The organism is Enterobacter sp. fkY84-1, assembly GCF_052974705.1.
In genome coordinates, this window is sequence record NZ_CP169393.1 from 3,541,084 (window position 1) to 3,598,044 (window position 56,961).

At 54.9% G+C, this 56,961-nt stretch carries 56 protein-coding genes, 1 tRNA gene, 3 rRNA genes and 1 other annotated feature (2 of these 61 cut by a window edge); of the genes, 22 read left to right on the forward strand and 38 right to left on the reverse strand.

From position 1 onward, the window contains the following. The 4 genes in view from tadA to murQ are tightly spaced (at most 24 nt apart) and all read right to left on the reverse strand, a layout consistent with a single transcriptional unit that may run on beyond the window. Positions 1-79 carry the start of a tRNA adenosine(34) deaminase TadA gene (gene tadA, locus ACEPLT_RS16835; RefSeq protein ID WP_008502172.1) on the reverse strand. 461 nt of this gene lie to the left of the window's left edge, so the window shows 79 of its 540 coding nt (coding positions 1-79); it begins with the start codon at positions 77-79; the stop codon falls past the left edge of the window. Between the two features lie 24 nt (positions 80-103). Next, the gene (yfhb, locus tag ACEPLT_RS16840; RefSeq protein WP_021241877.1) at positions 104-739 is read right to left on the reverse strand and encodes a phosphatidylglycerophosphatase C; all 636 of its coding nucleotides are present in this window, start codon (positions 737-739) and stop codon (positions 104-106) included. Positions 740-742: 3 nt separating this feature from the next. Further along, positions 743-2,104, reverse strand: a complete 1,362-nt coding sequence (locus ACEPLT_RS16845) for a PTS transporter subunit EIIC (protein ID WP_232928982.1) — start codon at positions 2,102-2,104, stop codon at positions 743-745. 11 nt (positions 2,105-2,115) lie between these two features. Continuing rightward, entirely contained in the window at positions 2,116-3,009 is an 894-nt protein-coding gene (gene murQ / locus ACEPLT_RS16850; RefSeq protein WP_032653058.1) for an N-acetylmuramic acid 6-phosphate etherase, read from the reverse strand. Positions 3,010-3,126: 117 nt separating this feature from the next. Here murQ and ACEPLT_RS16855 point away from each other — a divergent pair, with 117 nt between their 5' ends. Beyond that, the gene (locus tag ACEPLT_RS16855; RefSeq protein WP_008502176.1) at positions 3,127-3,975 is read left to right on the forward strand and encodes a MurR/RpiR family transcriptional regulator; all 849 of its coding nucleotides are present in this window, start codon (positions 3,127-3,129) and stop codon (positions 3,973-3,975) included. A gap of 46 nt (positions 3,976-4,021) precedes the next feature. After that, the gene (locus tag ACEPLT_RS16860) at positions 4,022-4,282 is read left to right on the forward strand and encodes a YfhL family 4Fe-4S dicluster ferredoxin (protein ID WP_008502177.1); all 261 of its coding nucleotides are present in this window, start codon (positions 4,022-4,024) and stop codon (positions 4,280-4,282) included. On the opposite strand, the gene acpS is transcribed toward ACEPLT_RS16860, so the two are convergent. From acpS to rseD, 12 genes are all read right to left on the reverse strand, one after another. Further along, a complete protein-coding gene (gene acpS, locus ACEPLT_RS16865; RefSeq protein ID WP_008502178.1) occupies positions 4,279-4,659 on the reverse strand; it encodes a holo-ACP synthase in 381 nt (126 codons plus the stop codon). The two genes, ACEPLT_RS16860 and acpS, sit on opposite strands and share 4 nt — an antisense overlap. Further along, entirely contained in the window at positions 4,659-5,390 is a 732-nt protein-coding gene (gene pdxJ, locus ACEPLT_RS16870; protein ID WP_032675348.1) for a pyridoxine 5'-phosphate synthase, read from the reverse strand. The genes acpS and pdxJ overlap by 1 nt, the downstream gene beginning before the upstream one ends. Before the next feature lie 33 nt (positions 5,391-5,423). Next, entirely contained in the window at positions 5,424-6,131 is a 708-nt protein-coding gene (recO, locus tag ACEPLT_RS16875) for a DNA repair protein RecO (protein WP_193147949.1), read from the reverse strand. Positions 6,132-6,148: 17 nt separating this feature from the next. Next, positions 6,149-7,054 (reverse strand): GTPase Era, encoded by a 906-nt coding sequence (gene era / locus ACEPLT_RS16880; protein ID WP_008502181.1) that lies wholly within the window; start codon positions 7,052-7,054, stop codon positions 6,149-6,151. Next, on the reverse strand, positions 7,051-7,731 hold the full coding sequence (gene rnc, locus ACEPLT_RS16885; protein ID WP_003860711.1) for a ribonuclease III: 681 nt from the start codon (positions 7,729-7,731) through the stop codon (positions 7,051-7,053). Before rnc ends, era begins: the two co-directional genes overlap by 4 nt. 222 nt (positions 7,732-7,953) lie before the next feature. Further along, on the reverse strand, positions 7,954-8,928 hold the full coding sequence (lepB, locus tag ACEPLT_RS16890) for a signal peptidase I (protein WP_008502182.1): 975 nt from the start codon (positions 8,926-8,928) through the stop codon (positions 7,954-7,956). Between the two features lie 15 nt (positions 8,929-8,943). Next, complete coding sequence (lepA, locus tag ACEPLT_RS16895; RefSeq protein WP_008502183.1) at positions 8,944-10,743, reverse strand: translation elongation factor 4; 1,800 nt, start codon at positions 10,741-10,743, stop codon at positions 8,944-8,946. 184 nt (positions 10,744-10,927) lie between these two features. After that, positions 10,928-11,404, reverse strand: coding sequence for a SoxR-reducing system protein RseC (rseC, locus tag ACEPLT_RS16900; RefSeq protein WP_008502184.1), 477 nt, complete (start codon positions 11,402-11,404; stop codon positions 10,928-10,930). After that, a complete protein-coding gene (gene rseB / locus ACEPLT_RS16905) occupies positions 11,401-12,354 on the reverse strand; it encodes a sigma-E factor regulatory protein RseB (protein ID WP_008502185.1) in 954 nt (317 codons plus the stop codon). Before rseB ends, rseC begins: the two co-directional genes overlap by 4 nt. After that, positions 12,354-13,004, reverse strand: coding sequence for an anti-sigma-E factor RseA (gene rseA / locus ACEPLT_RS16910; RefSeq protein WP_008502186.1), 651 nt, complete (start codon positions 13,002-13,004; stop codon positions 12,354-12,356). Before rseA ends, rseB begins: the two co-directional genes overlap by 1 nt. Before the next feature lie 31 nt (positions 13,005-13,035). Then, entirely contained in the window at positions 13,036-13,611 is a 576-nt protein-coding gene (gene rpoE / locus ACEPLT_RS16915; RefSeq protein ID WP_006176728.1) for an RNA polymerase sigma factor RpoE, read from the reverse strand. Beyond that, the gene (gene rseD, locus ACEPLT_RS16920; RefSeq protein WP_223605340.1) at positions 13,608-13,691 is read right to left on the reverse strand and encodes a rpoE leader peptide RseD; all 84 of its coding nucleotides are present in this window, start codon (positions 13,689-13,691) and stop codon (positions 13,608-13,610) included. Before rseD ends, rpoE begins: the two co-directional genes overlap by 4 nt. 343 nt (positions 13,692-14,034) lie before the next feature. Between rseD and nadB the strand changes: the two genes are divergently transcribed. Continuing rightward, positions 14,035-15,654 carry an L-aspartate oxidase gene (gene nadB, locus ACEPLT_RS16925; protein WP_025912839.1) on the forward strand — a complete coding sequence of 540 codons (1,620 nt, stop codon included), beginning with the start codon at positions 14,035-14,037 and terminating at the stop codon, positions 15,652-15,654. On the opposite strand, the gene trmN is transcribed toward nadB, so the two are convergent. Beyond that, entirely contained in the window at positions 15,639-16,376 is a 738-nt protein-coding gene (gene trmN, locus ACEPLT_RS16930; protein WP_123923495.1) for a tRNA(1)(Val) (adenine(37)-N(6))-methyltransferase TrmN, read from the reverse strand. The genes nadB and trmN overlap by 16 nt on opposite strands. 132 nt (positions 16,377-16,508) lie before the next feature. Here trmN and srmB point away from each other — a divergent pair, with 132 nt between their 5' ends. Further along, on the forward strand, positions 16,509-17,837 hold the full coding sequence (srmB, locus tag ACEPLT_RS16935; RefSeq protein WP_055321212.1) for an ATP-dependent RNA helicase SrmB: 1,329 nt from the start codon (positions 16,509-16,511) through the stop codon (positions 17,835-17,837). Between the two features lie 51 nt (positions 17,838-17,888). On the opposite strand, the gene grcA is transcribed toward srmB, so the two are convergent. Next, positions 17,889-18,272 (reverse strand): autonomous glycyl radical cofactor GrcA, encoded by a 384-nt coding sequence (gene grcA, locus ACEPLT_RS16940; RefSeq protein WP_232928971.1) that lies wholly within the window; start codon positions 18,270-18,272, stop codon positions 17,889-17,891. A gap of 313 nt (positions 18,273-18,585) precedes the next feature. On the opposite strand from grcA, the gene ung reads away from it, so the two are divergent. Next, entirely contained in the window at positions 18,586-19,275 is a 690-nt protein-coding gene (ung, locus tag ACEPLT_RS16945) for a uracil-DNA glycosylase (RefSeq protein WP_023294333.1), read from the forward strand. Between the two features lie 40 nt (positions 19,276-19,315). Here the strand turns inward: ung and ACEPLT_RS16950 are convergent, their stop codons facing one another. Further along, positions 19,316-20,416 (reverse strand): tRNA/rRNA methyltransferase, encoded by a 1,101-nt coding sequence (locus tag ACEPLT_RS16950; protein WP_008502192.1) that lies wholly within the window; start codon positions 20,414-20,416, stop codon positions 19,316-19,318. A gap of 204 nt (positions 20,417-20,620) precedes the next feature. On the opposite strand from ACEPLT_RS16950, the gene trxC reads away from it, so the two are divergent. The 5 genes from trxC to ACEPLT_RS16975 all read left to right on the forward strand — a co-directional run bounded on the left by trxC (position 20,621) and on the right by ACEPLT_RS16975 (position 26,348). Further along, complete coding sequence (trxC, locus tag ACEPLT_RS16955; protein WP_447088289.1) at positions 20,621-21,046, forward strand: thioredoxin TrxC; 426 nt, start codon at positions 20,621-20,623, stop codon at positions 21,044-21,046. Between the two features lie 69 nt (positions 21,047-21,115). Next, a complete protein-coding gene (tapT, locus tag ACEPLT_RS16960; protein ID WP_032675355.1) occupies positions 21,116-21,814 on the forward strand; it encodes a tRNA-uridine aminocarboxypropyltransferase in 699 nt (232 codons plus the stop codon). Positions 21,815-21,849: 35 nt separating this feature from the next. Continuing rightward, on the forward strand, positions 21,850-24,513 hold the full coding sequence (locus tag ACEPLT_RS16965) for a bifunctional acetate--CoA ligase family protein/GNAT family N-acetyltransferase (RefSeq protein ID WP_063616232.1): 2,664 nt from the start codon (positions 21,850-21,852) through the stop codon (positions 24,511-24,513). Between the two features lie 110 nt (positions 24,514-24,623). Next, positions 24,624-25,979, forward strand: a complete 1,356-nt coding sequence (gene pssA, locus ACEPLT_RS16970; protein ID WP_232929103.1) for a CDP-diacylglycerol--serine O-phosphatidyltransferase — start codon at positions 24,624-24,626, stop codon at positions 25,977-25,979. A 45-nt stretch (positions 25,980-26,024) separates the two neighbouring features. Further along, positions 26,025-26,348, forward strand: a complete 324-nt coding sequence (locus ACEPLT_RS16975; protein WP_008502197.1) for a YfiM family lipoprotein — start codon at positions 26,025-26,027, stop codon at positions 26,346-26,348. Here ACEPLT_RS16975 and ACEPLT_RS16980 read toward each other — a convergent pair. The 8 genes from ACEPLT_RS16980 to rluD all read right to left on the reverse strand — a co-directional run bounded on the left by ACEPLT_RS16980 (position 26,345) and on the right by rluD (position 37,666). Continuing rightward, positions 26,345-27,640, reverse strand: a complete 1,296-nt coding sequence (locus tag ACEPLT_RS16980) for an MFS transporter (RefSeq protein WP_045908524.1) — start codon at positions 27,638-27,640, stop codon at positions 26,345-26,347. The two genes, ACEPLT_RS16975 and ACEPLT_RS16980, sit on opposite strands and share 4 nt — an antisense overlap. Positions 27,641-27,849: 209 nt before the next feature. Continuing rightward, positions 27,850-27,965, reverse strand: a 5S ribosomal RNA gene (gene rrf / locus ACEPLT_RS16985). Between the two features lie 69 nt (positions 27,966-28,034). Then, positions 28,035-30,940: ribosomal RNA gene (locus tag ACEPLT_RS16990) — 23S ribosomal RNA — on the reverse strand. 183 nt (positions 30,941-31,123) lie between these two features. Beyond that, positions 31,124-31,199, reverse strand: a tRNA-Glu gene (locus ACEPLT_RS16995). A gap of 85 nt (positions 31,200-31,284) precedes the next feature. Next, positions 31,285-32,826, reverse strand: a 16S ribosomal RNA gene (locus ACEPLT_RS17000). Together the 16S, 23S and 5S rRNA genes with 1 tRNA gene alongside form the textbook arrangement of a ribosomal RNA operon. Positions 32,827-33,254: 428 nt before the next feature. Beyond that, a complete protein-coding gene (gene clpB / locus ACEPLT_RS17005) occupies positions 33,255-35,828 on the reverse strand; it encodes an ATP-dependent chaperone ClpB (RefSeq protein WP_008502466.1) in 2,574 nt (857 codons plus the stop codon). A gap of 129 nt (positions 35,829-35,957) precedes the next feature. Next, the gene (gene yfiH, locus ACEPLT_RS17010; RefSeq protein ID WP_126289042.1) at positions 35,958-36,689 is read right to left on the reverse strand and encodes a purine nucleoside phosphorylase YfiH; all 732 of its coding nucleotides are present in this window, start codon (positions 36,687-36,689) and stop codon (positions 35,958-35,960) included. Then, positions 36,686-37,666: a 23S rRNA pseudouridine(1911/1915/1917) synthase RluD gene (gene rluD, locus ACEPLT_RS17015; protein WP_008502468.1), complete on the reverse strand. Its 981-nt coding sequence runs from the start codon at positions 37,664-37,666 to the stop codon at positions 36,686-36,688. The genes yfiH and rluD overlap by 4 nt, the downstream gene beginning before the upstream one ends. A gap of 131 nt (positions 37,667-37,797) precedes the next feature. Here rluD and bamD point away from each other — a divergent pair, with 131 nt between their 5' ends. From bamD to pheA, 4 genes are all read left to right on the forward strand, one after another. After that, complete coding sequence (gene bamD / locus ACEPLT_RS17020; RefSeq protein ID WP_008502469.1) at positions 37,798-38,535, forward strand: outer membrane protein assembly factor BamD; 738 nt, start codon at positions 37,798-37,800, stop codon at positions 38,533-38,535. 267 nt (positions 38,536-38,802) lie between these two features. Beyond that, the gene (raiA, locus tag ACEPLT_RS17025) at positions 38,803-39,144 is read left to right on the forward strand and encodes a ribosome-associated translation inhibitor RaiA (RefSeq protein ID WP_008502470.1); all 342 of its coding nucleotides are present in this window, start codon (positions 38,803-38,805) and stop codon (positions 39,142-39,144) included. Between the two features lie 110 nt (positions 39,145-39,254). Then, positions 39,255-39,380, forward strand: a sequence feature (Phe leader region). Next, complete coding sequence (gene pheL / locus ACEPLT_RS17030) at positions 39,256-39,303, forward strand: pheA operon leader peptide PheL (protein WP_100249759.1); 48 nt, start codon at positions 39,256-39,258, stop codon at positions 39,301-39,303. Its footprint overlaps the feature before it by 48 nt. Positions 39,381-39,410: 30 nt before the next feature. After that, positions 39,411-40,571: a bifunctional chorismate mutase/prephenate dehydratase gene (pheA, locus tag ACEPLT_RS17035; protein ID WP_232927380.1), complete on the forward strand. Its 1,161-nt coding sequence runs from the start codon at positions 39,411-39,413 to the stop codon at positions 40,569-40,571. Here the strand turns inward: pheA and ACEPLT_RS17040 are convergent. From ACEPLT_RS17040 to aroF, 3 genes are read right to left on the reverse strand one after another with little or no spacing between them, the layout of a single operon-like run. Continuing rightward, positions 40,568-41,440 (reverse strand): SMP-30/gluconolactonase/LRE family protein, encoded by an 873-nt coding sequence (locus ACEPLT_RS17040; protein ID WP_232927381.1) that lies wholly within the window; start codon positions 41,438-41,440, stop codon positions 40,568-40,570. The genes pheA and ACEPLT_RS17040 overlap by 4 nt on opposite strands. A 60-nt stretch (positions 41,441-41,500) precedes the next feature. Next, a complete protein-coding gene (gene tyrA / locus ACEPLT_RS17045) occupies positions 41,501-42,622 on the reverse strand; it encodes a bifunctional chorismate mutase/prephenate dehydrogenase (protein ID WP_232927382.1) in 1,122 nt (373 codons plus the stop codon). 10 nt (positions 42,623-42,632) lie between these two features. Continuing rightward, the gene (aroF, locus tag ACEPLT_RS17050; RefSeq protein WP_008502474.1) at positions 42,633-43,703 is read right to left on the reverse strand and encodes a 3-deoxy-7-phosphoheptulonate synthase AroF; all 1,071 of its coding nucleotides are present in this window, start codon (positions 43,701-43,703) and stop codon (positions 42,633-42,635) included. A gap of 214 nt (positions 43,704-43,917) precedes the next feature. Here aroF and ACEPLT_RS17055 point away from each other — a divergent pair, with 214 nt between their 5' ends. The 4 genes from ACEPLT_RS17055 (at position 43,918) to ACEPLT_RS17070 (ending at position 46,693) form a co-directional block, all read left to right on the forward strand. Beyond that, the gene (locus ACEPLT_RS17055) at positions 43,918-44,292 is read left to right on the forward strand and encodes a DUF2799 domain-containing protein (RefSeq protein ID WP_008502475.1); all 375 of its coding nucleotides are present in this window, start codon (positions 43,918-43,920) and stop codon (positions 44,290-44,292) included. 138 nt (positions 44,293-44,430) lie between these two features. Then, positions 44,431-44,982, forward strand: a complete 552-nt coding sequence (locus tag ACEPLT_RS17060) for a YfiR family protein (RefSeq protein WP_021241999.1) — start codon at positions 44,431-44,433, stop codon at positions 44,980-44,982. Then, positions 44,975-46,195: a diguanylate cyclase DgcN gene (gene dgcN, locus ACEPLT_RS17065; protein WP_021241998.1), complete on the forward strand. Its 1,221-nt coding sequence runs from the start codon at positions 44,975-44,977 to the stop codon at positions 46,193-46,195. Before ACEPLT_RS17060 ends, dgcN begins: the two co-directional genes overlap by 8 nt. A 12-nt stretch (positions 46,196-46,207) precedes the next feature. After that, positions 46,208-46,693, forward strand: coding sequence for an OmpA family protein (locus ACEPLT_RS17070; protein ID WP_008502478.1), 486 nt, complete (start codon positions 46,208-46,210; stop codon positions 46,691-46,693). A gap of 2 nt (positions 46,694-46,695) precedes the next feature. Here the strand turns inward: ACEPLT_RS17070 and ACEPLT_RS17075 are convergent, their stop codons facing one another. The 7 genes from ACEPLT_RS17075 to ffh all read right to left on the reverse strand — a co-directional run bounded on the left by ACEPLT_RS17075 (position 46,696) and on the right by ffh (position 52,113). Further along, positions 46,696-48,066, reverse strand: coding sequence for a PepSY-associated TM helix domain-containing protein (locus ACEPLT_RS17075; RefSeq protein WP_032675360.1), 1,371 nt, complete (start codon positions 48,064-48,066; stop codon positions 46,696-46,698). A 38-nt stretch (positions 48,067-48,104) separates the two neighbouring features. Beyond that, the gene (locus ACEPLT_RS17080; protein ID WP_032675361.1) at positions 48,105-48,509 is read right to left on the reverse strand and encodes a DUF2946 domain-containing protein; all 405 of its coding nucleotides are present in this window, start codon (positions 48,507-48,509) and stop codon (positions 48,105-48,107) included. 132 nt (positions 48,510-48,641) lie between these two features. Continuing rightward, complete coding sequence (gene rplS, locus ACEPLT_RS17085) at positions 48,642-48,989, reverse strand: 50S ribosomal protein L19 (protein ID WP_002914145.1); 348 nt, start codon at positions 48,987-48,989, stop codon at positions 48,642-48,644. Positions 48,990-49,032: 43 nt separating this feature from the next. After that, positions 49,033-49,800, reverse strand: a complete 768-nt coding sequence (gene trmD, locus ACEPLT_RS17090) for a tRNA (guanosine(37)-N1)-methyltransferase TrmD (RefSeq protein ID WP_008502493.1) — start codon at positions 49,798-49,800, stop codon at positions 49,033-49,035. A gap of 31 nt (positions 49,801-49,831) precedes the next feature. Next, complete coding sequence (gene rimM / locus ACEPLT_RS17095) at positions 49,832-50,371, reverse strand: ribosome maturation factor RimM (protein ID WP_021241995.1); 540 nt, start codon at positions 50,369-50,371, stop codon at positions 49,832-49,834. A gap of 15 nt (positions 50,372-50,386) precedes the next feature. After that, entirely contained in the window at positions 50,387-50,635 is a 249-nt protein-coding gene (rpsP, locus tag ACEPLT_RS17100) for a 30S ribosomal protein S16 (protein WP_003863133.1), read from the reverse strand. 116 nt (positions 50,636-50,751) lie between these two features. Further along, positions 50,752-52,113 carry a signal recognition particle protein gene (gene ffh / locus ACEPLT_RS17105; RefSeq protein WP_008502496.1) on the reverse strand — a complete coding sequence of 454 codons (1,362 nt, stop codon included), beginning with the start codon at positions 52,111-52,113 and terminating at the stop codon, positions 50,752-50,754. A 166-nt stretch (positions 52,114-52,279) separates the two neighbouring features. Between ffh and ACEPLT_RS17110 the strand changes: the two genes are divergently transcribed. Together ACEPLT_RS17110 and ACEPLT_RS17115 are read left to right on the forward strand one after the other, a co-directional pair. After that, a complete protein-coding gene (locus ACEPLT_RS17110) occupies positions 52,280-53,071 on the forward strand; it encodes a cytochrome C assembly family protein (RefSeq protein WP_032623031.1) in 792 nt (263 codons plus the stop codon). Between the two features lie 18 nt (positions 53,072-53,089). Further along, complete coding sequence (locus ACEPLT_RS17115; RefSeq protein ID WP_025759264.1) at positions 53,090-54,376, forward strand: HlyC/CorC family transporter; 1,287 nt, start codon at positions 53,090-53,092, stop codon at positions 54,374-54,376. A 52-nt stretch (positions 54,377-54,428) separates the two neighbouring features. Here ACEPLT_RS17115 and grpE read toward each other — a convergent pair whose 3' ends face one another. Continuing rightward, entirely contained in the window at positions 54,429-55,022 is a 594-nt protein-coding gene (gene grpE / locus ACEPLT_RS17120; protein ID WP_008502499.1) for a nucleotide exchange factor GrpE, read from the reverse strand. 122 nt (positions 55,023-55,144) lie between these two features. Between grpE and nadK the strand changes: the two genes are divergently transcribed. Then, positions 55,145-56,023 (forward strand): NAD(+) kinase, encoded by an 879-nt coding sequence (gene nadK, locus ACEPLT_RS17125; RefSeq protein WP_032675362.1) that lies wholly within the window; start codon positions 55,145-55,147, stop codon positions 56,021-56,023. 85 nt (positions 56,024-56,108) lie between these two features. Then, positions 56,109-56,961 carry the 5' portion of a DNA repair protein RecN gene (gene recN, locus ACEPLT_RS17130; protein ID WP_023325902.1) on the forward strand. Its footprint extends 809 nt past the window's final position, so the window shows 853 of its 1,662 coding nt (coding positions 1-853); the start codon lies at positions 56,109-56,111; the stop codon falls past the right edge of the window.

Sequence of the window (56,961 nt, forward strand, 5' to 3'; positions counted from 1 at the left end):
GCGCGTGGCGCATCCAGTATTCATGTGAGAATTCAGGGTTGGACAACGGTTGATACTCCAGTCGAAAAGCGGGCGGCATTATACACACCCCTTATGGATAAGACTATTCGAGTTGCTGAAGTTCACCTGATGGCGTGACGCGCCAGCGGTGCTGGCAAAAATAGAGCAGCGGGTTGTCCTGCTTGCTGTCGCTGTAGCCGCTGTACAGGCGCAGTGGCGTGCCGATACGTTTTTCCAGCTGGACCACTTTTTCATGCCCCAGGCAGCGCATCGTCAGCACCCAACCGCCGTAGCCGCGGGCAATTTGCGTGGCGATAAGATTCACGCGCGGTAGCCAGGGGGTATCAAAGTAGACCTGCTCCACCAGCGTCTGCGGGGAGCCGGTAATCAGCCAGATGTCGGCATCGTTCGCGTCGAGATAGCCGGTCAGGCGCGCCTGCACCACCGGGAATGCGGCAACGTGGCCGCGGAACCACTGCGCAAAATCCTGCTCGAGCTGTTTGAGGCGCGCTTCGCTGTGCCCAAACGTACATCCCCACAGCAGCAGGCTCATTGGCCATCGCGCCGCACGGCCCTTCACCAGCAGCGCGATCCCAATAACAGGTAAGAGCGGTAGCACGAGCAGCGCATTCAGAGGCTGACGCCGCAGCAGGTAACGCATAAACGTACCAAACATATCCTGCTGATGCAGCGTGCCATCCAGGTCGAAAAAGACAACGCGACGCCCGTGATTTGCCAAACCTTACTCCTCTGGGTCGTTGAAACCTAACAGCCAGGTAAACAGGAACCCGGCGATCACCGCTACTAAATAGCCTAACAGATAGAGCACCACTTTTCCGGTCACGATGGTTAATGCCAGCGGTAACCCCGAGAGACCAAAGGTGATGACGGTGGCAACTTTCCAGTAGCTGATCAGCGCCCCGCCTACCGCGCCGCCCAGACAGGCCGCGAGGAAGGGTTTACCCAGCGGCAGCGTAACGCCGAAAATCAGCGGCTCGCCAATGCCGAGCAGTCCGACCGGGAGTGCGCCTTTAATCATTTTTTTCAGACGCGCGTTGCGGGTTTTCATCAGTACCGCAATTGCCGCGCCGACCTGCCCTACACCCGCCATCGACAGGATAGGCAGCAGCGCGTTATAGCCATGCGCCTGCACCAGCTCGACGTGGATCGGTACCAGCCCCTGATGCAGGCCGGTCAGCACCAGCGGCAGGAAAGTACCCGACAGCACCGCGCCCACTAACAGGCCGCCGCGGTCAATCGCCAGCGAAGCACCGTGGGCGATGGCCTCAGAGATCCACCCGCCTAACGGCTGGAGGGCCACAATCGCTACGCTACCGGTAATCAGCGTGGTCAGCAGCGGGTTGAGGATAAGCTCAATCGAGCCGGGCAGAACCGCGCGCAGCCGTTTCTCGATCCAGCACATCAGGATGACCACCAGCAGCACCGCGATCACCCCGCCGCGGCCCGGCTGAAGCGCCTCACCAAACAGCGTAATCTGCGCCAGCTGCGGGCTGGACAAGATGCCCGCCATCACCCCGCCCATCGCCAGCGATCCGCCAAACACCTTCGCGGTATTCACCCCGACCAGAATGTTCATGATGGCGAACACCGCGCTGCCGAAGATCCCGAGAATCCCCAGCAGGTTCGGATACTGCGTGGCGAAATCCCCCACAATATCCGGCCGCTTGAGGATATTGATGATCCCGGTGATCAGGCCTGAGGCAATAAACGCCGGGATCAGCGGAATAAAGACGTTTGCCAGCTGTCGCAGCGCGTCGCTCATGGGGGCTTTGTATTTCGCCTTCGCCTGGGCTTTGGTGCGCTCAGCATCGTCAATCGATACGCTCGCACTCACGCCCATCAGCGCGCGCATGGCATCGACAACCTGCGCCGCTTTCCCTGGGCCGACGATCAGCTGGTGCTGCTGCCCCTGTTTCACGTAGCCGCTGACGCCGGAAAGCTGCTTCAGACGCGGCACGTCAAGCTGGTCGTCGTCATGCACCTCGACGCGCACGCGCGTCATGCAGTTTTCGAGACGCTGAATATTTTGTTCCCCACCAATCCCCCGCAGGATACCGCTGGCGAGCGCTGCTGTTTTGTCCATACACGCCTCTGTTAGTGTTCTAATGCCGCCCGTAAGAAACCGTTATGCGCATCGAGTTTGGCTCTTGCGGCCGCCGCATCCAGCCCGCTTAAGATCATCAAAATGGCCGGTTTAACATCGTGATCGGTCTGTTTGAGTACCGCTTCCGCCTCTTCGCGGCCTGCGCCCGTCGCCTCCATCACCATGCGGCAGGCTCTGTCCACCAGCTTGACGTTGGTGGCCTGCATATCCACCATCAGGTTCTGATACACCTTGCCGAACTTCACCATCGCGCCGGTGGAGATCATATTGAGCACCAGCTTTTGCGCGGTCCCGGATTTCAGGCGCGTGGAGCCGGTGAGCGCTTCCGGCCCGACAACTGGCGAGATAGCAATTGTGGCCACCTGCGCAATCGGTGAGCCAGGGTTGCAGGAGATGGCGACCGTCGTACAGCCGGTCTGGTTGGCGTATTCCAGCCCGCCAATCACGTACGGCGTGCGCCCGGATGCCGCCAGCCCGACCACCAGATCCTTCGCCGTTAGATTAAGATCCTTCAGGTCATCCTCGCCCAGCTGTTTGTTGTCTTCCGCCCCTTCAACGGCTTTCAACAGCGCACCGGGGCCACCAGCGATCAGCCCAACTACCAGACCATGCGGGACCCCAAAGGTTGGCGGACATTCTGACGCGTCCAGGACCCCTAAACGCCCGCTGGTCCCCGCCCCCATGTAAATAATGCGTCCACCGGTCTTGAGGGCTTCTGCAGCCGCATCGACCGCTTTCGCCACCTCGGGTAATGTCTCTTTCACAGCCTGCGCGACCAGCGTATCCTGTTGATTAAAGCGGTTAACCAGCTCCAGGGTGGAGAGCGCATCCAGATCCATGGTTTGCGGGTTACGTGTTTCAGAAACAAGTGAGCCAAGATTCATTTTTGTACCTCAAGAATTTTTAATTCATAATAATCACACTATAATGGAATATAAAATTCATTCAGGCGAGCAAAATCCGTATTTGCGCAGATAATCACATTTTCGCCAGGAGACCGTATGAACTGTTTAATTCGCATTCGCCAGCGCTACGCAGGCTTTGCCCAAAGCGACAAGAAGCTGGCGGATTTTCTGCTTTCTCAACCCGATCGCGCGCGCCATCTCAGCTCGCAGCAGCTGGCGAGTGAAGCCGGGGTGAGCCAGTCCAGCGTGGTGAAATTTGCGCAGAAGATTGGCTTTAAGGGATTCCCCGCCCTCAAGCTGGCGATCAGTGAAGCGCTGGTCAGTAACCCTAACCCGCAGTCCATGCCGGTGCATAATCAGATCCGCGGAGACGATCCGATGCGGCTGGTCGGCGAAAAGCTGATCAAAGAGAACGTGGCGGCCATGCATGCGACGCTCGATGTGAATACGGAAGAGAAGCTGCTGGAGAGCGTGGCGATGCTGCGCGGCGCGCGGCGGATCGTTCTGACCGGCATCGGCGCGTCCGGACTTGTGGCGCGTAACTTTGGCTGGAAGCTGACAAAAATTGGCCTTAACGCCATCGTCGAGCAGGATATGCACGCCCTGCTGGCGACCGTACAGGCGATGGATCCTGACGATCTGCTGCTGGCGATCTCCTATTCCGGCGAGCGCCGCGAGATCAACATGGCCACCGACGAAGTCCTGCGCGTCGGCGGTAAAATTCTGGCGATCACCGGTTTTACCCCAAATGCCCTGCAGCAGCGGGCCACGCGCTGTTTATATACCATTGCCGAGGAACAGGCCACGCGCAGCGCGGCTATCTCGTCCACCAGCGCACAAATGATGCTGACGGACCTGCTGTTTATGGCACTGGTGCAGCAGGATCTGGAGCGTGCGCCCGAGCGCATTCGCCACAGCGAAGAACTGGTAAAGAAACTGGTTTGACGCGTATAATGCCCGCCCAGTTTGTGTTGTTTCTGAGAATTTCCTGATGGCGCTGTTAATTACCAAAAAATGCATTAATTGCGATATGTGCGAGCCCGAATGCCCGAACCAGGCCATTTCGATGGGCGACAGCATTTATGAGATTAACAGCGACCGCTGCACCGAATGCATCGGCCACTATGAGACGCCGACCTGTCAGAAAGTGTGCCCGATCCCCAATACCATCCTGAAGGATCCGGCACACGTCGAGAGCGAAGAGCAGCTGTGGGATAAGTTTGTCCTGATGCACCACGCGGACAAACTTTAACTTTCGATGATCACCGTAGCGCTGGCATAGTGGCGCTCATCCGCGATCGTCACGTGGACGTGATTCACGCCGAGCTTCTCTGCCAGCTTTTGCGCCTCGCCCCATAAACGCAGGCTTGGCTTACCCAGCTCATCGTTAAACACTTCAAACTGGTTGAACGCCAGACCGTTACGAATGCCGGTCCCGAAGGCTTTGGCGGCCGCCTCTTTTACCGCAAAACGCTTCGCCAGAAAACGCACCGGCTGCTGATGCGCTTCCCAGATGGCCCATTCGTTATCGCTCAGCACGCGCCTTGCGAGGCGATCGCCGCTGCGGGCGATCACCGCTTCAATGCGGGCTATTTCCACGATATCGGTGCCTAAGCCCAGAATGGCCATTACTGACGCGCTTCCAGCATCAGACGTTTCATTTCTGCGACCGCCTCTTTCAGGCCGCTCATCACCGCGCGGCCAACGATCGCGTGACCGATGTTCAGCTCGTGCATTTCCGGGATGGCGGCAATGGCCTTCACGTTATGGTAGGTCAGGCCGTGACCGGCATTGACCTTCAGACCCAGGCTCGCCGCGTAGGTGGCCGCCTTAGCAATACGCTCCAGCTCTTTCTCCTGCTCGACATCGTTTTTGGCATCGGCATAGCAGCCGGTGTGAATTTCGATATACGGCGCGCCCACGTCGGCTGCCGCTTTAATCTGGGTGAAATCGGCGTCAATAAACAGCGAAACCAGGATACCGGCATCAGCCAGGCGCTTGCAGGCATCGCGCATTTTGTCAAGCTGGCCGGCCACGTCCAGACCGCCTTCGGTCGTGACTTCCTGGCGTTTTTCCGGCACCAGGCAGCAGAAGTGCGGCTGGGTCTCACAGGCAATCGCCAGCATCTCTTCGGTGACTGCCATCTCCAGATTCATACGGGTGTCCAGCGTCTGACGCAGAATGCGAACGTCGCGGTCAGTGATGTGGCGACGGTCTTCACGCAGGTGAACGGTAATGCCGTCGGCGCCAGCCTGTTCAGCGATAAACGCCGCCTGAACCGGATCGGGATACGCCGTGCCGCGCGCATTACGCAGCGTGGCGATATGATCGATGTTGACGCCTAACAGTAATTCAGCCATGACAATCCTCGGTTTTCTTTTCGATTCTGTGGTCTAACGTTTCGGCACAAACTGCCTGAATAATTCGCGGCTCTTTAAGGGCTTGCCGCCAAGATACGGCTTGAGGGCAATCCGGGTAAAGCGTTTTGCTGCGCGCAGGGTATCCTGATCGGGAAACTCGCGCTCATAAAGCGCCCGGAGCTGACGCCCGGTAAAGGTGCTGTTGTCGATCACGACGCTGGCAATGAAGCCTTTTTCTTCACGGTAGCGGTAGGTCATGGTGTCTTCCACTTCGTCACCGCTGCCCGCACAGTGCAGAAAATCAACCCCGTACCCAAGATGGCCCAACAGCGCCAGCTCAAAACGCCGCAGCGCAGGCTCGGGCGTACCGGTTGCGCCAGCCAGCGCCTGGATACAGTGCAGATAATCAAAGAAAAGTTCAGAGAAGCGGGTCTCATGTTCAAGAACGCGTGAGATGAGTTCGTTGACATACAGACCGCTATAGAGCGTGATGCCGGAGAGAGGAAGCGCCAGGGAGACGGCTTCGGCGCTGCGCAGGGTTTTAACTTCCCCTCGCCCACCAAAACGTACCAGCAGTGGCGTGAAAGGCTGTAAGGTACCTTTCAGGTTAGAACGTTTGGAACGTGCGCCTTTTGCAACAAGGCGCACGCGGCCCGACTCTTCCGTGAAGACGTCCAGCATCAGGCTGGTTTCGCTCCAGGGACGACTATGCAGGACAAAGGCGCGCTGCCATCCATCCATATGCTCGTCGTCTTGTGTTACTGGTCTTCGCCGTAACCGAGGCTGCGCAGAGCACGCTCATCATCGGCCCAGCCAGATTTTACTTTCACCCACAGTTCGAGGTGAACCGGCGCTTCGAACATCTCCTGCATGTCCTTTCGGGCTTCGATGCCGATGGTTTTGATCTTGGCGCCTTTATTGCCGATCACCATCTTCTTCTGCCCTTCACGCTCAACGAGGATCAGGCCGTTGATGTCGTAGCCGCCACGCTCGTTGCTCTGGAAACGCTCGATCTCCACCGTCACAGAGTACGGCAGTTCAGCGCCAAGGAAACGCATCAGCTTTTCACGGATGATTTCAGACGCCATAAAGCGCTGAGAGCGATCGGTGATGTACTCTTCCGGGAAGTGATGAATCGCTTCCGGCAGATGTTTGCGCACGATGCCCGCGATAGTATCCACGTTCAGACCCGTCTCCGCAGACAGCGGAACGATGTCGAGGAAGTTCATCTGGCTACCGAGCCACTGCAGATGCGGCAGCAGATCGGCTTTTTCCTGCACGTTGTCAACTTTGTTGACGGCGAGGATGACCGGCGTTTTGCCGTCGCGCAGCTTGTTCAGCACCATCTCGTCGTCCGGCGTCCAGCGGGTGCCTTCCACAACGAAAATCACCAGCTCCACGTCGCCAATCGAGCTGCTCGCCGCCTTGTTCATCAGACGGTTGATGGCACGCTTCTCTTCCATGTGCAGGCCCGGGGTATCGACGTAGATCGCCTGATACGCGCCTTCAGTATGGATACCGACGATGCGGTGACGCGTGGTCTGAGCCTTACGCGAGGTGATAGAAATCTTCTGCCCAAGCAGATTATTCAGCAGAGTAGATTTGCCGACGTTCGGACGTCCGACGATGGCAATAAATCCGCAATAGGTCTTTTCTTCGCTCATTCCAGCTCCAGCATTTTTAACGCCTGTTCGGCGGCAGCCTGTTCAGCCTTACGACGGCTTGAACCTGTGCCCACCACCGGTTCACTCAGGCCACTGACCTGGCAATGGATGGTAAATTCCTGATCGTGCGCTTCGCCACGAACCTGCACCACCAGATAAGATGGCAGCGGCAGATGACGGCCCTGCAAATATTCCTGCAGACGCGTTTTGGGATCTTTTTGTTTATCGCCCGGGCTGATTTCGTCCAGACGGGTCTGATACCAGTTCAGGATCAGCTTTTCGACGGTCTGGATATCGCTGTCCAGGAACACACCACCAATTAATGCTTCGACCGTATCGGCAAGAATAGATTCACGACGGAAGCCGCCGCTTTTCAGTTCACCCGGCCCAAGACGCAGACATTCGCCCAGCTCAAATTCGCGCGCGATTTCCGCAAGGGTATTACCCCGAACCAGCGTGGCACGCATGCGGCTCATATCACCTTCATCCACGCGCGGGAAACGATGATAAAGCGCATTCGCAATCACGAAACTTAAAATAGAGTCGCCTAAAAACTCGAGACGCTCATTATGCTTGCTGCTGGCACTGCGGTGGGTTAATGCCTGTTGCAACAACTCCTGATGATGAAAAGTGTAGCCCAGCTTCCGTTGAAGCCGATTAATTACGATGGGGTTCATGCGATACCAATAAATGAATGCGTCAAAAATGCAGCACACGAAACCGACCTGAGAAAACCAACGCGGTTTCGTGTGCCGTGGCACCCTTGCAGGGCCAACCTTAAACTTCGGGGGAATATTCTATACACAACGACAGGGGATGTCGTTAGTTCGAAGAGATTTATCGGTGAAATAATTCGTGTAGCCGCGTTAATTCGCGGCTACACGTTCATTTAGTGAGAATTAATGGATTCCGCCAATACGATTCAGGCGTACGCCGGTCGGCCATTCGCCTTCCTGCTTCTCAAAACTCATCCAGATTGCGGTCGCTTTACCGACCAGATTCGCTTCCGGCACAAAGCCCCAGTAACGGCTGTCCGCAGAATTATCGCGGTTGTCACCCATCATGAAGTAATGGCCTGGCGGTACAATCCAGCTTGCCAGCTGCTGGCCCGGCTGACGATAGTACATACCGACTTGATCCTGCGCGATTGGCACGGTGAGGATCCGGTGCGTCACGTCACCCAGCGTCTCTTTGCGCTCAACCAGACGAATACCGTTATCTTTGGTTTCGCCTTTCGGTACCTGGAAGAATCCGCTGCTCGCTTCGCCGCCGTTGTGACGGGCAAAGGTCTGCACAAAATCACTTGGCTCAACGTTCGAGTAAGTGATTGGTAGCGCGTTTTCACATGCAGTACCGGAGCTGCAGCCTGGCTGAACGGTGACTTCTTTCGCAACCGGATCGTAAGTCACTTTGTCACCCGGCAGACCTACCGCGCGCTTGATGTAGTCCAGGCGCGGATCTTCCGGATATTTGAACACCACGATGTCGCCACGTTTCGGATGACCGGTCTCGATCAGCGTTTTCTGGTAGATCGGATCTTTAATGCCGTAGGCAAACTTCTCTACCAGAATAAAATCACCAATCAGCAGCGTTGGCATCATTGAACCTGATGGGATCTGGAACGGTTCGTAAATAAACGAACGTACCACCAGCACAATCGCCAGCACCGGAAACACCGAGGCGCCCGTTTCCAGCCAGCCCGGTTTCGGACCGACTTTCTTCAGGGTTTTCGCGTCAATACCATCGCCAGTGGCTGCCTGTGCGGCAGCCTGACGTTCACGACGTTTTGGGGCGAAGATAAACTTATCCAGACACCACAGCAGACCTGTCACCAGGGTAGCAATGACCAGGATCAGGGCAAACATGTTCGCCATGCCAACTCCTTAGGGTTATTTGCCGTCTTTACCAACATGAAGGATGGCAAGGAATGCTTCCTGCGGCAGCTCGACGTTACCGACCTGCTTCATACGCTTCTTACCTTCTTTCTGCTTCTGCAGCAGCTTTTTCTTACGGCTGACGTCACCGCCATAGCACTTCGCCAGAACGTTTTTACGCAGCTGTTTCACGGTAGAACGCGCGATAATGTGGTTGCCAATGGCCGCCTGAATCGCGATATCGAACTGCTGACGCGGGATCAGATCTTTCATCTTCTCAACCAGCTCGCGGCCACGGTATGGCGCATTGTCGTTGTGGGTGATCAGCGCCAGCGCATCCACACGCTCGCCGTTGATCAGCACGTCCACACGCACCATGTTGGAGGCCTGGAAGCGTTTGAAGTTGTAATCCAGTGACGCATAGCCACGGGAGGTGGACTTCAGACGGTCGAAGAAGTCGAGTACCACTTCCGCCATCGGGATTTCGTAGGTCAGTGCGACCTGGTTACCGTGGTAAACCATATTGGTCTGCACGCCGCGCTTCTCAATACACAGCGTAATGACGTTACCGAGGAATTCCTGCGGCAGCAGCATGTGACATTCGGCAATAGGCTCACGCAGCTCGTGAATATTGTTCAGCGGCGGCAGCTTGGACGGGCTGTCGACGTAGATCACTTCTTTCGAGGTGGTTTCAACTTCATACACTACCGTCGGCGCGGTGGTGATGAGGTCCAGATCGTATTCACGCTCCAGACGTTCCTGAATGATCTCCATGTGCAGCAGGCCGAGGAAGCCGCAGCGGAAGCCGAAGCCCAGCGCCGTTGAGCTTTCTGGCTCGTAGAACAGGGAGGCATCGTTCAGACTCAGTTTGCCAAGCGCATCACGGAAGTTTTCGTAGTCGTCAGAGCTGACCGGGAACAGGCCCGCGTAAACCTGCGGTTTCACCTTTTTAAAGCCTGGCAGCGCTTTTTCTGCCGGGTTACGCGCACCGGTCAGGGTATCGCCCACCGGCGCACCGAGGATGTCTTTGATGGCGCATACCAGCCAGCCTACCTCGCCGCATGTCAGCTCGGTACGGTCAACCTGTTTTGGCGTGAAGATACCCAGACGGTCGGCGTTATAGACCTGTCCGGTACTCATAACCTTGATTTTGTCGCCTTTGCGCATGGTGCCGTTTTTAATACGCACAAGGGAGACAACGCCCAGATAGTTATCAAACCAGGAGTCAATAATCAGCGCCTGCAGCGGGGCATCCGGATCGCCTTCCGGGGCCGGAATATCACGTACCAGACGTTCCAGAACGTCGGTCACGCCGACGCCGGTTTTCGCAGAGCAGCGCACGGCATCGGTCGCGTCAATGCCGACAATATCTTCAATCTCTTCCGCGACGCGCTCAGGATCGGCGGCTGGCAGGTCAATCTTGTTCAGAACCGGCACAACTTCGAGATCCATTTCCATCGCGGTGTAGCAGTTTGCCAGGGTCTGGGCTTCTACGCCCTGCCCGGCATCGACTACCAGCAGCGCGCCTTCACAGGCCGCGAGCGAGCGTGAAACCTCATAGGAGAAGTCAACGTGGCCTGGGGTGTCGATAAAGTTCAGCTGATAGGTTTCGCCATCAGCCGCCTTGTAATCCAGCGTGACGCTCTGCGCTTTGATGGTGATACCGCGTTCGCGTTCCAGGTCCATGGAGTCCAGAACCTGGGCTTCCATTTCACGATCAGACAGGCCACCGCAAATCTGGATAATACGGTCAGACAGCGTCGACTTACCGTGGTCAATGTGAGCAATGATCGAAAAGTTACGTATGTTCTTCATATAGTTAAATAATTATGCCTTACGAATTCCTGGAGGCCGCTGTTCTTAGCCTGACGTTTTTCAGTGCGAAAACGCAGCATTCTACACTACATCTCCGCTACCTGGAAATGGACTTAGCGCCAGGTATAGCGTGAAGAAAGGACGTTTTCTGTTTTAAGACGTAAAAATGACAAAGCCCGATGAATCACCGGGCCTCAGAAGAGAGCGTCTCAACGCGAAGCTGGTCTGGCGCCAGCCCAACGCTGAGAATGACAGGCTGCCACTCCTCGCGCGCGGCAAGCGTCGGGGAGAGGCCTTTGGCAAGCCAGAATCCCCCCAGACCACCTAGTGCGGCACCGCACATGGCGGCACCGTCGGTGCCAAACAGCATCTGGAAAACGCCGCCCATGATAAACAGCCCGAGCAGCGGAGAGAGATAGACCAGCATGGCGGAACTGAGCAGGCTGCCTTCCGCGATGCCGAGTTCAACTTTCTGCCCGGCCATCAGCGGCTGTTCGCTCGGCACAGAAATCGTGTGCGAGGTTTGCGGCCCGAGCTTATTCAGCACGCGGCTGCCGCAACCGGCTCGGGAAGCGCAGCTATTACATGAGGCTTTTACATCGCAGCTCACCAGCGCAATGCCGTTTTGCCACGAGACTACCGTCGCCCATTCTTTGATCATTGTGCGGCCCTGAATTTAATGCTGTCGGAGATGCGCTTCGCCGTTTGCGGAGGAAGTTCCCCCACAATGGTGATCTCTGCATTATCGCGTACCGTTGTGCTCACCGTACGGCGCCCGGTACGCAGAATTTGTTCAGTGCTGTTTGCCGTTGCGCGATTGATATTCACCGAGAAGCTGAACAAACCATCGGAATAGAGGCGTGATTCCACCGGCGTTTCAATCGTTGGCAACTGGCGACGGCTGCTGGACACTTCGCTAAATCCTTGCGGGATCCAGGCAGGTACCCAGTTGAAATTAACGGAATCGCCTGCCGGAACGGAAAGCAGCGGCGGCAGGCTGGCCTTAGCCAGATTCTGCATGCTGTTGCCAACCTGGTTGTTCACGCTAAAGGAGATAACGCGGAACTGTTCCAGCGTTTCACCGTCACGGTCAAGCAGGTCTACACGCATGGGGAGTTTGGTTTCCGCGTCAATCCAGACAATATAGCTGTAGCGCGTTCCATCCCGGGCGACAACGCGGATCACCTCACACAGTCTGTCCGCAATACGCGTACGCCCTACCGAAATAAAATCGTAGTAAGGGGCAAGCCGTTTGAAGTCGGTGTAAATGAGTGACGGCAGGGAATCAACGATATAGTCGCCATTCAGCGTGAAAGGCTCCAGGCCGGGTTCGAAATAGCTGATTTCGTTACCACGCTGGACAACTTCCCGACGCGGGCCATCCATCTGTAAAAGCTGGGCGAGCGGCTGATTATCAAGACGGGCATGGCGATAGCGTAACGACTCGACGCCCTGCTTATTGATGCTGATAAATGCCAACTCGTAATTGAGTGACTGGCTGGCCAGATTCATTTGCTGCAACAACGCCCCGGATGATACATCAGCCGAGGCGTTGGCAGAGAAGAACAGGCTACCCGCCATCAGAGACATGGCGAACCAAAGTTGCTTCATTACTGCGATTGCGTTCCTAAAGTTTGGTTTCCGGGCACCTGCACAGCAGCTTGCTGTGTCTGCGCCTGCTCAAACTGAAGCTGTTCAGAGTGCAGACGACGCTGCAACTCGTAATCCTGCAACATCGCATTAATGCGACGGCGCTGCTCCTGAACCTGCTGTTGCTGGCCGCCGCTGGCGGAAGCATCAGCCGGTACGCCCAGGCTTACCGGGCTGGCTTTGCCCATCATCGGCAGTGTGTTAAACACTGGCGCTTCTGGCTGCTGATTAGTTTCAGACTGAGTATTATAGTGCTGGACGCCAACGATAACTGCAAGCGATACGCATGCAGCCACACCCATTTGGGTAAGCTGGCTGGCCCACGGACGCACCTTTTGCCAGAATGGCATTTTCTGCCACTGGTGAGGTGCGGGTTGAGCTTCAGGAATCAGCGGAGTGGTCTGATGAACAGGCTCATTCTCAATCGCCGCCATGACGCGGGCTGAGATATCGAAATGGAGAACCTCGCCGGTGTCACCGCGAAGGGTGTCACGGATGAGATGGTAACTCTCCCAGGTCTCTTGCATTTCGGGAGAATGAGACAGCTCGTTGAGCAGCTCACTATCCACCGTTTCACCATCCATTAAAGCGGAAAGTTTTTCTTTCTGCATGCCTAATACCTTTTCCAGTATCCCGCTATCGTCAACGCCTGATAAGCGGTTGAACTTTATTATCAATAGCTTCTCGCGCACGGAAAATTCGTGAACGTACCGTGCCGACCGGACAATCCATGATAGCGGCTATCTCTTCATAGCTCAGACCATCCAGCTCCCGTAACGTAATTGCCATGCGTAAATCTTCCGGGAGCGACTCGATCGTGCGAAAAACGATTTGTCTCAGTTCTTCTGACAACATTAAGTTCTCAGGGTTCGAAATTTCTTTCAATGCGCCGCCACTTTCGAAGTTTTCGGCGTCGATTGCGTCCACATCACTAGAAGGCGGACGACGGCCCTGAGCGACCAGATAATTCTTTGCCGTATTGACCGCAATACGGTACAGCCAGGTATAAAAAGCACTATCTCCCCGGAACGAATCCAGCGCGCGATAGGCCTTAATAAAAGACTCTTGCACCACATCAGGCACATCGCCTGACGGTACATAGCGGGAAACCAGGCTCGCCACCTTATGCTGGTAGCGCACCACCAGTAAGTTAAAGGCTTTCTGATCTCCCTTCTGGACCCGTTCAACCAGGACCTGGTCCGTTAACTGCTCGCTCATCCGAGGTAATGTCTCCCCAAACCTAAATTCCACGCGTTATCGAAACGCCACTCTAAAAATACCGCACTTTGAGCAAGCACCGAATTAGAGTGTCTGATCTTCAATAAGTTCCGTAACGCCTTTGTTTTTGTTCATCGCGCCGCAGACTGTTCATTTTCTCTCATTATAAGTCTGTTCACGATACGCACCACTTTCTGACAAGAAACATCTTTTTCCCGCCAGAAGAGTAACGCAACCCAGTCTTTATTTCATCACAAAATCTGACGCTAACGATCTGCTTCGCAAAATAATTTCACTCATTTACCCTCCGTTTACCTCCGCTTACGCGTTTAGCCATTGCAACACCCGTTAAAAAAAACGTGCGATAAATCGCATTCAGGTGCTATTCTGAGCCAACACTGTTTAGTAAATTAAACAACAATCATGAACACAACACCTGAACTCCATTGTGATGTACTGATCATCGGCAGCGGCGCTGCCGGTCTCTCTCTGGCGCTACGCCTGGCCGAGCATCAAAACGTTATCGTTCTGAGTAAAGGGCCGATAAGCGAGGGTTCCACGTTTTATGCCCAGGGCGGGATTGCCGCCGTGTTTGATGAGACAGACAGCATTGCCTCCCACGTCGACGATACGCTGATTGCCGGGGCCGGGATCGTGGATGCGCACGCCGCAGAGTTTGTCGCCAGCAATGCCCGCCATTGCGTGCAGTGGCTCATCGACCAGGGCGTCTTATTCGATACGCAGGTTCAACCCAACGGTGAAGAGAGCTATCACCTGACGCGCGAAGGCGGCCATAGCCACCGCCGCATCCTGCACGCAGCGGATGCCACCGGAAAAGAAGTGGAGACCACGCTGGTCGGCAAGGCGCTGAGCCATCCTAATATTCGGGTGCTTGAACGAAGCAATGCCGTTGATCTGATTATCTCCGACAAGATTGGCCTGCCGGGCACGCGTCGCGTGGTGGGCGCCTGGGTGTGGAACCGCAATAAAGAGAAGGTGGAAACCTGCCAGGCGAAGGCTGTGGTGCTGGCTACGGGCGGCGCCTCTAAAGTGTATCAGTACACCACGAACCCGGACATTGCCTCCGGAGACGGTATCGCGATGGCCTGGCGCGCCGGCTGCCGGGTGGCGAACCTTGAGTTCAATCAGTTTCATCCAACCGCCCTGTTCCATCCTCAGGCGCGCAACTTCCTGCTGACGGAAGCCCTGCGCGGCGAAGGCGCCTATCTGAAACGCCCTGACGGCACCCGCTTTATGCCGGACTTTGACGCCCGTGGCGAACTGGCCCCGCGCGATATCGTTGCCCGCGCCATCGACCATGAAATGAAGCGTCTTGGCGTGGACTGCATGTATCTTGATATCAGCCACAAGCCAGCAGAGTTTATTCGTCAGCACTTCCCGATGATTTACGAAAAACTGCTCAACCTTGGCATCGATTTAACCCGCGATCCGGTACCCATTGTGCCAGCCGCCCACTACACCTGCGGTGGGGTGATGGTTGACGATCATGGGCGTACCGATGTGGATGGTCTTTATGCTATTGGTGAGGTCAGCTATACCGGACTTCACGGCGCGAACCGTATGGCCTCTAACTCGCTGCTGGAGTGCCTGGTCTACGGCTGGTCTGCCGCAGAAGACATCACGAAACGCATGCCCTACGCCCGCGAAACAGAGCGCCTGCCTGCCTGGGATGAAAGCCGTGTGGAAAATCCGGACGAACTGGTCGTGATCCAGCATAACTGGCATGAGCTACGGTTGTTCATGTGGGATTACGTCGGGATTGTGCGCACCACGAAACGTCTTGAACGCGCGTTGCGCCGCATCACTATGCTGCAGCAGGAAATTGATGAGTATTATGCCAATTTTCGCGTATCGAATAATCTGCTGGAGCTGCGCAACCTGGTGCAGGTTGCCGAGCTAATCGTTCGCTGCGCGATGATGCGTAAAGAGAGCCGCGGGTTGCACTATACCCTGGACTACCCGGATCAGCTTGCTGAATCCGGCCCGTCGATCCTCGCCCCGCAGGTTTACATAAACAGATAAAACGCCTGGGTCAGGGCAGTGTAATCTTCGGAATAACGCTGGTCTGGCCCACGGATCACCATTCGATCGTTAAAGCATTCCCCCTCTTTCGGCGAGAGCGCCAGCAGCACGCGGTGCGGCAGTCGGCCTTCAGTATCCGAAATGTCGGTACGCAGACGCAACGTCCAGCCGATCTCCTGCGCGATACCGATGAACGTGTTGCCCGTACTCTCAGGCAGGACCACGCAGAAAAAACCCTCTTCGGAGATAAGCTCGGCCGCGCTGGTGAGCAGCGCTTTATGATCGAGGGAACGGGTATAACGCGCCTGTTCGCGCTCGGGTGTCCCGCACTCAACGCCGGGCTCGTAGTAGGGAGGGTTGCTGACGATCAGGTCGTAACGCGCGGTTTGTTCAGGCGCCCAGGCGAGCACATCCGCACATTCCACTTTTATGCGGGCTGCCCAGGGCGATTCGGCCATATTGTCACTCGCCTGCTCTGCCGCCTGCGCGTCCAGTTCGACGGCATCAATGGTGACATGCTCTTCCGTGCGCTGCGCCAGCATCAATGCCACCAGCCCGCTGCCGGTGCCGATATCAAGAATACGCTTAACCCCTGCGACAGGCGCCCACGCTCCCAGTAAAATACCGTCTGTACCGACCTTCATGGCACAGCGATCGTGAGCGACAAAAAATTGTTTAAACGTAAAACCATCGCGGCGCAGTTGCGCTTTGAGTTGAGACATGTCGGGGCAACCTTCTAAGTGAAACTGGAGTAGCATAGGGGAAAGCGAAGTGGCCGAAAAGCGATATCCATACAAACAGATGAAGATTACAGCCGTAACGTCTATAATCAGCGCCCCACACAGAGGTAGAACATGACTGTAACGACTTTTTCCGAACTTGAACTCGATGAAAGCCTGCTCAATGCACTTGAGAGCAAAGGCTTCACACGCCCGACCGCCATTCAGGCAGCGGCCATTCCGCCTGCGCTTGAGGGCCGCGATGTGCTCGGTTCTGCGCCAACCGGTACGGGGAAGACTGCAGCCTATTTGCTGCCTGTGTTGCAGCATCTGCTCGACTTCCCACGCAAAAAATCTGGCCCGCCGCGTATTTTAATCCTGACGCCGACGCGCGAACTGGCCATGCAGGTGGCCGATCACGCGCGTGAACTCGCGGCAAATACCCATCTGGATATCGCCACCATCACCGGCGGCGTTGCGTATATGAACCACGCCGAAGTGTTCAGCGAAAACCAGGACATCGTCGTTGCGACGACAGGCCGCCTGCTGCAGTACATTAAAGAAGAAAACTTCGACTGCCGCGCGGTTGAAACGCTGATCCTCGACGAAGCCGACCGTATGCTGGACATGGGCTTCGCACAGGATATTGAGCATATTGCGGGTGAAACGCGCTGGCGTAACCAGACCATGCTGTTCTCTGCCACCCTTGAAGGGGAAGCGATTAAAGACTTCGCAGAGCGTCTGCTGGAAGATCCGGTGGAAGTATCAGCCACGCCGTCCACCCGTGAGCGTAAGAAGATCCACCAGTGGTACTACCGCGCGGACAACCTTGAGCACAAGGTCGAATTGCTCAAACACCTGCTGAAGCAGGAAGACGCGCTGCGCACAATCGTGTTTGTGCGTAAGCGCGAGCGCGTGCACGAGCTGGCAGAAATGCTGCGTAACGCCGGGATCAACAACTGCTATCTCGAAGGCGAGATGGCGCAGATCAAGCGTACCGAAGGCATTAAGCGCCTGACCGACGGCCGCGTTAACGTGCTGGTTGCCACAGACGTGGCCGCTCGCGGGATCGACATTCCGGACGTCAGCCACGTCATTAACTTCGATATGCCGCGCAGCGGCGATACCTATCTGCACCGTATTGGCCGTACCGGCCGCGCGGGCCGCAAAGGTATTGCGATTTCACTGGTCGAAGCGCATGACTACCTGCTGCTGCAGAAAATTGGCCGCTATATTGATGAGCCGCTGAAAGCGCGGGTTATTGATGGCTTGCGCCCAACCACACGTGCGCCGAGTGAAAAAATGACGGGTAAACCGTCCAAGAAAGCGCTCGCGAAACGTGCTGAGAGAAAAGAGAAAGAAAAAGAGAAACCGCGCGTGAAGCAGCGTCACCGCGACACCAAAAATATTGGTAAGCGCCGTAAGCCAAGCTCTGCCGCATCAGAGACAAAAACGGAAGAGTAAAAAAAGCCGGGGAAATCCCCGGCTTTTTTATTCATCCCCGTAGCTGAAGCCTTACAGGCTTTCAGTAAAGGTACGCGCGATAACGTCGCGCTGCTGTTCTGGGGTCAGAGAGTTGAAGCGTACCGCATAACCAGACACGCGAATGGTCAGCTGCGGGTATTTTTCTGGGTGCTCAACCGCGTCCATCAGCGTTTCGCGGCGCAGTACGTTTACGTTAAGGTGCTGACCACCTTCCACGCGCACTTCTGGCTTCACTTCCATTGGAATTTCACGGTACTCGATTTCGCCCAGTTTGCTCACCGACACGATTTCATCTTCAGCAAAACCCGCTTTCGCGACGACACAGCGCGCTTCGTTTTTCTCGCTGTCCAGCAGCCAGAAAGAGTTGAGCAGATCGTCATTTGCAGCTTTAGTAATCTGGATACCTGTAATCATGTGTTGCCTCCCTAGGCTACATTAACTGATGTCGGCCTCTCGCGGCCAATTGGTAAAACCATTGTTTCTTGTGTGTATATATATCATTCACACCCCGGCGATTTATTGATTTAAATCAACAAAAATACCAACCACATAAAGAGTGTGGTTTGAATTTATTGCTTAAGATCAATTTTATGACCTTACCAATTCAATTTATCCTGCACATTTTCAACATAAATTTAGCCACTTAGCGCACATTTCGGCGTGGAATTTTGCTCACCGGGCTTTAGCAGGTAAGCTAGTCAGAGATTGAGATTCGCAGGAGAGCGAGATGACGACACCTTTAACCTGGCATGACGTGCTGGCAGAAGAAAAGCAGCAGCCCTATTTTATCAATACGCTCAACACCGTTGCGGCTGAGCGTCAGTCCGGACAGACGATTTACCCACCGCAGAAAGATGTGTTCAACGCCTTTCGCTACACCGAACTGAGCGATGTGAAAGTGGTTATTCTGGGCCAGGATCCCTATCACGGTCCGGGCCAGGCGCATGGGCTGGCGTTTTCCGTACGTCCGGGCGTGGCGATCCCCCCTTCTCTGCTCAATATGTATAAAGAGCTTGAAGGAACCGTGCCCGGGTTTACCCGACCAAACCACGGCTACCTGGAAAGCTGGGCGCGCCAGGGCGTGTTGTTATTGAACACGGTACTCACCGTGCGGGCCGGCCAGGCGCACTCGCATGCCAGCCTGGGCTGGGAGACGTTCACCGATAAAGTCATCAGCCTGATCAACGAACACCGTGAAGGGGTCGTGTTTTTACTCTGGGGATCGCATGCGCAGAAGAAAGGGGCGATTATTGACCGCCAGCGTCATCACGTGTTGAAAGCGCCGCACCCGTCACCGCTGTCTGCACATCGCGGTTTCTTTGGCAGTAATCATTTTGTTCTGGCGAACGAATGGCTGGAAAAACGTGGCGAAACGCCAATTGACTGGATGCCTGTGTTACCGGCAGAGAGCGAGTAGTATTTGAATGTGCCGGGTCAGGCCCGGCACATGAAGAGGCTTATGCCTTATTCTGACGCCACCATTCGGCCAGCAGTACGCCGGTTGCAACGGATACGTTCAGACTTTCCACATTGCCTGTCCCATCGATTGAGACGCTCAGATCCGCACTGGAGAGCGCTGCATCAGACAGACCATCGCGTTCCTGACCCAGCACCAGCACCATCTTGCGTGGCAGCGTCGCTTTAAACAGCGGCGTACCGGCATGGCTCGAGGTAGTCACGATGGAATAACCCGCTTTACGGAACTGCTCAAGGGCATCCAGCACGCTATCGCCGGTGATCGGCTGTACGTGCTCGGCTCCGCCTTCCGCAGTACGGATCGCAGCGCCGGATTCCAGCAGCGCGGCATCCTGCAGCAGCACGCCTTTCACGCCAAAGTGCGCGCAGCTACGCATCATTGCGCCCAGGTTATGCGGGTTGCCCACATCTTCCAGCGCCAGCACGCAGTCATCGGCATCCGCCTGACTGACCCACTGCTGAACGGTCGTTCCGTTACGTTTTTTGATCAGGAAGCAGACGCCGCCGTGGTGCTCGGTACCGGATGCTTTGGTCAGCTCGGCATCATCAACCACGTGGTAGGCTTTGCGGTTTGCCGCCATCCAGCGCAGCGCTTCTTTAAAGCGCGGGGTTACGCTCTGGATGAACCAGGCGCGGACAATACATTCAGGACGGCTCTGGAACAGCGCCTGGCAGGCGTTCTCGCCATACACGCGGGTCTCTTCCGCACGCTGACGGCGCAGCACTTCCGGGTCGATAAAGCTTTTACCGCTGATACCGCCGTGATCGGCCTTTTCTGGCGTTTCGTCGCCAGGGGCACGAGAAACGGTGCGCCACGGGGAGGCGTTATCACGTGAGAAGTCATCCCGCGGACGGTCATCGCGTTTGCGATCGTCACGCTTGCGGTCATCACGTTTGCGGTCATCACCGCGGTTGTTTCTGTCATCGCGGGCGGGGCGACGGCCACCGTCTGCACGAGAAGACGCCGGACGCCCGCCACCTTTTCCGGTACGCGGATTTTGGGTGCGTTTATCAGAGTCATCATCACTGCGGACATACATCACTTTGACCTTGCCGCTTTTGTTTTTCATTTCGTCGTTCATGCTTTTCTCCACCAGCGCTGCGCGAAGCGCGCAGATTACCCGATGTGCCAGCGCATAGCCATAATTTCGTACAAAAGCCTGTGACTATTGTTCTCATTGAATAAAACGCATTGTTGTTTCAAACAAGCTCATTGATAATATGTAACATATTAGAAACATTATCGGCATCTTGCCGCTGTCCCACGGCTCTATCAGAGGTTAGTTATGAATACCGTATGTGCCAACTGTCAGGCTCTTAACCGCATTCCGGACGATCGGATTGAAGATGGTGCGAAATGCGGACGTTGTGGCCATGAATTGTTTGATGGCGATGTCATTAACGCGACGGGTGCTACGCTGGACAAACTCCTCAAGGACGATCTGCCTGTCGTAGTGGATTTCTGGGCGCCCTGGTGTGGCCCATGCCGAAGCTTCGCGCCGATCTTCGAAGACGTGGCCGAAGAACGCAGCGGGAAAATACGTTTCGTTAAGGTCAATACTGAAGCTGAAGCTGAACCTGAACTGAGCGCCCGTTTTCGCATTCGCAGCATCCCGACGATTATGATTTTCAAAAAGGGTGAAGTGGTCGACATGCTCAACGGTGCGGTGCCTAAAGCCCCGTTTGATAGCTGGCTTAACGAATCACTGTAACATTCACGGGGCACATCTTGTGCCCCGTTCCCGCCTCTGCGAAAATAGGGTTTTTCCTGCATTTCGCCCATGACTGATAACGCTGTTCTTCAATTACGCGCCGAACGCCTTGCGCGCGCCACCCGTCCGTTCCTCGCGCGCGGAAACCGTATTCGCCGCTGTCAGCGTTGCCTGCTGCCGCTGAAGGTTTGCCTGTGCGAGACGCTGACCCCAAGTTCGGCACAGAGCCGTTTTTGTCTGGTCATGTTTGATACCGAGCCGATGAAGCCCAGCAATACTGGTCGCCTGATTGCCGATATTCTGCCGGATACCGCGGCGTTTCAGTGGTCCCGCACGGAGCCCCCTCAGGCCCTGCTCGACTTAGTGGCAAGCCCGGACTATCAGCCGATGGTCGTTTTCCCCGCGTCATATGCAGGTGTCGATCGCCAGGTGCTTTCGACGCCGCCATCCGGTAAACCGCCGTTGTTTATTATACTGGACGGCACCTGGACCGAAGCGCGAAAAATGTTTCGCAAAAGCCCTTATCTCGACGCACTGCCGGTGATTTCTGTCGATCTTTCCCGCGTCTCCGCCTACCGCCTGCGTGAAGCGCATGCTGACGGGCAATACTGCACCGCCGAAGTGGCCATTGCGCTTCTGGATCTGGCGGGTGATACCGCTGCGGCTGGCGCCCTGGGCAACCATTTCTCCTGTTTCCGGGAACGCTATCTGGCGGGAAAAACCGTTCATAAGGGCAGCGTCACAGCAGCCGAGACGGAAAGCGTTTAAAATCATCAGGTCGCTTGCATTCACAGGAGGCCTGCATGAGCCAGCGAGGGTTAGAAGCGCTACTTCGTCCTAAATCCATTGCCGTCATCGGCGCATCAATGAAACCGGATCGTGCTGGCTATCTGATGATGCGCAACCTGCTGGCCGGAGGATTTAATGGACCCGTCATGCCCGTCACGCCCGCGTATAAGGCAGTTCAGGGAGTGCTTGCATGGCCTGATGTACAGAGCCTGCCTTTCGTACCGGATCTGGCCGTACTGTGTACAAACGCGAAACGGAATCCGGAGCTGCTGGAATCGCTAGGCAAGAAAGGCTGTAAAACCTGCATTATTCTCTCGTCTCCGCCTGAACAGAAAGCCGAGCTTCTGGCCTGCGCCAGCCGCTATCAAATGCGCATTCTTGGACCAAACAGTCTCGGCCTGCTCGCCCCCTGGCAGGGCTTAAATGCCAGCTTCTCTCCGGTTCCGATCCGCAAAGGCAAGCTCGCGTTTATCTCGCAGTCGGCTGCGGTATCGAACACCATCCTCGACTGGGCGCAGCAGCGTGAAATGGGATTCTCCTACTTCATTGCTCTCGGCGACAGTCTGGATATCGACGTTGATGAGCTGCTGGATTTTCTGGCGCGCGACGGTAAAACCAGTGCGATTCTGCTTTATCTTGAGCACCTCAGCGACGCGCGTCGTTTTGTCTCGGCGTCGCGAAGCGCGTCGCGCAATAAGCCGATCCTGGTAATCAAAAGTGGGCGCAGCCCTGCGGCTCAGCGTCTGCTGCAGTCGCATTCCGGCATGGATCCCGCCTGGGACGCCGCTATTCAGCGCGCGGGTTTGCTGCGGGTGCAGGATACGCACGAGCTTTTTTCCGCCGTTGAAACGTTAAGCCATATGCGCCCGTTGCGCGGCGAGAAATTAATGATTGTCAGTAACGGCGCCGCTCCTGCCGCACTCGCGCTGGATGAGCTGTGGCGGCGCTTCGGCAAGCTGGCCACGCTGAGTGAAGAGACGCTGCAGCGCCTGAAAGACGCGCTTCCGACCAGCGTGACGCCCGGCAATCCGCTTGATTTACGCGATGATGCCAGCAGCGACCGCTATATCAGGGCCATTTCCATTTTGCTGGATAGCCAGGATTTCGACGCGCTGATGATTATCCACTCCCCCAGCGCGGTCGCGCCGGGCAGCGAAAGCGCGCGCGCGCTCATTGATGCTGTGCGCAATCATCCGCGAGGCAAATATGTCACCCTGCTCACCAACTGGTGCGGTGAGTTTTCTTCGCAGGAGGCGCGACGCCTGTTCAGCGAAGCCGGACTGCCAACCTACCGCACGCCGGAAGGCACCATAACCGCGTTTATGCATATGGTGGAATATCGCCGCAACCAGAAACAGCTCCGCGAGACGCCGGCGTTGCCCGGGAATTTGACAGCCAATACCGTTGACGTTCACCGGCTGTTGCAGCAGGCGATTGAAGAGGGCGCGACGTCGCTGGATACGCATGAAGTCCAGCCCATTCTGGGCAGCTACGGGATGCAGACCCTGCCGACCTGGATCGCCAGCGACAGCGCTGAGGCCGTGCATATTGCCGAGCAGATTGGCTATCCGGTTGCCCTGAAGCTGCGTTCGCCGGATATTCCGCATAAGTCTGACGTTCAGGGGGTGATGCTCTACCTGCGGACGGCGGCAGAGGTGCAGCAGGCAGCCGATGCCATCTTCGATCGGGTCAAAATGGCCTGGCCGCAGGCAAGGATCCACGGCTTGCTGGTGCAAAGCATGGCTAACCGCGCAGGCGCTCAGGAGTTACGCGTGGTGGTCGAACACGATCCCGTTTTCGGCCCGCTCATCATGCTGGGTGAAGGCGGCGTGGAGTGGCGCCCGGAGGAGCAGGCCGTCGTGGCGCTACCGCCGCTGAACATGAACCTGGCGCGTTATCTGATCATCCAGGCGATTAAAAGCAAAAAGATCCGCGGCCGGAGCGCGCTGCGTCCGCTTGATATTGCCGGGCTAAGTCAGTTCCTGGTACAGGTCTCTAACCTGATTGTGGATTGCGCCGAGATCCAGCGGCTGGATATTCATCCGCTGCTCGCCTCCGGCAATGAGTTTACGGCGCTGGACGTGACCCTGGATATCGCGCCCTTTGAAGGAGACAGAGAGAGCCGTCTGGCGATCCGCCCGTATCCCCTGCAGCTGGAGGAGTGGGTTGAGATGAAAAATGGGGAACGCGCCTTGTTCCGCCCTATTCTGCCGGAAGATGAGCCCCAACTGCGGGCCTTTATCTCTCAGGTCACAAAAGAGGATCTTTATTATCGCTATTTTAGCGAAATCAACGAATTTACCCACGATGATTTAGCCAATATGACCCAGATCGACTACGATCGAGAAATGGCGTTTGTTGCCGTTCGTCGCGCCGATGAGGGTGATGAGATCCTCGGCGTCACGCGTGCCATTTCTGACCCGGATAACGTCGATGCGGAGTTTGCCGTGCTGGTGCGCTCCGATCTTAAAGGTCTGGGCCTGGGAAGACGACTGCTGGAAAAACTCATCAGTTATACGCGAGATCACGGATTGTTACGCCTTAATGGCATTACTATGCCTAACAATCGCGGTATGGTGACCCTGGCGCGAAAACTTGGGTTTGACGTTGATATTCAGCTGGACGAAGGTATTGTTGCCTTATCCCTCAGTCTGACATCAGCAGACAAACGCGAGTAAGCTACTGGAAATGTTACCCACTTTGGACGGGACTGGTGGTATCATTGTCCGCTTATGTTGTTTGCATAGTACAGACAACCCTTCAATGAACAGAGAAGAAACGCACTGTGATGTTGTCAAAATTTAAGCGTAATAAACATCAACAACACCTTGCTCAACTACCGAAGATTTCTCAGTCAGTTGATGATGTAGAGTTCTTTTACGCTCCCGCTCATTTTCGGGAGACGCTTCTGGAAAAGATAGCCAGCGCCACGCGACGCATTTGCATTGTGGCACTGTATCTTGAACAGGATGAAGGCGGGCGCGCGATCCTGAACGCGCTCTATGAAGCCAAACGTCAGCGTCCGGAACTGGATGTTCGCGTGCTGGTAGACTGGCATCGCGCCCAGCGTGGCCGTATTGGCGCTGCCGCATCAAACACCAATGCTGACTGGTATTGCCACACGGCGCAGGAAAATCCTGGCGTTGACGTGCCTGTTTATGGCGTCCCGGTGAATACCCGTGAAGCGCTCGGCGTTCTTCATTTCAAGGGGTTCATCATTGATGACAGCGTGCTTTACAGCGGCGCCAGCCTCAATGATGTCTACCTTCATCAGCTCGATAAATATCGCTATGACCGCTACCATCTGATCCGTAATCCGCAGATGGCCGATATCATGTTCAACTGGGTTGATAAAAATCTGGTTCATGGCCGTGGCGTTAATCGTCTTGACGATCCCGAGCGCCCTAAAAGCCCGGAGATCAAAAACGATGTTCGCGCCTTCCGCCAGGAGCTGCGCGATGCGGTCTATCATTTCCAGGGCGATGCGAACAACGAAGAGTTATCCGTTACCCCGCTGGTAGGGCTCGGCAAATCAAGCCTGCTGAACAAAACGATTTTCCATCTGATGCCGTGCGCGGAGCAGAAACTGACTATCTGCACGCCGTATTTCAACCTTCCTGCCGTGCTGGTGCGTAATATCATTCAGCTGCTGCGCGAGGGTAAAAAAGTAGAGATCATCGTGGGTGATAAAACGGCAAATGACTTCTTCATTCCCGAAGATCAGCCGTTTAAAATCATTGGTGCGCTGCCTTATCTCTATGAGATTAACCTGCGTCGTTTCCTGAGCCGCTTACAGTATTACGTCAACACTGACCAGCTGGTTGTGCGTCTCTGGAAAGATGAAGACAATAGTTACCATCTCAAAGGCATGTGGGTCGACGATGAGTGGATGCTGCTGACAGGTAACAACCTGAATCCGCGCGCATGGCGACTGGATCTGGAAAACGCTATCCTGATCCATGACCCGCAGCATGAGTTAGCCGCCCAACGTGAGCGCGAGCTGGAGCTGATTCGCACCCATACGACCGTGGTGAATCACTACCGCGAACTGCAGAGCATTGCCGATTATCCGGTAAAAGTTCGCAAGCTTATTCGCCGCTTACGTCGTATCCGTATCGACCGACTTATCAGCCGTATTCTGTAATATCCAGGCCCTGTCACCCGCAGGGCTTTTTTATGGAGCCCCTTGATGCGTATTCCTCTGGTACTGAGTGTGCTCTTCCTGAGTGGCTGTAGCCATATGGCTAACGATAGCTGGTCCGGACAGGACAAAGCACAGCATTTCCTCGCTTCCGCGATGTTGTCCGCAGCCGGTAATGAATATGCCCAGCACCAGGGATACAGCCGGGATCGTAGCGCGGCGATCGGGTTGATGTTCTCAGTAGGTCTTGGGGCATCAAAAGAACTGTGGGATAGCCGCCCCGCAGGGAGCGGCTGGAGCTGGAAAGATTTCGCCTGGGATGTCGCCGGCGCAACGACCGGCTATGCCGTATGGCAGATGGCGCGCTATTAAAGTCGAATGCCTTTCCCTTTGCGATGCAGCATCAGGGAGACAACAAACGCCAGTGCCCCCATTCCCGTTACGTACCAGAAGAATGTCGTTTCGCTTCCCCATGATTTAAGCGACAGCGCGACGTACTCCGCCGATCCGCCAAACACCGCGTTGGCTACCGCATAAGAGAGCCCTACCCCTAACGCGCGGACCTGCGCCGGGAACATCTCGGCTTTCAATATCCCACTGATGGAGGTATAGAAACTGACAATCACCATCGCCACCATCACCAGCGCAAAGGCGGCATACGGTGAAGAGACATGCTGAAGCGCTGTCAGAATGGGAACGGTACATAATGCCGATAATCCGCCAAAAATGAGCATTGAGGTACGTCGGCCAATTTTGTCCGAGAGCGCACCGACGATCGGCTGTATGAGCATAAAGACAAACAGTGCCACGGTCATGACCACGCTGGCGACGTTTGCGTGCATGCCGGTGGTGTTTACCAGGTATTTTTGCATATAGGTGGTGAACGTATAAAAACTGAGAGAGCCGCCTGCAGTGAAGCCCAGCACCATCAGGAAAGCTTTGCGGTTACGCCATAACCCTTTGAATGTTCCCGCCTCCTTCAGCATCCTGACCTCTTTCTGAGAGGTTTCATCTAGCTGACGGCGTAGCCAAAGTGCAACGACCGCCAGTACAGCGCCCATTGCGAAAGGGATCCGCCATCCCCAGGCGTGAAGTTGTTCGTCCGTCAGAATTTGCTGCAGGATCACCACCACAAGAATGGCCAGCAGTTGACCGCCAATCAGCGTGACGTACTGGAATGAGGCGTAAAAACCTTTACGGCCTTCCAGTGCAATTTCACTCATGTAGGTTGCACTGGTACCGTATTCGCCGCCCACCGATAATCCCTGGAATAAGCGGGCCAGCAAAAGTAGCGCCGGTGCCCAGGTACCAATCGATGCATATCCCGGTAAGCAGGCGATCACCAGCGAGCCAAAGCACATCATGCACACCGAGATCAGCATAGAGGCCTTACGCCCGCGACGGTCCGCAATACGGCCGAACAGCCAACCCCCGATGGGTCGCATCAAGAAGCCTGCGGCGAAGACTCCTGCCGTTTGTAGCAGCTGCGTGGTGGTGTTGCCGGAGGGGAAGAAAATATGTGCGAAGTAGAGTGAACAGAATGAGTAGACGTAAAAGTCGAACCATTCAACCAGATTCCCTGAAGAGGCGCTGATGATTGCCCATACCCTTCTTCGGGTATCACTGTGAGCCAGCGTCCCGTTTGATGTCATGCTTTCTGTCATTGTGATTATGCTCCTGCCATAAACTGCGGCGTATTGAGCCTGGAGACTCAATAACCTCGTAAATGAAATGTTATAATTTTGTTATAAATCACATTGAGACAGAGATCACACATTCCATTAGCAGGATAAGGGATTAAGACAAAAGCCAGAGTGGGAAAACAAAAGCAAAAAACCCCGCACCTTACGGTACGGGGTTCTTCTTAATTGATGCCTGGCAGTTCCCTACTCTCACATGGGGAGACCCCACACTACCATCGGCGCTACGGCGTTTCACTTCTGAGTTCGGCATGGGGTCAGGTGGGACCACCGCGCTAAAGCCGCCAGGCAAATTCTGTTCATCTGTATCAGGCTGAAAATCGTGTCTGTCTCGTCGCCAAAACATCTTCGGCGTTGTAAGGTTAAGCCTCACGGTTCATTAGTATCGGTTAGCTCAACGCATCGCTGCGCTTACACACCCGACCTATCAACGTCGTCGTCTTCAACGTTCCTTCAGGAGACTTAAAGTCTCAGGGAGAACTCATCTCGGGGCAAGTTTCGTGCTTAGATGCTTTCAGCACTTATCTTTTCCGCATTTAGCTACCGGGCAGTGCCATTGGCATGACAACCCGAACACCAGTGATGCGTCCACTCCGGTCCTCTCGTACTAGGAGCAGCCCCCCTCAATTCTCCAGCGCCCACGGCAGATAGGGACCGAACTGTCTCACGACGTTCTAAACCCAGCTCGCGTACCACTTTAAATGGCGAACAGCCATACCCTTGGGACCTACTTCAGCCCCAGGATGTGATGAGCCGACATCGAGGTGCCAAACACCGCCGTCGATATGAACTCTTGGGCGGTATCAGCCTGTTATCCCCGGAGTACCTTTTATCCGTTGAGCGATGGCCCTTCCATTCAGAACCACCGGATCACTATGACCTGCTTTCGCACCTGCTCGAGCCGTCACTCTCGCAGTCAAGCTAGCTTATGCCATTGCACTAACCTCCTGATGTCCGACCAGGATTAGCTAACCTTCGTGCTCCTCCGTTACTCTTTGGGAGGAGACCGCCCCAGTCAAACTACCCACCAGACACTGTCCGCAACCCGGATTACGGGTCTACGTTAGAACACCAGCCATTAAAGGGTGGTATTTCAAGGACGGCTCCACGCAGACTGGCGTCCACGCTTCAAAGCCTCCCACCTATCCTACACATCAAGGACCAGTGTTCAGTGTCAAGCTATAGTAAAGGTTCACGGGGTCTTTCCGTCTTGCCGCGGGTACACTGCATCTTCACAGCGAGTTCAATTTCACTGAGTCTCGGGTGGAGACAGCCTGGCCATCATTACGCCATTCGTGCAGGTCGGAACTTACCCGACAAGGAATTTCGCTACCTTAGGACCGTTATAGTTACGGCCGCCGTTTACCGGGGCTTCGATCAAGAGCTTCGCGTTGCCGCTAACCCCATCAATTAACCTTCCGGCACCGGGCAGGCGTCACACCGTATACGTCCACTTTCGTGTTTGCACAGTGCTGTGTTTTTAATAAACAGTTGCAGCCAGCTGGTATCTTCGACTGATTTCAGCTCCACCCGCAGGGGCTTCACCTACATATCAGCGTGCCTTCTCCCGAAGTTACGGCACCATTTTGCCTAGTTCCTTCACCCGAGTTCTCTCAAGCGCCTTGGTATTCTCTACCTGACCACCTGTGTCGGTTTGGGGTACGATTTGATGTTACCTGATGCTTAGAGGCTTTTCCTGGAAGCAGGGCATTTGTTACTTCAGCACCGTAGTGCCTCGTCATCACACCTCAGCGTTAAAAAACGACCGGATTTACCTAATCGTTCCGCCTACATGCTTAAACCGGGACAACCGTCGCCCGGCTAACATAGCCTTCTCCGTCCCCCCTTCGCAGTAACACCAAGTACAGGAATATTAACCTGTTTCCCATCGACTACGCCTTTCGGCCTCGCCTTAGGGGTCGACTCACCCTGCCCCGATTAACGTTGGACAGGAACCCTTGGTCTTCCGGCGAGCGGGCTTTTCACCCGCTTTATCGTTACTTATGTCAGCATTCGCACTTCTGATACCTCCAGCATGCCTCACAGCACACCTTCAACGGCTTACAGAACGCTCCCCTACCCAACAACGCATAAGCGTCGCTGCCGCAGCTTCGGTGCATGGTTTAGCCCCGTTACATCTTCCGCGCAGGCCGACTCGACCAGTGAGCTATTACGCTTTCTTTAAATGATGGCTGCTTCTAAGCCAACATCCTGGCTGTCTGTGCCTTCCCACATCGTTTCCCACTTAACCATGACTTTGGGACCTTAGCTGGCGGTCTGGGTTGTTTCCCTCTTCACGACGGACGTTAGCACCCGCCGTGTGTCTCCCGTGATAACATTCTTCGGTATTCGTAGTTTGCATCGGGTTGGTAAGCCGGGATGGCCCCCTAGCCGAAACAGTGCTCTACCCCCGAAGATGAGTTCACGAGGCGCTACCTAAATAGCTTTCGGGGAGAACCAGCTATCTCCCGGTTTGATTGGCCTTTCACCCCCAGCCACAAGTCATCCGCTAATTTTTCAACATTAGTCGGTTCGGTCCTCCAGTTAGTGTTACCCAACCTTCAACCTGCCCATGGCTAGATCACCGGGTTTCGGGTCTATACCCTGCAACTTAACGCCCAGTTAAGACTCGGTTTCCCTTCGGCTCCCCTATACGGTTAACCTTGCTACAGAATATAAGTCGCTGACCCATTATACAAAAGGTACGCAGTCACACCACGAAGGTGCTCCCACTGCTTGTACGTACACGGTTTCAGGTTCTTTTTCACTCCCCTCGCCGGGGTTCTTTTCGCCTTTCCCTCACGGTACTGGTTCACTATCGGTCAGTCAGGAGTATTTAGCCTTGGAGGATGGTCCCCCCATATTCAGACAGGATACCACGTGTCCCGCCCTACTCTTCGAGTTCACAACCTGTGCGTTTTCGTGTACGGGACTGTCACCCTGTACCGTGCGACTTTCCAGACGCTTCCACTAACACACAAGCTGATTCAGACTCTGGGCTGCTCCCCGTTCGCTCGCCGCTACTGGGGGAATCTCGGTTGATTTCTTTTCCTCGGGGTACTTAGATGTTTCAGTTCCCCCGGTTCGCCTCGTTAACCTATGTATTCAGTTAACGATAGTGTGTCGGAACACACTGGGTTTCCCCATTCGGACATCGCCGGGTCAAAGGTTCATATCACCTCGCCGGCGCTTTTCGCAGATTAGCACGTCCTTCATCGCCTCTGACTGCCAGGGCATCCACCGTGTACGCTTAGTCGCTTAACCTCACAACCCGAAGATGTTTCACTTCTGATTGCGAAAATTCGAGAGACTCGAACACACCATTTAAGATGTGTCGTTTCAATTTTCAGCTTGATCCAGATTTTTAAAGAGCAAATATCTCAAACGTGACTCGTAAGTCAGTTTTGAGATATGACGGCAGGTGACTTTCACTCACGAACCAGCAAGTGGCGTCCCCTAGGGGATTCGAACCCCTGTTACCGCCGTGAAAGGGCGGTGTCCTGGGCCTCTAGACGAAGGGGACACTGAAGTCTCAATCGCAAGACGCCTTGCTATTTACTTTTCATCAGACAATCTGTGTGAGCACTACAAAGGCAGGTTCTTTAAGGTAAGGAGGTGATCCAACCGCAGGTTCCCCTACGGTTACCTTGTTACGACTTCACCCCAGTCATGAATCACAAAGTGGTAAGCGCCCTCCCGAAGGTTAAGCTACCTACTTCTTTTGCAACCCACTCCCATGGTGTGACGGGCGGTGTGTACAAGGCCCGGGAACGTATTCACCGTAGCATTCTGATCTACGATTACTAGCGATTCCGACTTCATGGAGTCGAGTTGCAGACTCCAATCCGGACTACGACGCACTTTATGAGGTCCGCTTGCTCTCGCGAGGTCGCTTCTCTTTGTATGCGCCATTGTAGCACGTGTGTAGCCCTACTCGTAAGGGCCATGATGACTTGACGTCATCCCCACCTTCCTCCAGTTTATCACTGGCAGTCTCCTTTGAGTTCCCGGCCTAACCGCTGGCAACAAAGGATAAGGGTTGCGCTCGTTGCGGGACTTAACCCAACATTTCACAACACGAGCTGACGACAGCCATGCAGCACCTGTCTCAGAGTTCCCGAAGGCACCAATCCATCTCTGGAAAGTTCTCTGGATGTCAAGAGTAGGTAAGGTTCTTCGCGTTGCATCGAATTAAACCACATGCTCCACCGCTTGTGCGGGCCCCCGTCAATTCATTTGAGTTTTAACCTTGCGGCCGTACTCCCCAGGCGGTCGACTTAACGCGTTAGCTCCGGAAGCCACGCCTCAAGGGCACAACCTCCAAGTCGACATCGTTTACGGCGTGGACTACCAGGGTATCTAATCCTGTTTGCTCCCCACGCTTTCGCACCTGAGCGTCAGTCTTTGTCCAGGGGGCCGCCTTCGCCACCGGTATTCCTCCAGATCTCTACGCATTTCACCGCTACACCTGGAATTCTACCCCCCTCTACAAGACTCTAGCCTGCCAGTTTCGAATGCAGTTCCCAGGTTGAGCCCGGGGATTTCACATCCGACTTGACAGACCGCCTGCGTGCGCTTTACGCCCAGTAATTCCGATTAACGCTTGCACCCTCCGTATTACCGCGGCTGCTGGCACGGAGTTAGCCGGTGCTTCTTCTGCGGGTAACGTCAATCGCTGAGGTTATTAACCTCAACGCCTTCCTCCCCGCTGAAAGTACTTTACAACCCGAAGGCCTTCTTCATACACGCGGCATGGCTGCATCAGGCTTGCGCCCATTGTGCAATATTCCCCACTGCTGCCTCCCGTAGGAGTCTGGACCGTGTCTCAGTTCCAGTGTGGCTGGTCATCCTCTCAGACCAGCTAGGGATCGTCGCCTAGGTGAGCCATTACCCCACCTACTAGCTAATCCCATCTGGGCACATCTGATGGCAAGAGGCCCGAAGGTCCCCCTCTTTGGTCTTGCGACGTTATGCGGTATTAGCTACCGTTTCCAGTAGTTATCCCCCTCCATCAGGCAGTTTCCCAGACATTACTCACCCGTCCGCCGCTCGCCGGCAAAGTAGCAAGCTACTTTCCGCTGCCGCTCGACTTGCATGTGTTAGGCCTGCCGCCAGCGTTCAATCTGAGCCATGATCAAACTCTTCAATTTAAGTTTGATGCTCGTGAATTAAACTTCGTAATGAATTACGTATGTTCACTCAGAGACTTGGTATTCATTTTTCGTCCGAGGACGTTAAGAATCCATGTCACTTTGAGTGCCCACACAGATTGTCTGATAAATTGTTAAAGAGCAGTGCCGCTTCGCTTTTCGCTGCGGCGCGGGGTGTGCATATTACGCTTTCCCGCTTCAGAGTCAAGCGTTTATTTTCGCTATTCTCTGCTGACCCGGCGGCGTGTGTGCCGTTGTTCCGTGTCAGTGGAGGCGCATTATAGGGAGTAATTCCGAACCTGCAAGGATAAAGTGAAAATTATTTACTGACTGCTCACTTTCCAGGCAAACCTCACTCCAGACCTCAATTTTCGCCTGGTTTTTAAACAAAAACGAGCCGCAAGCGGCTCGTTTTTGCGTTTTGTGACTTACTGCACTGCCACAATGCGATCGTCGTTGGCTTCCAGACGGATAATTTTACCAGGAACCAGTTCCCCGGAGAGGATCTGCTGCGCCAGCGGGTTTTCGATCTGCTGCTGGATAGCACGTTTCAATGGACGCGCACCGTACACCGGATCGTAACCATTCTTACTCAGCAGTTTCAGCGCATCGTCGGAGATGTGAATTTCGTATCCACGCTCTTCCAGACGTTTGTACAGACGCTGCAGCTGAATCTGCGCAATCGACGCGATGTGTTTCTCACCCAGAGGATGGAATACCACCACTTCATCAATACGGTTGATGAACTCCGGACGGAAGTTATGGCTTACCACACCCAGCACCAGATCCTTCATGTGGCTGTAGTCCAGTTCACCGAAACGTTCCTGAATCAAATCGGAACCCAGGTTCGACGTCATAATGACAACCGTATTACGGAAGTCGACCGTTCTCCCCTGCCCGTCGGTCAGACGCCCATCATCCAGCACCTGAAGCAGAATGTTGAACACATCCGGATGCGCTTTTTCCACCTCATCCAGCAGGATGACGGAATAAGGACGACGACGCACCGCTTCTGTCAGGTACCCACCTTCTTCATAACCCACATATCCAGGGGGCGCCCCGACCAGACGCGAGACGGAGTGTTTCTCCATAAACTCGGACATGTCGATACGCACCATCGCATCGTCGCTGTCGAACATAAAGTTAGCCAGCGCTTTGCACAGCTCGGTTTTACCGACACCGGTCGGCCCCAGGAACAGGAACGAACCAATCGGGCGGTTCGGATCGGACAGCCCTGCACGACTACGACGAATAGCATTCGAAACCGCTTCAACCGCTTCGTTCTGGCCAATCACACGATTGTGGAGATCGTTCTCCATGCGCAGCAGTTTTTCACGCTCGCCTTCCAGCATGCGCGCCACCGGAATACCGGTCCAGCGGGCAAGCACTTCCGCAATCTCGGCATCCGTCACTTTATTACGTAACAGACGCATCGTTTTTCCTTCTGACTGCGTCGCAATCTCAAGCTGTTTTTCCAGCTCAGGGATTTTGCCATACTGCAGCTCTGACATCCGCGCCAGGTCGCCCACGCGTCGAGCCTGCTCAATGGCAATTTTTGCCTGTTCGAGTTCAGCTTTAATGGTCTGCGTACCGGAAAGGGAGGCTTTCTCGGCTTTCCACTCTTCTTCAAGCTCAGAATACTGGCGCTCTTTATCGTCCAGCTCTTCATTGAGCATATCGAGGCGTTTCTTACTGGCTTCATCAGACTCTTTCTTCAGCGCCTGCTGTTCCAGCTTGAGCTGAATGATGCGTCGGTCGAGTCGATCCAGCTCTTCCGGCTTCGAGTCAATCTGCATACGAATGCTCGACGCCGCTTCATCAATCAGGTCGATCGCTTTATCCGGCAGCTGACGGTCAGCAATATAACGATGCGAAAGCGTCGCCGCCGCAACGATGGCCGGGTCAGTGATCTGCACATGGTGGTGCAGTTCATAGCGCTCTTTCAGACCACGCAGGATCGCGATGGTATCTTCAACGCTTGGCTCGGCAACAAACACTTTCTGGAAGCGACGTTCCAGCGCAGCATCTTTCTCAATGTACTGTCGGTACTCATCCAGCGTGGTGGCACCGACGCAGTGAAGTTCACCGCGCGCCAGTGCAGGTTTCAGCATGTTCCCGGCATCCATTGCGCCGTCTGCCTTACCGGCACCGACCATGGTGTGCAGCTCGTCGATAAACAGGATGACGTTACCTTCCTGTTTCGCCAGATCGTTCAGCACGCCTTTCAGACGCTCTTCAAACTCACCGCGGTATTTCGCACCGGCCACCAGCGCGCCCATGTCCAGCGCCAGTACGCGGCGGCCTTTCAGCCCTTCCGGCACTTCACCGTTCACAATACGCTGCGCAAGCCCTTCAACAATCGCGGTTTTACCGACACCCGGTTCACCTATCAGTACCGGGTTGTTCTTGGTACGACGCTGCAGTACCTGAATGGTACGGCGGATTTCTTCATCACGGCCGATCACCGGGTCAAGTTTGCCCTGTTCAGCACGCTCGGTCAGATCGACCGTAAATTTCTTCAAAGCCTGACGTTGGTCTTCGGCTCCCTGATCGTTCACGCTTTCACCTCCGCGCATGTTCTCAATCGCCTGAGTCACATTGGCGGTGGTCGCACCGGCGGATTTCAGCAGGTCGGTCAAGGTACCGCGTGATTCAAGCGCCGCCAGAACAAACAGCTCTGACGAAATAAAATTGTCCCCACGTTTTTGCGCCAGCTTGTCGCAAAGGTTCAGGACGCGCACCAGATCCTGCGACGGCTGAACGTCGCCGCCGGTCCCTTCGACCTGCGGTAAACGGCTCAGCGCCTGATCGATAGCGGTGCGTAACTGGCCAGCATTAATGCCAGCGGACGTTAATAAAGGACGTACCGATCCCCCTTCCTGATTCAACAAGGCGCTCATTAAATGAAGAGGTTCGATAAATTGGTTGTCGTGCCCCAGTGCGAGGGACTGGGCATCGGCGAGAGCAAGCTGGAATTTATTAGTAAGACGATCCAGACGCATAACTCCTCCCATAACAGGTCAAATTTGCTACTGGAGATTAAATGAGGTCATCCCTCAATTATTCAAGGTTAATGACCTGAATTATGTGAAAAGAAAACGGCACGTGCCGGATCGTCTTGATTCTTTAGGTTATATCAGCCAAATGAAACTTGCCATACGCCCCGTCGTCTTGTCGCGGCGATAAGAGAAAAAATCACCCTTTTCGGTGAATGTGCAGCGATCGCCGCCGAAGATCTGCGTTATGCCGACGCTGTTCAGGCGCTGACGAGCAAGCTGGTAAATATCGGCCAGATATTTATCTCCAGAAGGCAGGAAAGCGTCCACCGCTTGCGGATCTTTATCCATAAAGGCTTCGCGAACCTCCGGCCCCACTTCAAAAGCGCGAGGACCAATGGCCGGGCCAAGCCAGGCCATAATATTGGCGGGTTCATCCTTAAAGCAGGCGACGGTTTCTTCCAGCACGCCTTCACACAGTCCACGCCAGCCCGCGTGAGCTGCAGCCACCTCGGTGCCTGCACGGTTGCAGAACAGCACTGGCAGACAATCGGCGGTCATTACGGCACAAACGGTTCCCGGAGTATTGCTGTAAGAGGCATCAGCACGTTTAGAAGCATAGGGTTCTCCCGTCAACTTCAGCACCGCCTTGCCATGAACCTGTTCCAGCCAGACCGGATTTGAAGGCAGGTTCCCCGCAGCAAACAGACGCCTGCGGTTCTCTTCCACGTGTTCCAGGTTATCGCCACAGTGTGCGCCGAGGTTCAACGACGCCCACGCGCCCTGGCTCACACCGCCAGTGCGGGTTGAACTGCAGGCAGCCACGCCGGCAGGCAATGGCCACTCCGGGACAATCAGTTTGGTCATAACCAGTCCACTTGATCCTTATGTTCTTCGAAATCAGCACGCATGGCGTCAATAAGGTCCACCATATCCTGCGGGATAGGCGCATGCCACTCCATCTGAATACCGGTGATAGGGTGATAAAGACGCAGCATGGTCGCGTGCAGCGCCTGACGATCGAATTTACGCAATACGCTGATGAACTCATCCGACGCGCCTTTAGGCGGACGCGGACGACCACCGTAGACCTGATCCCCCACCAGCGGATGGGTAATGTGGGCCATATGCACGCGGATCTGGTGAGTACGTCCGGTCTCCAGACGCAGACGCAGGCGCGTATGAATACGGAAGTGCTCCATAATGCGGTAATGCGTCACCGCCGGTTTACCCATCGGATGCACCGACATATGGGTACGCTTGGTCGGGTGACGGCTAATGGGCTCTTCCACCGTCCCGCCAGAAGTCATATGTCCAATGGCTACCGCTTCATATTCACGGGTGATTTCGCGCAGCTGCAGCGACTCCACCAGACGGGTCTGAGCAGGAACGGTCTTCGCCACCACCATCAGACCGGTAGTGTCTTTATCCAGACGGTGCACGATGCCCGCGCGCGGGACATCCGCGATCGGCGGATAGTAATGGAGAAGTGCGTTAAGTACCGTACCGTCAGGGTTTCCCGCGCCCGGATGAACAACCAGGTCGCGCGGCTTGTTGATCACCAGAATGTCATCATCTTCATAGACGATGTCCAGTGGGATATCCTGCGGCTCGAAGCGAATTTCCTCTTCGATTTCAGCATTGATGGCGACAGCTTCCCCACCTAACACTTTCTCTTTTGGTTTGTCCCAGATCTTGCCGTTTACCATCACGCGCTGGTCAAGGATCCATTCTTTTATGCGTGAACGCGAATAATCAGGGAACAATTCGGCCAAAGCCTGATCTAAGCGTTGACCGAGCTGATTTTCGGAGACTGTTGCGGTGAGTTCTACTCGTTGTGCCATAAACTGCTTCTTCGTTTAACGTTGGGTTTTACGGCTTTGCCGTTTAATATAGTGTGCTATTGTAGCTGGTCTTAATCGGGAGCAGGAACAGAGTTTCTCCCGGACAAACATTTGAGGAAAGTCAAAACGTCATGACGCGCATGAAATATCTGGTGGCAGCGGCCACGTTGAGCCTGGCTTTGGTGGGCTGCTCCGGTTCAAATGAACAGGTCCCTGACAATCCGCCGAATGAAATCTATGCGACTGCACAACAAAAGTTGCAGGACGGTAACTGGAAACAGGCGATAACGCAACTGGAAGCGTTGGATAATCGCTATCCATTTGGTCCGTATTCGCAGCAGGTACAGTTAGATCTCATCTACGCATACTATAAAAATGCCGATCTGCCGCTGGCTCAGGCAACCATCGATCGTTTCATGCGTCTGAACCCGACTCATCCTAACATCGACTACGTGATGTACATGCGCGGCCTCACCAACATGGCGCTGGATGACAGTGCGCTGCAGGGCTTCTTCGGTGTGGATCGTTCCGACCGTGACCCGCAGCATGCGCGTGACGCCTTCAATGACTTCTCTAAACTGGTGCGCGGCTATCCGAACAGCCAGTACGTGACCGACGCCACCAAACGTCTGGTGTTCCTGAAAGATCGTCTGGCGAAATATGAATACTCCGTGGCGGACTACTATACCCGCCGTGGCGCATGGGTTGCCGTGGTTAACCGCGTAGAAGGTATGCTGCGAGATTACCCGGATACTCAGGCAACGCGCGACGGCCTGAAGCTGATGGAAAATGCTTACCGTCAGATGCAGATGACCGCTCAGGCTGAAAAAGTGGCGAAAATCATCGCCGCGAACAGCAGCAACACCTGATTTTGCCTCAATGCAAAACGGCAGCCGAAGGCTGCCGTTTTTTTATTCGTTTCTGAGCGTCGCTGAAGCGCGTTAGCCTCAACACATCCAGTCAACTATGGCCTCAATTTTTGCCTTCTACAAGGTAAATCTCACCTCTTCCTGCCCTGCCTCACAAAAAAGATTCCCTGACAAAAACCGACAAAATAACGTGATCTAAATCACACATTTTGACATTAGGTCGGGTATGCTGGAATCACCAAGACGGAAAGACAAGAGGTAAAATTTATGACAATGAACATTACCAGTAAACAAATGGAAATTACTCCGGCAATTCGCCAGCACGTCGCAGACCGTCTCGCCAAACTGGATAAATGGCAAACACATTTGATTAATCCACATATCATCCTGTCCAAGGAGCCGCAGGGTTTCATCGCTGACGCAACTATCAATACTCCAAACGGCCATCTGGTCGCCAGCGCAAAACATGAGGATATGTACACCGCAATTAACGATTTGATCAACAAGCTGGAACGGCAGCTCAATAAAGTGCAACACAAAGGTGAAGCCCGTCGCGCCACAACGTCGGTGAAAGACGCCAGCTTCGCGGAAGAAGTTGAAGAAGAGTAATCCTTTAAATTGAGTGTACCGCCAACGCGCCTTCGGGCGCGTTTTTTGTTTTTTATTGACAGGGTGAAAACAGTACGGGTACTTTAACGGTATCACTCACAGGATGACTTTATGAAACTTACGCCGTTCTTCTTCGCATTCTTTTTTACCTTCCCCTGAACGGGAGGCGTTTCGTCGTGTGATAAAGAATGCGAAGACGAACAACAAGGCCTCCCACACCGGGGGGCCTTTTTTATTGATAACGATAAGATGAGACAGGCAACACTATGACACCGGAAAACCCGTTACTGGATCTGCGCGTAAAAATCAGCGCGCTGGATGAGAAACTGCTGGCGCTGCTGGCCGAACGCCGCGCCCTTGCCGTTGAAGTGGGTAAAGCCAAGCTGGACTCCCATCGTCCGGTCCGTGATATCGACCGCGAGCGGGATCTGCTGGAACGTCTCATTCAGCTCGGCAAAGCGCATCATCTCGATGCCCACTACATCACCCGGCTGTTCCAGCTCATCATCGAAGACTCCGTTCTGACCCAGCAAGCGCTACTCCAGCAGCACCTCAATAAAACCAATCCGCTCTCTGCGCGTATCGCTTTCCTCGGGCCAAAGGGCTCCTATTCTCACCTGGCCGCGCGTCAGTATGCCGCTCGCCATTTCGAAGAATTTATTGAAAGCGGCTGCGCGAAGTTTGCCGACATTTTTAACCAGGTCGAGACCGGCCAGGCGGATTACGCCGTGGTGCCGATTGAAAACACCAGCTCCGGCGCCATCAACGACGTCTACGATTTGCTGCAGCACACCAGCCTTTCGCTGGTCGGCGAGCTGACGATCCCTATCGATCACTGCGTGCTGGTCTCCGGTTCAACGGACCTGAACACGATCGAAACGGTCTACAGCCACCCGCAGCCGTTCCAGCAGTGCAGCCAGTTCCTGAACCGTTATCCGAACTGGAAAATTGAGTACACCGAAAGCACCTCGGCGGCGATGGAAAAAGTGGCCCAGGCGAACTCCCCCACCGTCGCGGCGCTCGGCAGCGAAGCGGGCGGCGCGCTGTATGGTTTACAGGTGCTGGAACGCAACCTGGCGAACCAGACGCAAAATATTACCCGCTTCGTGGTGCTGGCCCGCAAGGCAATCAATGTGTCTGACCAGGTACCGGCCAAGACCACGCTGCTGATGGCCACCGGCCAACAGGCCGGTGCGCTGGTTGAAGCTCTGCTGGTACTGCGTAATCACAACCTGATCATGACCCGGCTGGAATCGCGCCCAATCCACGGTAACCCGTGGGAAGAGATGTTCTACCTCGATATCCAGGCCAACCTGGAGTCTGCTTCCATGCAGAAAGCCCTGCGCGAGCTGGGCGAGATCACGCGTTCCATGAAGGTGCTGGGCTGTTACCCGAGCGAAAACGTCGTCCCGGTCGATCCAATCTAACGTTCGATAAAACGGCTTTTCTTCATCCCTGCCACGCTCACCGGCAGGGTGAAGATGGCCCCGGAGAGCGGATATTTCGCCACCTCCTCCGCATCCATATTTTCCCGCGTGGTGGTAATAAACAGCGTTTTCATGTCATCGCCGCCAAAGCAGACCATCGTCGGGCAACGTACCGGCATGCGATACTCTTCCAGCTGCTCCCCTTGCGGTGAAAAACGCGCGATGCGCCAGCCGTCAAACAGCGCGCTCCAGTAGCAACCTTCCATATCCATCGCCGCGCCGTCCGGTATCCCCTCGCCCTCTTTAAACTGACGAAACACCTCTCGCTTACCCGGTTCGCCCTGCTCATCAAGCGGGGTACGGTAAATCACACCGTTTGGCGTGTCTGAGGTAAACATCCACTGCTTATCCGGGCTAAACGCTAAGCCGTTGTGCCCGTGAATATCGCACTGGATCACCTTCGGCGTCAGATCGTTGTCGATGCGCATCAGCAAGGCGCCGTTGTAATCTCCCGGCCCCCAGAACGTGCCCGCATAGAACCGGCCCTGATGGTCGGTACCCCCATCGTTAAAACGCGCCAGCTGCGGGTTAGAGGGGTTGTCGCACACCTTGCGCTGCAGAAGGCCATGCTTATCGGCAAGCCAGATGCCATTGCGCATGGCGACGATAAACCCGCCGCGCTCGCGCAGCGCGAAACAGCCTACCTCCTCGTGGAAAGAAAGCACGGTGTGTTCCGCCGTCGGCAGATGGTAGCGGTGGATCTCTCCTTCCAGAATATCGGCCCAGTAGAGCGCGTGCTCGTCGGCGCTCCACGTCGGGCATTCAGGCAAATGCCCGGTGTAATTCAACAGCAGCTGCGGTTCGGCCATGACAGTTCCCCAAAATGAAAAAAGCCAGCAATGCTGGCTTTCAGTATATACATCATCGCATTACTGGCGACTGTCATTTGCCTGGCGCAACAACGTCCGGCTCTCATTCTGGAAACGCTGCGCGTAATCGCCAAACCAGTGCTCGACCTTGCGGAAGCTGTCGATAAACGCCTGTTTGTCTCCGTGCTCCAGCAGCGTAATGGCTTCACCAAAGCGCTGATAGTAGCGCTTGATCAGCGCCAGGTTATTTTCCGAGGACATAATAATATCCGCGTACAGTTGCGGATCCTGCGCGAACAGACGCCCGACCATCGCCAGCTCCAGACGATAGATAGGTGAAGAGAGCGCCAGCAGCTGTTCAAGCTGCACGTTCTCTTCCGCCAGATGCAGGCCGTAGGCAAACGTCGCAAAGTGGCGCAGCGCCTGAATGAACGCCATGTTCTGGTCGTGCTCAACCGCGCTGATGCGGTGCAGCCGTGCGCCCCATACCTGAATCTGTTCCAGGAACCACTGATAGGCTTCCGGCTGACGACCGTCGCAGTAAACCACCACCTGCTTAGCCAGGCTGCAGCTGTCCGGACCAAACATTGGGTGCAGACCCAGCACCGGCCCCGTATGCGCCGCCAGCATAGCCTGCAGCGGACCATTTTTGACGGAGGCCAGATCCACCAGGATGCAATCTTTCGGTAAAGGAGGCAGCTTCCCGACGATCTGCTCCGTCACGTGGATCGGCACGCTGACGATAACCATTCCGGCATCTTTCATGAGTTCCGGCGCCTGGGCCCAGTCCTCTTTTTCCAGAATGCGCACCTGATAGCCAGAAAGGGTCAGCATTTTTTCAAACAGGCGCCCCATCTGTCCGGCACCGCCGACAATCACCACCGGACGCAGGGTCGGACAGAGGGTTTTGAAGCCCTTGTCGTTTTCACTGGAATAGGACTCCCGCATCACGCGACGCAGAACATCCTCAATCAAGTCCGGCGAAACGCCCAGCGCCTGCGCCTCTTTGCGACGGGAGGCCAGCATGGAGGCCTCGCGCTCCGGGACGTAGATCGGCAGGCCGTATTTGCTTTTCACCTCACCGACTTCGGCAACCAGGGCCATGCGGCGCGCCAGCAGATCCAGCAGCGCCTTATCCACTTCATCAATTTGATCGCGCAGTGCGGTCAATTCAGCAACCATAACTACCCTCTTAAGCCAGACGCGTCGCCAGCTGGCCGCTTAAATCTTTATGGATCTCACGCAGCAGTGCATCGGTGGTTTCCCAGCTGATGCAGGCATCCGTCACGGAGACGCCGTGCTTCATGGCACTGCGCGGTTGTTCAGATGATTGATTGCCTTCATGAATATTGCTCTCAATCATCAGACCGATAATCGAACGGTTGCCATCTTTGATCTGGGCGACCACGGATTCCGCAACCGCAGGCTGACGACGGTAATCTTTATTCGAATTACCATGACTGCAATCTACCATCAGTGCCGGGCGCAGTCCCGCCTGCTCCATCTCTTTTTCACACTGCGCCACGTCCGCCGGGCTGTAGTTCGGGGCTTTCCCGCCGCGCAGGATCACGTGCCCGTCCGGGTTGCCCTGCGTTTGCAGGAGGCAGACCTGGCCCGCCTGGTTGATACCGACGAAACGGTGCGGCATGGCAGCCGCGCGCATGGCGTTGATCGCCGTCGCCAGGCTGCCATCGGTACCGTTTTTAAAACCAACCGGCATCGACAGGCCAGACGCCATCTCGCGGTGGGTTTGCGATTCCGTGGTACGCGCGCCAATCGCGGACCAGCTGAACAGATCGCCAAGGTATTGCGGGCTGTTCGGATCCAGCGCTTCGGTTGCCAGCGGCAGCCCCATGCTGACCAGCTCCACCAGCAGGCGACGCGCAATCTTCAGGCCTGCTTCCACATCAAACGAGCCATCCATGTGCGGATCGTTAATCAACCCTTTCCAGCCAACGGTAGTACGTGGCTTCTCAAAATAGACGCGCATCACCAGGTAGAGGCTATCGCTGACCTCCTCCGCTAATGCTTTAAATCGACGAGCGTACTCAATGGCGGTTTCAGGATCGTGAATAGAGCAAGGACCACACACCACCAGCAGGCGCGGATCGCGGCCGGCGATGATGTCAGAAATGGTCTGGCGCGAGTGCTCAATCTGAGCCTCCTGCGCGACGCTCAGCGGAAATTCTGCTTTCAGCTGATCCGGAGTAATTAAAACCTGTTCGTCAGTGATATGTACGTTGTTCAGCGCGTCTTTTTGCATGATGGCGATCCTGTAAAGCTCGTTTGCGATAGTTGTTTTCCTCAATGAGGTGAAACCACGATACCATAAAAAGTAAACATTTCAATCCAAAATACGTACATATTACTTTACAGTAGCCAATTTATTGCAAAAATCAGCCGTCAAAAACGTAAAGTTTAAATTACAGACATACTTTCTTAAGCCAGGCTATGCTGAAGTAAAAAGGAGAATGGCTATGCGTTCAATTGCTCTCACGCTGTTGTCGCTGTTTTTAACGGGCTGCCAGATCAATCCTTATACCTTCCAGCCCGACTGGACCAGTCCATCCTGGTTTGATGCCGGTAAAGAAGACGCCATGAATGGCCTGCCGGTTAAAGATAACCAGACCCTGGCCGATAGTTTTAACGACACCCACGTTGATCGTAGTGAATATCTTCGCGGCTATGCCGATGGTCAGAAGAGAGTCTGCGAAGAAGGGTTTATTCACGCCTGGGGATTAGCGGGCAAATCTTTCCCTGCCAGTTGCGATACTGCTGAAAACGCGGCAAAACTGCGTGCGTCATGGCAAAAAGGGATGGATGAAAGTATGCGCTCCAGCAGACTCAATTAAGTCTGTTTTTAATCACCGGAAAATAAACAACAGTAGGATTTAGCTTAGGTTGACCTGAGGCTATTTCTGACATAATGACGGCTCTGATAAACAATGGTATTCTGCCCGCAACTCTTAAGGACATCTATTTCCAGAGCGATGTGGCGGATTCTGGTGAGAAATTTATTCTTGATCTCTTTTTTCCGACTCACTCTGGTGTTAATGCTGTTCATTATGGTGGGCCCAGCGACGGCAGGCACGCTCACGGAAACGGATAAATCGGTACGCTCGATAGTCTCAGGCATTGTGAGCTATACGCGATGGCCGTCACTATCCGGGCAGCCTAAACTCTGCATCTATGCCACTTCTCACTATACGCACGCGCTTAGCGGCGACGAAGGGCACAACGAGTTACCCTATACTCCCGCTATTGTACATAACGATCGGGAAGCCCTGGCCGCGACGTGCGATGCGATTTATTTCGGGTCTGAATCACCGGCAAAACAACTTGAATTAATAAGCCAATATCAGGGCAGAGCATTGCTATTAATCTCAGAGCAAAATCCGGAATGTGTAATTGGCAGTGCCTTTTGCCTGATGATCGATCGTGGCCAGGTCCGGTTCTCCGTCAACCTGGATGCATTGACGCGCAGTGGCGTAAGAGTCAATCCGGATGTATTAATGCTGGCACGGAATAAGCAGCATGGATAAAGATTTCACTTCAACGCCACGGCCGACGTTTAAAAGAACGTTAAGGCGAAACAGCATGATAAGCGTCATTATCACGATGACGTTAATATGGCTGTTGCTCTGTTTTGCTTCCGTTGTGACGTTAAAACAATACGCGCAAAAGAATCTCGAATTAACCGGCGCCACGATGAGCCACAGCCTGGAAGCCTCGCTGGTTTTCAACGACTCGCTGGCGGCCAACGAAACGCTTGCCGCCCTGGGCAAACAGGGGCAGTTTGCCGCGGCCGAGGTGATTAACGCGCATAAAAAGCGGTTCGCCTACTGGTCCTGGAACCCGGAAGATAACAACGACACGCTGGGCGCGCTGGTCAGCCGCTGGCTTTTCCCCGTACCGGTTGCGCAGCCCATCATGCATAACGGCTTAACGATCGGCGAAATCCGCCTTACCGCGCGTGACAGTCTGATCAGCCATTTCATCTGGACGTCGTTTGCCGTACTGACCGGCTGCATTCTCTTTGCCGCCGTGGTCGCGCTCGTCATTACCCAGTCTTTGCATCGTGGAATGGTCACGGCCCTGCAGAACATTACCGACGTCGTTCATGACGTGCGCACGAACCGAAATTTCTCCCGCCGGGTGAAAGACGGCCGTATCGAAGAATTTCACCAGTTTGGCGAAGACTTCAATAGTCTTCTGGATGAAATGGAAGAGTGGCAGCTGAAGCTTCAGGCGAAAAATGCCCAGCTGTTGCGGACCGCCATGCACGACCCGCTTACCGGTCTTGCCAACCGCGCGGCGTTTCGTAACAGCATTGCGGCATTAATGAATGACCCTTCAGCCAGAACAAACTCGGCCCTGCTCTTCCTCGACGGTGATAATTTTAAGTTTATTAACGACACCTGGGGACACGCGGCAGGAGACTGCGTGCTGATCGAAGTCGCCAGCAGGATGATGGAGTTTGGCGACAAACGTCATCAGTCCTACCGTCTTGGCGGTGACGAATTTGCCATGGTGCTGTACGGCGTGCACTCTGAGCTTGAGGTTCAACATATTTGTGCTGCGCTTTCGCAGCAGTTTATTCGTCCGTTTGATCTTCATAACGGACAAAAAGCATCGATGTCACTCAGCATTGGCTTTGCTCTGGCGTGGGAAAATACTTCCGTGGAAGCATTACTGGAGAGGGCTGACCGCAACATGTACCAGGTTAAAAACCAGCGTACGAAAACAATAAGTTAGAAAGGATACACTATGTTAAAACGTTACTTCGCGCCCTTAGTACTGGCCTCACTGGTTCTGGCAGGCTGCCAGTCGCCGCCGGAAGGCAAATTCACTCCTGAGCAAATTGCGGCGATGAAGTCTTACGGTTTTAACGAACTGAACGGTGACTGGTCGCTTGGGATGTCGGACACCATCCTGTTTGATAAAAATGACGCCAGGCTGCGATCGGAGAGTGAAACGCAGATCCAGTCCATGGCCTCTCGTCTGGCGGAAACCGGCCTGACCCACGCGCGAATGGACGGTCACACGGATAACTACGGGGAAGAGAGCTACAACGAAGCGCTCTCGTTAAAACGCGCCAACGCCGTGGCCGATGCCTGGGCGAAGGGGGCAAACATCCCGCGCAGCAATCTCACCACGCGGGGATTAGGTCAAAAATACCCGGTTGCGAGCAACAGTACCTCACAAGGGCGCGCTGAAAACCGCCGCGTCGCAGTGGTAATCAGCACGCCATAAGGCTATTTAGCGGAGGATTCGGCGAGCGTCACCCTGGTTGCCGCTCGCCAGCGCAGCCAGTCCACCAGAACAAACAGCGCCAGACTCACGCCCATGACCGGCAATGCCAGTCCCAACAGTACGCTGATTAACACCGTAACGCCTCTTCCCCACACTGACAAGGCAAGCCAGCTCTGGCAAAGCGTCTGTACCGGACTCACAGCCGATTGCGCCGGACGACGCATCCACCACATCCGGTATCCCCAGATAATGAGCACGCAAAGGGCGAGGCCGAACGCAACCAGCAGCAGCTGATTTGCGAGGCCGAATAAGATCCCCATATGGAAATCCACGCCCCAGCGGGTCAGTTTTGCCATTAGCGGGAAATCCTTGAATCGGGTTCTGTCCAGAACCTGCATCGTATGAGGATCAACCGCCACGGCGTCCACCTGGGTCGGCCAGCTGCGATCGATTTCCGTCACGGTCCAGGCGCGATCCATCGTTTTCGCCGGGCGGATCTCCAGCTTGCCGGCATCAATACCCGCGTTACGCGCCGCGCTTAACACGCCGTCAAACTGCGTCAAATCCATCGCCATTTCCGGCATCACCATTCCACCGTGATGACCGCGGTGTTCGGCATGTTCATCCATGACCTCATGTTGGCCGGATAGCGTCGTGTTCACCTGCGGGGTGAGCCAGTTCATCTCTGCACGCAGCTTATCCACGTTTCCGCCAGCCCACTGGGACCAGGTCAGGCCGGTTGCGGAGAACAGCAGCATTCCACCCAGCAGGCTCCAGCCCAGCGTCACGTGTACCCGACGCCGGTTCTGGAAGCGATTGTTGATCCGCCGTTTGGGCCGGGTATAACACCACAGGGCAATACCGCCCAGCGCGGCGACCCACATCCACGAGGCCGCAAGCTCGCTGTAAAGGCGCCCAATGTCGCCCAGCATCAGGGAAGTATGCAGGTAATCAATGGTCTGACGCAGGGGTAAAATCCCGCTGGTGCCGTATACCGTCAGATCTCCCAGCACCGTCAGGCTTACCGGATCGATAAAGATAGCCCGGTTCTCCGATGGCCCAAGTTTCGGGTCAGCGAACATCACGCGGGTGGTTTCGCCCTCAACCAGCCCCGGACGAACGGCGTGCAAACGTAAATCTGATCCAACGGTTTTTTCCGCCACGGCGATTTGTTCCGCCAGAGGATGTGGCTCGCCCACGGAATCTGTGTGGAGCGCGTGCCGGTAGAGCGCGTTTTCCAGCTGTGGGGTCGCCACATACAACGTCCCGGTCAGCGCGGCGAAGAAGATAAACGGGCCGACAAACAGCCCAACGTAGAAATGAAGGCGACGCAGCAGGTTTCCCCATGCCGCGCGCGAGGTGCAGGTAGTCATACTTTTCCTTTTTAAGGCAAAAAGTTATCGATATTTTTTTATTGGGAAAAAGCAGACTGTCGCGGCGGCGCGCGGGTATCAGGGTAAAGCCAGGGGAAAAAGTGCCAGTGGTTGACCGCCTGACGCGGCGGCTTAACGCGAAGCCTCTGCAGCACCACGCTGAGCAGTACGATGAGCGCCAGCATCACGCCAGGGACATGCGCTAACAGCACGCAGTAGCCGCACGCTTCAGCATGGTCGACGGGCATCGTGTGCGGCATATCGCCGTGATGCTCGTCCATCGACATCATGCTCATCTCATGATGCATGCCCGGCATGGCGCTCATGGGATCTTTCTGCAGCGAAACGGAGATAAGGGGTGCTACCACGATCAGCAGGATCGCGAACAGCGCGGTCAATGCCGCTGCGCGTTTCCAGCTATACTGATGCAGTACGTTATCCACTTCCCCTCCATACAAGAGGCAAGCATTGTAAATGATTTATGACAAAAGGGTTAACGCGAGAGGTGCGATGGGATAAAAAAAGGGCCAGCCTTTCGGCCAGCCCTTTCTAACAGGATGTCGCTTAAGCGAATCTTAGTTCAGACGCTCTTTAATACGAGCAGACTTACCAGTACGCTCACGCAGGTAGTACAGTTTAGCTTTACGTACAGCACCACGACGTTTAACAGCAATGCTGTCAACTACCGGAGAGTGAGTCTGGAAGACACGCTCAACGCCTTCGCCGTTGGAAATTTTACGAACAGTGAATGCAGAGTGCAGACCGCGGTTACGAATAGCGATAACCACGCCCTCGAATGCCTGCAGACGTTTTTTGGAACCTTCAACAACCCATACTTTCACTTCCACGGTGTCACCTGGACGGAAGGAAGGTACGTCCTGCTTCATCTGCTCTTGTTCAAGTTGCTTAATAATGTTGCTCATAATTTAATCTCTTATCCTGGGTAAACTGATATTCGGGAGCGTATTACGCATTCCCATCATGTTCATGCTGCTGTTGCGCGTGTTCAGTTTTGAACTCGGCCAGCAACTTTGCTTGCTCTTCAGTCAGAGCCAGGTTTTCCAGAAGTTCAGGTCTTCTAAGCCAGGTTCGGCCCAGCGACTGCTTCAAACGCCAGCGACGTATCTCGGCATGGTTTCCTGACAGTAACACTGCCGGGACTTCCATCCCTTCTAACACTTCAGGACGGGTATAGTGTGGACAGTCCAGCAACCCATCGGCAAAGGAATCTTCCGTTGCCGAAGCTTCATGGCCCAGTACTCCCGGAATGAACCGGGCGACGGAGTCAATCAGCGTCATTGCGGGTAACTCACCACCGCTGAGAACGTAATCGCCGATAGACCATTCTTCGTCAATCTCGGTTTGAATTACGCGCTCATCTATCCCTTCGTAGCGACCACAGACCAGAATCAGCTTTTGATTCGTCGCCAGTTCGCTGACGCCCGCTTGATCAAGCTTGCGTCCCTGAGGTGACAGATAAATCACCTTTGCGCCTTCACCTGCCGCGGCTTTTGCTGTGTGAATGGCGTCCCGTAAGGGTTGCACCATCATTAGCATCCCCGGTCCGCCGCCGTAAGGACGATCGTCCACGGTACGGTGCCGGTCATGAGTAAAGTCACGAGGACTCCAGCTCTGGATGCTCAGCAGGCCATTCTTTACTGCCCGGCCAGTTACCCCGTAATCGGTAATCGCGCGGAACATTTCAGGAAACAGGCTAATTATGCCAATCCACATAGCGCCGTCTTTTACCGTTTATCCGGAGAATTTAAAAACCAGGATCCCAATCTACTTCAATGGTTTGAGTAGTGAGATCGACTTTCTTGATAACCTGTCCATCGAGGAACGGGACCAACCGCTCCTTGATGCCAAATGCATCTTTCAGGTTTGCCTTAATGACGAGAACGTCATTTGACCCGGTTTCCATCATATCGATGACTTTCCCCAGGCTGTAGCCTTCAGTCGTGACTACCTGGCAACCCATAAGGTCTTTCCAGTAGTAGTCGCCCTCTTCCAGCTGTGGCAACTGCGACGAATCCACGACAATTTCACAATTAGTCAGCGCATTCGCGGCATCACGATCGTCAACGCCTTTCAGCTTGATGATGATGTCCTGATTGTGGTGACGCCAGCTTTCCAGCTCGACCTCTTCCCACTTACCGCCTTTCTGGATAAACCAGGGCTGGTAATTAAAAATGCTATCAGCGTCTTCAGTGGAGGAAAACACTCTGAGCCAACCACGGATACCGTAGCAAGAACCCATTTTTCCCAATACGATCGGTTCAACAGGTGCTTTATTGCTCATCATGACCACCGTGACAGATTAAGCTGCTTTGTTTGCTGCTTTGATCAGCGTAGCAACGCGATCGGAAACAGTAGCGCCCTGGCCAACCCAGTGAGCGATACGATCCAGATCCAGACGAGTTTCTTCTTCTGCGCCAGCGGCCAGTGGGTTGAAGAAACCAACGCGCTCGATGAAGCGACCGTTGCGTGCATTACGGCTGTCAGTCACAACAACCTGGTAGAACGGACGCTTTTTAGCGCCGTGACGTGCTAAACGAATAGTTACCATAACATCCTCTTGTGTGAATAAAACAACCGGGCCCCATCGAGGAACGGAGCCCGGGTGTCATATTAAAAGCCCGAAAATTTTACTCATTTTCGGGCAAAAAGCAATCTCAAAAGCGATTAACGCCCTGGAAAACCGGGAGGCATCATCCCTTTCATGCCGCGCATCATCTTCGCCATGCCGCCTTTCTTCATTTTCTTCATCATGCGCTGCATGTCGTCGAACTGTTTCAGAAGGCGGTTAACGTCCTGCACCTGCATGCCGCAACCGGCTGCGATACGGCGTTTACGGGAACCTTTGATGATGTCCGGGTTAGCGCGCTCTTTCAGCGTCATCGAGTTGATGATCGCCTCCATACGCACCAGCACCTTGTCATCCATCTGCGCTTTCACGTTGTCTGGGATCTGGCCCATGCCCGGCAGTTTGCCCATCAGGCTGGCCATGCCGCCCATGTTTTTCATCTGACGCAGCTGCTCAAGGAAGTCGGTGAGATCGAAACCGTCCCCTTTTTTCAGCTTGCTGGCCAGCTTCTCGGCCTGCGCGCGGTCAACCTTGCTCTCGATATCTTCGATCAGCGACAGCACGTCGCCCATGCCGAGGATACGGGAGGCAATACGATCCGGGTGGAACGGCTCCAGCGCTTCAGTTTTCTCGCCCACGCCGAGGAATTTGATCGGCTTACCGGTGATGTGACGAATGGAGAGGGCCGCACCGCCGCGGGCGTCACCGTCCACTTTGGTCAGCACCACGCCGGTTAACGGCAGCGCTTCGTTAAACGCTTTCGCGGTATTCGCCGCATCCTGACCGGTCATGGCGTCGACGACAAACAGGGTCTCTACCGGGTTGATAGAGGCATGCACCTGCTTGATCTCGTCCATCATCGCTTCGTCAACATGCAGACGACCGGCGGTATCCACCAGCAGCACGTCGTAGAATTTCAGCTTCGCCTCTTTCAGCGCGGCGTTAACGATGTCGACAGGCTTCTGCGCCACGTCGGACGGGAAGAAATCCACGCCAACCTGCTCTGCCAGGGTTTCCAGCTGCTTGATCGCCGCCGGGCGATAGACGTCCGCAGAGACCACCAGCACTTTCTTCTTGTGCTTTTCGCGCAGGAACTTACCCAGCTTACCGACGCTGGTGGTTTTACCCGCACCCTGCAGGCCCGCCATCAGCACCACGGCCGGTGGCTGAGCGGCCAGGTTAAGCACCTGGTTCTCTTCGCCCATCGCCGAAACCAGTTCGTTACGAACGATTTTGACGAACTCCTGACCCGGGGTCAGGCTCTTGTTAACTTCATGACCAACCGCCTTCTCTTTCACGCGGTTGATAAAATCACGAACAACCGGCAACGCGACGTCTGCTTCCAGCAGCGCCATGCGCACTTCGCGCAGCGTTTCCTTGATGTTGTCTTCAGTAAGGCGTCCGCGGCCGCTGATGTTGCGCAGCGTGCGCGACAAACGATCGGTTAAATTATCAAACATTGTCTCTCGCCTGAGTAGAAACGTTGGGCCGCCATGAGCGACACATACACAGAATTTTGCCGGAGTATAACATGAAGGCGCCTTTGTTGTTATGCAACGGTTGGAGCAGGCGTCACGTAACGTTATACTGCTTCTCTTTCTTATTAAGACAACTGTCGATGCCTATATGCCTGTTTTCGCACTGATCGCCCTTGTTGCCTACTCTGTCAGCCTCGCGCTGATTATTCCCGGACTGCTGCAAAAAAACAGCGGCTGGCGGCGCATGGCTATTCTTTCGGCGGTGATCGCACTGATTAGCCACGCCTTTGCGCTGGAATCACGCATTATCCCCGGCGACGGCAGCGTGCAAAACCTGAGCGTGCTGAACGTCGGCTCGCTGGTCAGCCTGATGATCTGTACGGTAATGACCATCGTCGCGTCTAAAAATCGCGGCTGGCTGCTGCTGCCGATTGTCTATACCTTCGCGCTGATCAATCTGGCCCTCGCCACCTTTATGCCTAATGAGTTCATTACGCATCTGGAGGCGACGCCGGGGATGCTGGTGCATATCGGCCTGTCGCTCTTTGCCTACGCGACGCTGATCATCGCCGCGCTTTATGCCATGCAGCTCGCCTGGATTGACTACCAGCTGAAAAACAAAAAGCTGGCGTTTAACCATGAAATGCCGCCGCTGATGGTCATTGAGCGTAAGATGTTCCACATCACCCAGGTGGGCGTGGTGCTGCTGACGCTCACGCTCTGCACCGGGCTGTTTTACATGAAGAACCTGTTCAGCGTGGAGAATATCGATAAAGCGGTGCTCTCCATCATCGCGTGGTTTGTCTATATTGTCCTGTTATGGGGCCATTATCATGAAGGCTGGCGCGGTCGTCGCGTGGTCTGGTTCAACGTCGCGGGTGCGGGCATTCTCACCCTTGCCTATTTTGGCAGCCGCTTCATACAGCAATTTGCTGGCTAAGAAACAAAGGAGTTCCCCCTGGAACACATCTCAACCACCACGCTGATCGTTATCCTGATCGTCATGGTGGTCATCTCCGCCTATTTCTCCGGCTCGGAAACCGGCATGATGACCCTGAACCGCTACCGGTTACGTCATCGTGCTAAACAGGGTAACCGCGCCGCTCGCCGCGTTGAAAAACTGCTCCGCAAGCCGGATCGCCTGATTAGCCTGGTGCTCATCGGCAACAACCTCGTCAACATTCTGGCCTCTGCCCTCGGCACCATCGTCGGGATGCGCCTGTACGGTAACGCCGGGGTCGCAATTGCCACCGGCGTGCTGACGTTCGTGGTGCTGGTGTTTGCCGAAGTGCTGCCAAAAACCATCGCCGCGCTTTACCCGGAGAAGGTCGCCTATCCGAGCAGCTTCCTGCTGGCACCGCTGCAGATCCTGATGATGCCGCTGGTCTGGCTGCTGAACATGGTGACGCGCGTCCTGATGCGGATGGTGGGAATCAAAGCCGACGTCACCATCAGCAGCGCGCTCAGCAAAGAGGAGCTGCGCACTATCGTGAATGAATCACGCTCGCAGATCTCCCGGCGCAATCAGGACATGCTCCTGTCGGTGCTCGATCTGGAAAAGGTGAGCGTGAACGACATCATGGTGCCGCGTAACGAAATCGTCGGTATCGACATCAATGACGACTGGAAAGCCATCGTCCGCCAGCTGACGCACTCCCCGCACGGGCGAATTGTGCTGTACCGCGACTCGCTGGATGACGCCATCAGCATGCTGCGCGTGCGCGAAGCCTACCGTCTGATGACCGAGAAAAAAGAGTTCACCAAAGAGGTGATGCTGCGCGCCGCCGACGAAATTTATTACGTGCCGGAAGGAACGCCGCTCAGCACGCAGCTGGTGAAATTCCAGCGCAACAAGAAGAAGGTCGGCCTGGTGGTCAACGAGTACGGCGATATCCAGGGGCTGGTGACGGTCGAAGATATTCTGGAAGAGATTGTCGGGGACTTTACCACCTCAATGTCGCCTTCCCTCGCGGAAGAGGTCACCCCGCAAAACGACGGATCGGTGCTGATTGACGGAAGCGCAAACATTCGTGAACTCAACAAAGCCTTTAACTGGCATTTGCCGGAAGATGAGGCTCGCACCATTAACGGGATGATTCTGGAAGCGCTGGAAGAGATCCCGGCCGCGGGCACGCGGGTGCGCATTGAGCAGTACGATATTGATATCCTGGACGTGCAGGACAATATGATCAAGCAGGTGAAAGTCCTGCCCGTTAAACCCCTGCGCGAAAGTATCGCGGAGTAAGGTTGTAGGCCGGGTAAGGCGAACGCCGCTACCCGGCACTACGGATAGCGAATTACGCTTTCGCTTTCGCCACGGTCACCATCGCAGCGCGGATGGTACGGCCGTTCAGGGTATAGCCTTTCTGCATCACGCCCAGCACTTTACCGGCTTCAATCTCTTCAGATTCAACCATCGCAATGGCCTGGTGAACGTTTGGATCCAGCGGAACGTCGGTATCGGCAATCACTTCCACGCCAAACTTACGCACCACGTCGAGCATGGATTTCAGCGTCAGTTCGATACCTTCGATCATCGCCGCGTTGTCCGGATTCGCTTTGTCAGCCACTTCCAGCGCACGATCGAGGCTATCGATCACCGGCAGCAGTTCGTTGACGAATTTCTCCAGCGCGAACTTGTGCGCCTTCTCAACGTCCTGCTCGGTACGACGACGCAGGTTTTCCATTTCCGCCTTGATGCGCAGAACACTGTCGCGTTCGCGATTCTGTGCTTCTACCAGCTGGGCTTCCAGATTCGCAATTTTTTCATCGCGCGGGTCCACCTGCTCAGCAGATGCGTCTGGCTCTACAGCCTCAACTTCATCGTGCTGTTCCGTGATAATTTCTTCAGGGGCTTGCCCCTCAGGCGTTTTCTGTTCTTTACTACTCATGAATTTCTCCGCGTTTTTCTGCATTCATCTCGCTAACTTCGCTTATTATGGGGATCAGTTTCCGGGATTCAAGGGAACAAGACAGATTGTCATCATTCATCAGGCACAAGGACCTCCAGAAAATGAATAATCATTTCAGGTGTATTGGGATCGTCGGGCATCCGCGTCACCCTACCGCACTAACGACACATGAAATGTTGTATCGCTGGTTGTGTAGCAAAGGCTATGAAGTGATGGTCGAGCAGCAGATTGCCCAGGAACTGCAGCTGAAGAGCGTCAAAACCGGCACGCTGGCGGAAATTGGCCAACAGGCCGATCTCGCCGTGGTGGTGGGAGGCGACGGCAACATGCTCGGCGCGGCCCGCACGCTGGCGCGTTATGACATCAAGGTCATCGGCATCAACCGTGGCAATCTCGGTTTTTTAACCGACCTCGACCCGGACAATGCGCAGCAGCAGCTGGCCGACGTGCTGGAAGGCCACTATATCAGTGAAAAACGCTTTTTACTGGAAGCGCAGGTGTGCCAGCAGGACTGCCAGAAACGCATCAGCACCGCCATTAACGAGGTTGTCCTTCACCCTGGCAAAGTGGCGCACATGATTGAGTTCGAAGTTTATATCGACGAGATCTTTGCCTTCTCCCAGCGTTCTGACGGGCTGATTATCTCGACACCGACCGGCTCAACCGCCTACTCGCTTTCTGCCGGCGGCCCGATCCTGACGCCCTCGCTGGATGCCATTACCCTGGTGCCGATGTTCCCGCACACGCTCTCCGCCCGCCCGCTGGTGATCAACGGCGACAGCACGATCCGTCTGCGCTTCTCGCACCGCCGTAGCGACCTGGAGATCAGCTGCGACAGCCAGATAGCGCTGCCTATCCAGGAAGGTGAAGATGTGCTTATTCGCCGGTGTGATTACCACCTGAATTTGATACATCCAAAAGATTACAGCTATTTCAACACATTAAGCTCGAAGCTTGGCTGGTCAAAAAAATTGTTCTGATTTTGCATCCAGTACTTTACTGTATAAAAAACCAGTTTATACTGTATGAAAACACAGTTATGGTTTTTCATACAGGAAAACAATTATGCTGGCACAACTGACCATCAGCAACTTTGCCATTGTTCGTGAGCTTGAGATCGATTTCCACAGCGGCATGACGGCGATCACCGGGGAAACCGGTGCGGGTAAATCCATTGCCATTGATGCCCTCGGCTTGTGCCTTGGCGGCCGCGCCGAGGGCGACATGGTGCGCATGGGCGCAAACCGTGCCGACCTGTGCGCCCGTTTCTCCCTGAAAGACACCCCTGCCGCCCAGCGCTGGCTAGAACAGAACCAGCTTGAAGATGGACGTGAGTGTTTACTTCGCCGCGTTATTAGCAGCGACGGTCGCTCACGCGGCTTTATCAACGGCACGGCGGTCCCGCTCTCCCAGCTCCGTGAACTCGGCCAGCTGCTTATCCAGATCCACGGTCAGCACGCGCATCAGCAACTCGTTAAACCCGAACAGCAGAAAGCGCTGCTGGATGGTTATGCGGGTGAGTACGCGCTTACTCAGCTTATGGCAGAGCACTATCGCCAGTGGCATCAGAGCTGCCGCGAGCTCGCGCAACACCAGCAGCAAAGCCAGGAGCGCGCCGCCCGTGCGGAGCTGCTGGAATACCAGCTCAAAGAGCTGAACGAATTCAACCCGCAGCCGGGTGAGTTTGAGCAAATCGACGAAGAGTACAAGCGCCTGGCGAACAGCGGTCACTTGCTCTCAACCAGCCAGAATGCGCTCAACCTGCTGGCGGATGGCGAAGACGTTAACCTGCAGAGTCAGCTGTATAACGTCCGTCAGCTGCTTACCGAACTGGTCGGCATGGACAGCAAACTGTCTGGCGTCCTGGATATGCTGGAAGAGGCGGCCATTCAGATCTCTGAAGCCGGTGACGAACTTC

Excerpts from the sequence above, each read along its gene's own strand:
- nadK (WP_032675362.1), top strand. The coding sequence starts at position 55,145 with ATGAATAATCATTTCAGGTGTATTGGGATCGTCGGGCATCCGCGTCAC.
- ACEPLT_RS17110 (WP_032623031.1), top strand. The coding sequence starts at position 52,280 with ATGCCTGTTTTCGCACTGATCGCCCTTGTTGCCTACTCTGTCAGCCTC.
- trmN (WP_123923495.1), bottom strand. The coding sequence starts at position 16,376 with ATGTCTCAACTCAAAGCGCAACTGCGCCGCGATGGTTTTACGTTTAAA.
- murQ (WP_032653058.1), bottom strand. The coding sequence starts at position 3,009 with ATGAATCTTGGCTCACTTGTTTCTGAAACACGTAACCCGCAAACCATG.
- lepA (WP_008502183.1), bottom strand. The coding sequence starts at position 10,743 with ATGAAGAACATACGTAACTTTTCGATCATTGCTCACATTGACCACGGT.
- trxC (WP_447088289.1), top strand. The coding sequence starts at position 20,621 with ATGAATACCGTATGTGCCAACTGTCAGGCTCTTAACCGCATTCCGGAC.
- ACEPLT_RS17070 (WP_008502478.1), top strand. The coding sequence starts at position 46,208 with ATGTTAAAACGTTACTTCGCGCCCTTAGTACTGGCCTCACTGGTTCTG.
- ACEPLT_RS16845 (WP_232928982.1), bottom strand. The coding sequence starts at position 2,104 with ATGGACAAAACAGCAGCGCTCGCCAGCGGTATCCTGCGGGGGATTGGT.
- rplS (WP_002914145.1), bottom strand. The coding sequence starts at position 48,989 with ATGAGCAACATTATTAAGCAACTTGAACAAGAGCAGATGAAGCAGGAC.
- rnc (WP_003860711.1), bottom strand. The coding sequence starts at position 7,731 with ATGAACCCCATCGTAATTAATCGGCTTCAACGGAAGCTGGGCTACACT.
- tyrA (WP_232927382.1), bottom strand. The coding sequence starts at position 42,622 with ATGGTTGCTGAATTGACCGCACTGCGCGATCAAATTGATGAAGTGGAT.
- rluD (WP_008502468.1), bottom strand. The coding sequence starts at position 37,666 with ATGGCACAACGAGTAGAACTCACCGCAACAGTCTCCGAAAATCAGCTC.
- yfiH (WP_126289042.1), bottom strand. The coding sequence starts at position 36,689 with ATGACCAAACTGATTGTCCCGGAGTGGCCATTGCCTGCCGGCGTGGCT.
- ffh (WP_008502496.1), bottom strand. The coding sequence starts at position 52,113 with ATGTTTGATAATTTAACCGATCGTTTGTCGCGCACGCTGCGCAACATC.
- ACEPLT_RS16855 (WP_008502176.1), top strand. The coding sequence starts at position 3,127 with ATGAACTGTTTAATTCGCATTCGCCAGCGCTACGCAGGCTTTGCCCAA.
- era (WP_008502181.1), bottom strand. The coding sequence starts at position 7,054 with ATGAGCGAAGAAAAGACCTATTGCGGATTTATTGCCATCGTCGGACGT.
- rpoE (WP_006176728.1), bottom strand. The coding sequence starts at position 13,611 with ATGAGCGAGCAGTTAACGGACCAGGTCCTGGTTGAACGGGTCCAGAAG.
- rseC (WP_008502184.1), bottom strand. The coding sequence starts at position 11,404 with ATGATCAAAGAATGGGCGACGGTAGTCTCGTGGCAAAACGGCATTGCG.
- ACEPLT_RS17075 (WP_032675360.1), bottom strand. The coding sequence starts at position 48,066 with ATGACTACCTGCACCTCGCGCGCGGCATGGGGAAACCTGCTGCGTCGC.
- srmB (WP_055321212.1), top strand. The coding sequence starts at position 16,509 with ATGACTGTAACGACTTTTTCCGAACTTGAACTCGATGAAAGCCTGCTC.
- ung (WP_023294333.1), top strand. The coding sequence starts at position 18,586 with ATGACGACACCTTTAACCTGGCATGACGTGCTGGCAGAAGAAAAGCAG.
- rseB (WP_008502185.1), bottom strand. The coding sequence starts at position 12,354 with ATGAAGCAACTTTGGTTCGCCATGTCTCTGATGGCGGGTAGCCTGTTC.
- ACEPLT_RS16965 (WP_063616232.1), top strand. The coding sequence starts at position 21,850 with ATGAGCCAGCGAGGGTTAGAAGCGCTACTTCGTCCTAAATCCATTGCC.
- recO (WP_193147949.1), bottom strand. The coding sequence starts at position 6,131 with ATGGATGGATGGCAGCGCGCCTTTGTCCTGCATAGTCGTCCCTGGAGC.
- nadB (WP_025912839.1), top strand. The coding sequence starts at position 14,035 with ATGAACACAACACCTGAACTCCATTGTGATGTACTGATCATCGGCAGC.
- ACEPLT_RS16975 (WP_008502197.1), top strand. The coding sequence starts at position 26,025 with ATGCGTATTCCTCTGGTACTGAGTGTGCTCTTCCTGAGTGGCTGTAGC.
- ACEPLT_RS17060 (WP_021241999.1), top strand. The coding sequence starts at position 44,431 with ATGTGGCGGATTCTGGTGAGAAATTTATTCTTGATCTCTTTTTTCCGA.
- pssA (WP_232929103.1), top strand. The coding sequence starts at position 24,624 with ATGTTGTCAAAATTTAAGCGTAATAAACATCAACAACACCTTGCTCAA.
- ACEPLT_RS16950 (WP_008502192.1), bottom strand. The coding sequence starts at position 20,416 with ATGAACGACGAAATGAAAAACAAAAGCGGCAAGGTCAAAGTGATGTAT.
- pheA (WP_232927380.1), top strand. The coding sequence starts at position 39,411 with ATGACACCGGAAAACCCGTTACTGGATCTGCGCGTAAAAATCAGCGCG.
- rimM (WP_021241995.1), bottom strand. The coding sequence starts at position 50,371 with ATGATGAGCAATAAAGCACCTGTTGAACCGATCGTATTGGGAAAAATG.
- acpS (WP_008502178.1), bottom strand. The coding sequence starts at position 4,659 with ATGGCCATTCTGGGCTTAGGCACCGATATCGTGGAAATAGCCCGCATT.
- ACEPLT_RS17040 (WP_232927381.1), bottom strand. The coding sequence starts at position 41,440 with ATGGCCGAACCGCAGCTGCTGTTGAATTACACCGGGCATTTGCCTGAA.
- aroF (WP_008502474.1), bottom strand. The coding sequence starts at position 43,703 with ATGCAAAAAGACGCGCTGAACAACGTACATATCACTGACGAACAGGTT.
- lepB (WP_008502182.1), bottom strand. The coding sequence starts at position 8,928 with ATGGCGAACATGTTTGCCCTGATCCTGGTCATTGCTACCCTGGTGACA.
- ACEPLT_RS16860 (WP_008502177.1), top strand. The coding sequence starts at position 4,022 with ATGGCGCTGTTAATTACCAAAAAATGCATTAATTGCGATATGTGCGAG.
- dgcN (WP_021241998.1), top strand. The coding sequence starts at position 44,975 with ATGGATAAAGATTTCACTTCAACGCCACGGCCGACGTTTAAAAGAACG.
- pdxJ (WP_032675348.1), bottom strand. The coding sequence starts at position 5,390 with ATGGCTGAATTACTGTTAGGCGTCAACATCGATCATATCGCCACGCTG.
- ACEPLT_RS17055 (WP_008502475.1), top strand. The coding sequence starts at position 43,918 with ATGCGTTCAATTGCTCTCACGCTGTTGTCGCTGTTTTTAACGGGCTGC.
- tapT (WP_032675355.1), top strand. The coding sequence starts at position 21,116 with ATGACTGATAACGCTGTTCTTCAATTACGCGCCGAACGCCTTGCGCGC.
- trmD (WP_008502493.1), bottom strand. The coding sequence starts at position 49,800 with ATGTGGATTGGCATAATTAGCCTGTTTCCTGAAATGTTCCGCGCGATT.
- ACEPLT_RS16980 (WP_045908524.1), bottom strand. The coding sequence starts at position 27,640 with ATGACAGAAAGCATGACATCAAACGGGACGCTGGCTCACAGTGATACC.
- raiA (WP_008502470.1), top strand. The coding sequence starts at position 38,803 with ATGACAATGAACATTACCAGTAAACAAATGGAAATTACTCCGGCAATT.
- rseA (WP_008502186.1), bottom strand. The coding sequence starts at position 13,004 with ATGCAGAAAGAAAAACTTTCCGCTTTAATGGATGGTGAAACGGTGGAT.
- bamD (WP_008502469.1), top strand. The coding sequence starts at position 37,798 with ATGACGCGCATGAAATATCTGGTGGCAGCGGCCACGTTGAGCCTGGCT.
- clpB (WP_008502466.1), bottom strand. The coding sequence starts at position 35,828 with ATGCGTCTGGATCGTCTTACTAATAAATTCCAGCTTGCTCTCGCCGAT.
- grpE (WP_008502499.1), bottom strand. The coding sequence starts at position 55,022 with ATGAGTAGTAAAGAACAGAAAACGCCTGAGGGGCAAGCCCCTGAAGAA.
- grcA (WP_232928971.1), bottom strand. The coding sequence starts at position 18,272 with ATGATTACAGGTATCCAGATTACTAAAGCTGCAAATGACGATCTGCTC.
- rpsP (WP_003863133.1), bottom strand. The coding sequence starts at position 50,635 with ATGGTAACTATTCGTTTAGCACGTCACGGCGCTAAAAAGCGTCCGTTC.